Here is a 57,112-nt window from a genome sequence, read left to right as displayed (position 1 = left end):
CGGCACGCCGCCGGCGAGCGCGCGGAACATCTCGACGGTGAGGCGGGAGGCCATGCCGGAGGTGGCGAAATTGATCGCGCCGGGCCGGGCGCGGGCCAGCGCCAGGAACTCCGGCACGGAAGAGACGCCGAGCGAGGCGGGGACGATCATCACATAGGGGATCGTCGCCACCATGGAGACGCCGCAGAGGTCGCGCTCCGGGTCGTAGGGCAGCGTCTTGTAGACATAGGGGTTCACCGCCATCGGTCCCGGGCTGGCGGCGAGCAGCGTGTAGCCATCGGCCGGCGCCTTGGCCACAGCATCGGCGCCGAGGATGCCGAAGGCGCCCGCGCGGTTCTCGACCGCCACCTGCTGCCCGAGCGGGGTGGCCAGCCGCTCCGCGACCAGCCGGGCGATGAGGTCGGTGGCGCCGCCGGGCGCGAAGGGCACGACGACGCGGAGCGGCCGCGCCGGCCAGGCCTCGGCACGCGCGATGGCCGGCAGGGCGAGGGCGGCGAGGAGGGTGCGGCGGCGCGGCATCAGGCGAGCTCGGAGAAGAAGCGGTTGGCGGGGCGCGGCAGGCCGAGATTGTCCCGGAGCGTCCGGCCCTCATAAGCCGTGCGGAACAGGCCGCGGCGTTGCAGCTCCGGCACCACGAGCCGGATGAAGCGCTCGAGCCCCGTTGGCACCACCGGGGCGGCGATCATGAAGCCGTCGCAGGCCTCCGTCCGGTACCACTCTTCCATCAGGTCGGCGATCTGCCGGGCGCTGCCCTTGAACAGGTTACCCGCCATCTGCGGCAGGATGCGCTTGTAGGTCTGCCGCACCGTCAGCCCTTCCGCGCGGGCCACGCCGAGGATCGCCTTGCCGATGCCGGTCGGCCCGACATGCTCCGCCTCGAGATCGGGCATCGGTTCGTCGAGCGCGTAGCCCGCCATGCGGTGGCCGATCATCTTGGAGAGGTAGTCGAGGCCGACCGCGGGGGAGACGAGATCCTCCAGCGCCTGGAACAGTGCATCGGCCTCGGCTTCCGTCTCGCCGACGAAGATGGTGACGCCGCTCAGGACCTTCAGGCTTTCCGGCCTGCGGCCGTAGCGCGGCAGGCGCGCCTTGAGGTCGGCATAGAGCATGCGGGCGCGCTCGATCGTCCCCTCGATGGCGAAGACGCAATCGGCGGTGCGGGCCGAGAGCTCCTTGCCCATCTCCGATTGCCCGGCCGAGAAGATCACTGGATGGCCCTGCACCAGGCGCGGCGCGTTCAGCGGCCCGGCGACCGAGAAATGCTCGCCCTTGTGGTTCAGCGCATGGACCCGCGCCGGATCGAGGAAGCGCCCGCTGGCCTTGTCCTGCGGGAAGGCATCGTCGGCCCAGGAGTCCCACAAGCCCTTGACGATGTCGGCGAATTCGCCGGCACGGGCGTAGCGATCCTCGCGTGGCGCATGCGCCTCCTTGCTGAAGTTCAGCGCATCGCCCGGGTTCGAGGTGGTGACGAGGTTCCAGCCCGCACGCCCGCCGCTGATATGGTCGAGCGAGGCGAAGCGCCGCGCCACCGCATAGGGCTCGTCATAGGTCGTCGTGGTGGTGGCGACGAGGCCGATATGCCGCGTCACCATGGCCAGCGCCGAGAGCAGCGTCACCGGCTCGAACACCGCCGGCCGGTCGGAGGGGCTGGTGGCGGCGAAGAGGTCTGGCTTGTCGAGGTTCCGCACGCCGTTGCCATCGGCGAGAAAGAGCAGATCGAACAGTCCGGCCTCGGCGATGCGGGCCAGGCGCACGGCATTCTCAAGGTTGCTGGCCGGACGGTCCCAGGCATCCGGATGGCGCCATTCGCCGACATGGGACCCTTGGGCATTCGCATTGGCGGCGAGGATCATGGGAATGGCGGCGGCTCCCCGGCAGGCTGGTGGCTGGGGCGGAGTGCAGCCGGTCCCGCCGGGCTTGGCAAGCGCCGGACGCCGCTCCGGCGGCAGGGGGGCCGGCCCGGCCAGTGCTTGACGCCGAAGTCCCGGTAGGATTACCCGAGCTTCGCACATCGAACGAATGTTCGCATTCCGATCAACGGTGAGGCAACGACTCCTAGGCGCCGGCGAGCCGCCTCGGACGCAAAGGACGCAGCGCGGTGCCGGAAGACGTCTCTCGGGCTCAGGCCGGGACGGAGCCGCCGAAGGCTTCGTACAACCCCAAAAACCAGGTTCAGCCTGTGGCCAGGACCTTCGGCCGAAACCTGCCCGCGCTGACCGTCGCCGAGGTCGCGGACCGCGCCGGGCTCGACCGCGGCATCGCCTTCCGCCTGATTGCCACCTTGGCCATGCCGCGGGCGCGGGACCTGGCGGCGGAGCCGAGCGATGGGGCGCGCCTGCCGCCGGGCGCCATCGGGGTGCCCGCGGCATGACGATGACTGATGCACCCGGCCCCCGGCTCCGCCTGCTTGCCGACGACCTCACCGGGGCGCTGGACACCGCTGCCGAGCTCACCGCGCTCTGCGGGCTGGTGGAGGTTCTCTGGGACGGCATGACTGAGGCGGCCTCGCCCCCCGGCAGCGTCGCGCTGGACTCCGGCACCCGGGAGGCCACGCGCGATGCCGCCATCGCACGGGTCGGCTCCCTGGCCCCGGCGCTGGCCGGTGCGGGCATCGCCTACAAGAAGGTGGACAGCCTGCTGCGCGGCCATGTCGCCGCCGAACTCGCCGCCTGCCTCCGGCTGGGCGCCTGGCGCCACTGCGTCCTCGCCCCCGCCTTCCCGGCGCAGGGCCGCATCACCCGCGGCGGGCGCCTGATGGTGGGACAGCCGGAGGGCGGCTGGTCGCCGGCCGGGGAGCGAAGCCTGCCGGACATGCTGGCGGCAGAGGGGCTGCCGGCCAAGACGGGACGCACCGATGCGCCGCTGCCGCCCGGCATCGCCGTGTTCGATGCCGTGACCGAGGAGGATCTCGCGCGCCTCGCCACGCTGGGCCGCGCGGCGCAGGGGCCGGTGCTGTGGTGCGGCAGCGGCGGGCTGGCCCGCGCGCTGGCCGGCGAGGCCAAGGTGCGGCCCTCGACCCTGCTCGAAGCCCCGGTGCTCGGGCTGTTCGGCTCCGACCAGGCGGTGACGGCGCGGCAGCTGGCGGCCAGTGGCCCGAGCTGGCTCCGGATCGCGGAGGGGGGCAGCGCCGGCGCAGCGGACATCGCGCGGCGGATGGCGGCGACCGGCGTGGCGCTGGCAAGCCTCGACCTCCCGCCCGGGCTGGCCCGCGACGATGCCGCGCGCCGCATCGAGGCCGCCTTCGTCGCCCTGGCGCACTGCCTGCCGCGCCCCGGCACCCTTATCGCCGCCGGCGGCGAAACCTTGCGGGCGCTCTGCCGCGGCCTCGGGGCGCGGTCGCTGCGGACGGCGGGGCTGATCGCGCCGGGCATCCCGCGCTCGGTCATGCAGGGCGGCGCCTGGGACGGCGTCGCGGTCGTCTCCAAATCCGGCGCCTTCGGCACAGACGCACTCTGGCGCGACCTTCTCGGCCATAACGGCCTGCCCATCGGGAGCATCCACCAATGACGCCACGGCACCTTGCGATCACCATGGGCGATCCCGCCGGGATCGGGCCCGAGATCATCGTCAAGGCCTGCGAGGCGCTGCGTGGGCGCATCGAGGCCGGCGAGCTGCGGCTGCTCGTGATCGGCAGCGGCAGGGCGCTGGAACGCGCCCGCGCCGCGCTGTCGCCCGGGCTCGCCATCCCCGAGGTCTCTGCCGAACAGGACGACTGGCCGGCCCTGTGCTTCCTGCAGGCCGGCCCGGAGGGTGCGCCGATTGAGCCCGGGGTGCTCTCGGCCGATGGCGGCCGCTTCGCCTATCTCGCGGTCGAGCAGGGCGTGCGGCTGGCGCAATCCGGCCGAGCCGGCGCCATCGTCACCGCGCCGCTGAACAAGGAGGCGCTGAACAAGGCCGGCTACCACTATGCCGGCCACACCGAGATGCTGGCATCGCTGACCGGGGTGAAGGGCTCGGTGATGCTGCTGGCGCACGGCAACATGCGGGTCAGCCACGTGACCACCCATGTGGCGCTGCAGGACGTGCCGAAGCGGCTGACGCCCGAGCGCCTGCGCCTGGTGCTGGACCTGACACAGGAGGCCCTGCTCGGCCTGGGCATCCGGGAGCCGCGCATCGCCGTCGCCGCCCTCAACCCGCATGCCGGCGAGGGCGGGCTGTTCGGCCGGGAGGACATCGAGGTTTCCGAGCCCACCATCGCCCAGGCGGTTCGGGACGGATTGGTGGTATCCGGCCCGGTGCCGGGCGATACCGTCTTCGTTAAGCTGCGGGCCGGCCAGTACGACGCGGTGGTGGCGATGTATCACGACCAGGGGCACATTCCGGTCAAGCTGCTCGGCTTCAACGTCGATCCTGCGACCGGTAAATGGGACGCGTTGTCGGGCGTCAACATCACCCTCGGCCTGCCCATCATCCGCACCTCGGTCGACCACGGCACCGCCTTCGACATCGCCGGACGCGGCATCGCCAGCGAGCGCAGCCTGATCGAGGCCATCGAATATGCCGAACGGCTTGCCGCCCACCGCGCCAAGGCCTGACCGCCAGGGACATCGCCAGGGCTGGCCCGCCATACCTCATCGATGGCACGGGAGCCGACTATCGGCCGGGTTCCCGGTTCCGTAAGCTGGTGCGAGAGATGCCAAGCAGAGCATCCCTTCGTCCAAGAAACGGAATCGCATCGATGAACAGGCTCGACGGCAAGGTTGCGTTGGTTTCGGGCGCGGCGCGCGGCATCGGCGGCGAGGCCGCCCGGCTGATGGCGAAGGCGGGCGCGGCAGTGGTGGTCGCCGACATCCTCGACGAGGCCGGGCGGGCGACCGTCGAGGCCATCCGCGGCGAGGGCGGCCAGGCGGAGTACGCCCATCTCGACGTGACGCGCGAGGAGGACTGGCGGGCTGCCATCGGACTTGCCACCACGCGGTTCGGCAAGCTCGACATCCTGGTGAACAACGCCGGCGTCTTCATCGGCAAGTCGATCGAGGACGTGACCCTCGCGGAATGGGACCGGCTTGTCGCCGTCAACATGACCGGCGTCTTCCTCGGTACCCGACTTGCCGTGCCGGCGCTGCGGGAGGCGGCGGCCTCCTCCGAGCATGGCAGCGCCATCGTCAACCTCGCCTCCATCGCCGGCATCGTCGGCTCGCAGTTCGACCCGCTCTATTCGATGACGAAGGGCGGGGTGACGCTGTTCACCAAGTCGGCCGCGCTGGAGTTCGGGCGCAAGGGCTACCGGATCCGCGTCAACTCCATCCATCCCGGCGTGATCGAGACGGATATGGGCGAGCAGACCTTTGTCGCCCGCGCGCAGCGGACCGGCAGCAACGACACCGCCCCGGCGCGGAAGGTCGCAATGGATTCGGTCCCGTGGGGCCGTCTCGGCATGGCCTCGGACATCGCCAAGGGCATCGTGTTCCTTGCCTCCGACGACGCCGGCTACATGAACGGCGCCGGCCTCGTGGTCGATGGCGGCGTGACTGCGGCCTGAGCCGAACTCCCGCTCGAACCGAGACTCCAAGGAGCATCAACCCCATGCCTGACATGACGCCCGCTCCGGCCGCCCGGAGCTTCGACGCGCTCATCATCGGCGCCGGCTTCTCCGGCCTGTACCAGTTGCTGTGCCTCAGGGACCGGCTGGGCCTGAACGTCCAGGTGCTGGAGGCGGGCGATGGCGTGGGCGGCACCTGGTACTGGAACCGCTATCCGGGGGCGCGCTGCGATTCCGAAAGCCATTCCTACAACTACACCTTCTCGAAGGAGCTGTTCGAGGAGTGGGAATGGTCGGAGCGCTATCCGGAACAGCCGGAGATCATGCGCTACCTGAACCATGTCGCCGACCGCTTCGACCTGAAGCGCGACATCCGCTTCGGCACCCGCGTCGTGGGCGCGCGCCATGACGAGGCGGCCAATCTCTGGACGGTGACGACGGAGGCGGGCGAGACGCTGACGGCGCAGTTCCTCATCACCGCCGTGGGCTGCCTTTCGACGGCGAATGTGCCGGCGATCCCCGGGCTCGGCGATTTCGCGGGACGCTGGTACCACACCGGGCAGTGGCCGCATGAGGGCGTCGATTTCAGCGGGAAGCGCGTCGGCCTGGTCGGCACCGGCTCCACCGGCATCCAGGCGACGCCGGTCATCGCCGAGGCGGCGGCGCATCTCACGGTGTTCCAGCGCACGCCGAATTACAGCGTGCCGGCGCACAACGCGCCGCTGACGCCGGACTTCAAGCAGTGGGTGAAGGGCAACCATGCCGAGCTGCGGCGCATCATGCAGAGCACGCCGAACGGCCACCCCTTCGTCATCGAGGACCGTTCGGTCTGGGACGTGAGCGCCGAGCAGCGCCAGGCGATCTACGAGGCGGCCTGGGCGAAGGGCGGCCTCCAATTCCGCGCTGCCTTCCGCGACCTGCTGATCGACAAGGAGGCGAACGACACCGCGGCGGCCTTCCTGAAGGACAAGATCCGCGAGATCGTGCAGGCCCCGGCGACGGCGGAATTGCTGGCCGACATCGACCATCCCTATGCCGCCAAGCGTCCGCCGATCGACAGCCACTACTTCGCCACCTTCAACCGCCCCAATGTCGCGCTGGTCGATCTGCGGCGGGCGCCGATCGAGCGCATCATGCCCGCCGGCATCCGCACCGCGGCGGCGGAGTATCCGCTCGACATCATCGTCTTCGCCACAGGCTTCGATGCCATGACCGGCCCCTTGCTGCGGATGAACATCGAGGGACGGGACGGGCGGAGCCTGGCCGAGGCCTGGGAGGCCGGGCCGCGCAACTATCTGGGCCTGCAGGTGGCGGGCTTCCCGAACCTCTTCACCGTCACCGGGCCGGGCAGCCCCTCCGTGCTATGCAACATGCCGGTCGCCATCGAGCAGCATGTCGAATGGATCACAGACTGCATCGCCCGGCTGCGCGCCGAGGGCCTGGCGCGGATCGAGCCGACGGAGGCCGCGATGGATGGCTGGGTCGCGCAGGTCAACGAGGCCGCGCAGGCGACCCTGCTGCCGCAGGCGCGTCATTCCTGGTATCTTGGGGCCAATGTGCCGGGCAAGCCGCGCGTCTTCATGCCCTATGCCGGCGGCATGGCGCGCTACCGCGCCATCTGCGACGAGGTCGCCGCCGCCGGCTACCCTGGGTTCATGCGAAGCGCGTGAACGGCACCGTCAGGTCCGAACCAGCGGGCAACCGCCTTCCGCAAGGGGGCGGAAGGCCTGCTCGGCCGGCACGGTCTCCAGCACCTTGAAGACGTCGGCGGGGTTGCGGCTCTCCTCCGGCGTCTTCACCTGGAACAGGTGAACCGGGACGATCATCTGCCCGTCCTGGCGGATCATGCCCTGGCCGAAGGCATCGTCATCGGTCGGCATCGCCTTCATCCGCTCGACCGTCCGCTGGCCCGACCGCTTGGCCTCGGCCACGCCCATCTCCTTCACCGTCTTGAGGTAATGGACGGTTGCCGCATAGGCACCGGCATGCAGGGAGTTCGGCAATACGGTCGGCCGCTCGAAGCGTGGCTTGACGCGGTTGTAGAAGGCGCGGGTGCGGTCGTTCAGGTCCCAGTAGAAGCTTTCGGTCAGCACCAGGCCCTGGGCGAGCGGCAGGCCCATGCCGGCGACATCCGTGATGAAGGCACCCAGGCCGGCGACCTTGTTGCCGCGTCGCGTCAGGCCGAACTCCTGCGTCTGCTTCATGCAGTTGATGAGGTCCACCCCGGAATGCGCCAGCGCGATGACCTTGGCCCGGCTCGACTGGGCCTGCAGCAGGAAGGAGGCGAAGTCGGTGGTTCCGGGGAATGGGTGCCGCACGCTGCCGACGACCTTGCCGCCGGCAGCCCGGACGAACTGGGATGCATCCTCCTGCAAGGCGTGGCCGAAGGCATAATCCGCCGTGACGAAGAACCAGCTGTCGCCGCCCGCCTTCGTCAGCGCCGTGGCGGTGGCATGCCCCATGGCCCAGGTGTCGAGCGGGCCGTGCACGAGGTTGGGGGAGCATTGGGCGCCGGTCAGCACGGAGGACAGGGCGCCCGTGTTCAGATGGACCTTGTCCTTTTCACGCGCAACGGTATTGGCGGCCAGCGCCACGGCGGTGTTGCCGACCTGGACGAGGGCGTCGACCCCGGCCCGGTCGATCCATTCCCGGACGATAGCACTTGCGATATCCGGCCGGTTCTGATGATCCGCACGCACGATCTCAACGCGGATGCCGGGGTTCTGCGCGGTGAACTCCGCCACCGCCTGTTGCACGCATGCGGTGCCTGTGGGCCCTTCGACATCCTTGTAGGGCCCGGACATGTCGGTCAGCGCGCCCAGCCGGATGAGGTTGTCTGCTGGCTGCGCCCTGGCAAGCCTGGGTGCGGAGAGCAGGGCAAGAGATGAAGCGCCGAATAGGGCACGCCGGCCGATGGTCATGAGTCCTCCCGTGGTGCCGCCGACGATTCGGGGCCGCGATGCGCGGCGCCCGTCGCCATGCCGGCTTGGGGAAATCCTGTACACGACGGAGCCGCGAAGCGTAACCGCCCCGCACCCCGGGTCCGACGCCGCCGTAGCGGACCGTGGGACTGCGGGCCGGCGATCACAAAGGCATCAGCCGCGCCTGCATGCGCAAGGCCCATCCCGGATGGCCTCCACCGAACCCGGGGCCTTATGATGCCTGCAACGGGCTCGCCCTGGCTGGCGCGGCACCGCGGGGGAATCCGACATCATGCAGCGTTCCGAACACCGCATCCTTACGACGCATACCGGCAGCCTGCCGCGGCCGCCCGGCCTGACGCAGCTCTATGCGCGCCGGGCCCGTGGCGAGGCCGTGGACCCGGCGGCGATCGACGCAGCCGGGCGGGAGGCGCTGGGACGCATCATCCCGGCCCAGATCGAGGCCGGGCTCGACGTCATCAACAACGGCGAGCAGCAGCGGGACAGCTTCGCGCTCTATCTCCGCCATCGGCTCACCGGCATCGGCGGCGAGAGCATCCGCACCACCTTCGCCGATATCGACGCCTATCCGGAGTTCAAGGCCGAGTTCACCCGCCAGGCCGGCACCAAGGAGGCAGTGAGCAACACCGCCCTGCTGCCCGCCGCCATCGGCCCCGTTGCCTATGCCGATACCGGGGTGATCGAGGCAGAGTGCGACGACTTCGCGGCCGCGCTCGCGCCGGCGACCGGGCGCTATGCCGAGGCCTTCCTGACCGCGCCCTCGCCTGGAATCATCGCCTCCATCGTGCAGAACCGACACTACGACACAGAGGAGGCCTATCTGGCGGCGCTGGCCGAAGCGCTGGCGGTCGAGTACCGCGCCGTCGTCGCGCGCGGCTGGGTGCTGCAGCTCGACTGCCCCGACCTAGCGCTGGAGCGGCACTGCTCCTACCGCGACCGTCCGCTGACGGATTTCCTCGGCTTCGTCGAGCGGGTGGTGACGGCGATCAACCGCGCGCTGGCGGGCATCCCGCGCGACCGGGTGCGGCTGCATGTCTGCTGGGGCAACTACGAGGCGCCGCACGACCGGGACGTGCCGCTCGAGGACATCCTGCCGATCCTGCTGCGCGCCGATGTCGGCGCCCTGGTGCTGCCCTTCGCCAATCCGCGCCATGCGCATGAGGTCCGCTGCCTGGAGCGCATGCCGCTGGCGGCGGACCAGCTGATGGTCGCCGGGGTGATCGACACGCTGACCAATTTCGTCGAGCACCCGGAAGTGGTGGCCGAGCGGATCGAGCGCGTGGCGCGGGCGGTGGGCGACCCGCGCCGGGTGCTGGTCGGCACGGATTGCGGCTTCGACACCTCGGCCGGCCGCGGGCGCGTGGCGCCGGACGTGGTCTGGGCAAAGCTCCGCAGCCTGGCCGAAGGCGCGCGCCTCGCCTCCGCGCGGCTGTTCCCCTCGGCTGGCTGAGGAGGTCGCGCATGTGTTGGATCTGCGAGGTCCGGCGCGAATTCGCCGGGCTGCCGGCGGAGCCGGTGCCACCGCCAGCGGGAGAGTCCGCCTCCCCTCCCCCCGCCGCTCCGGTCAGCCCTTCGCCAGGCCCACATCCCGCAGCGCCTGGCCCATCGCCGCGTCCGACCGGTCCATGAAGGCGGCGAAGCCCGCGGCATCGGCGAAGCTCGTCCCGAAGCCGCGGGTCGTCATGAAGGCCTGGAACTCCTCCGAGCGGTAGACGCGGTCGAGCGCGGCGCCCAGGATCTGCCTGACCTCGGCCGGCAGGCCCGGAGGGCCGGCGATGCCCCGCCAGAGCCCTGCCGCGTAGTCGATGCCGAGCGCCTCCTTCAGCGTCGGCACCTCGGGGAAGGCTGCGTTGCGCTCGGCCGCCATGACCACGAGGGGCCGGACGCGCCGGGCATCGATCATGCTCCGGCTCTCCGGCAGCGAGCAGGCCGCGAGGTCAACGCCGCCAGCCGCGAGTTCCTGCATGCCCAGCGCGGCGCCCTCGACGGGAACCCAAAGCACGTGCTCGGCACCGAGGCCCATGGCACGCAGCCAGCCGACGAGTGCCAGGTGCCAGCTGCCGCCGCGGCCGGAGCCGCTGCCCTTGAACCGGCGCGGCGGCGCCGTGCGCAAGGCATCGGCCAGGGCGCGGATATCCGCATGGGGCGAGGCGGCGTTGACCATCACCGCCGCCGGATCCTGGTTCAGCAGCGCGATCGGCGTGTAGCTGCGCGGGGTGATCTCGGTCAGGCCGACCCAGTGCATCATGGCGATCTCGAGCGTCAGCATGCCGATGGTGTGGCCATCGGGCGCCGCGCCGGCGATGGCGGCATGGCCGACGACGCCCTGGCCGCCGGTGCGGTTCACCACGACGATGGGTTGGCCGAGATCGCGCTCGAGCAGGACGGCGACCATGCGTGCGACGGCATCCGTGCCGCCGCCGGCTGCCCAGGGCACCAGGAGCTGAATGGGACGGGACGGGTAACGCCCCTGGGCACCGGCCCCCAGCGGGCGCAGCGCTAGGGCCAGGGCGGGTGCCGCCAGCAGGTTGCGGCGATGGGTCACAAGCGGCCCGGCTTGCGGCTTCCTGAATGTCGCAGGCCCGCACGGCCGGCAATTGCGTATCGGCATCCGTCCTTCCTCCCAGACCGCCTGGCAGGGCATCGCGGCAGGGCGCAGATGCCTCGGCGACTTCCTTCTTGTCTCAGGAAAGTCAGCGCCGTGGTGGAGGCCGTGTCAAAGGAAACAGGAAGGCCCATCGGGCGGTGAGCGGAAAAGGGAGCAGCGGCTTCGGCGCCGCCCATCTGGCGTCATCCGCGAGGCAAGGCGGCGTAGTTGGGGGCTGGATTCCTGGCGCTTGCCATCCACGGAAAGCTCAAGCCAGGGGCCGCGGCCGGCCTGGTTAGTCAGCACGTCGCTGCCATGCGCATCGAGAACCCCAGCCAGCACCCAGGCCGATCCCTACAGAACTGCGACCGTGGAGGACGGCGGTGGTGCGACGCAGTCGTTCCCCCGAGCATTGAAGCCCACTACGCGACCACTATGGAGTTCGAAAGTGACATCGCAGGACCGGCTTTCGATCCAGGGTGCGAAGCCGCCACCGAGATACCGGCCATACCGTCCGTAGAAGCCAGGCGAACCCGGATAGGTGACGAGGCGCCGCTCTTCATACTGCAGAAAACGCCGCCCCCCTGCCTCATAGGTGCGGGCCGGAACGCCAAGGGTGGCGACCAGGTCAGCCTCGGAACGACCAATCAGGGCGGACTGGCGGGCGTCGAAACCTGCGCGGGTCGCGCAGGCTGCAAGGGCAAGGGCGGCCAAGGCCGCGGTCAGTATTTGACGCATGGTAACAGAGATATGGTGAGCGTCGCACCGCTCGGGAAGGGCCGGCGTAGCGTCACGTCTCGGCCCATCGGCGAAGCAGGTTAGCGTAGGTCTTGGCAAGCAGGCGGAAGGTTTCGTCATTGCCTCGGTCGGCGAACACGGCACGGCGTGCCGTGTCGAGGTCGAACAGCATCTCGCGCGACGCCACATCGCGCACGAGGCTTTGCGCCCAGGTTACAGCGACCAGCCGCTCACCCCTGGTAACAGGTGCCACGCGGTGAAGGGTAGTCGCCGGATAGGCCAGCGCGCACCCAGCATCGAGCTTATAAGCGGCCTCACCCCCGATGCCATCGATCACCAGTTCGCCGCCCTCGTAGGATTCCGGATCGGAGAGGAAGATGGTGACGGAGACGTCGGCGCGCGTCGGCCCGGTCGGGTCGGTGAAGCCCATCAGCGCGTCGTCGGTATGCGTTCCATAGGCACCTTCGCCCGGATAGCGCGCAAACAGGATGGGCCGCAACCGTCGCGGCAGAACTGCGGTGCGGAATACCGGGTTGGTCAATAGTTCTGTGGATATGATGGCTGCGGCTTCCCGCGTTGCAGGGTCCGCCTCCGCGGCCTGCTGGTTCGCCTTTACCTCCCGCGCGTGCCAGCCAGCGGTGCGCCGCCCGTCCTCGAAACGGGCCTCGGCGAGCCGCGTACGGACGCGCGCCAGCGTTCCGGCATCCAGCACGCCAGCAATCGGCAGGATCATGGTGAGCGGCTCCTCACGGCAGATCGGCCAGCACCAGCATCAACCGTGCCGTGCCCGCGGACAGCAAGCCTGGCTCGACCTGCGCGGTCGGCCGATCAACGCCTGTGTAGGCCGATGCCAGCGTCTCGAGCCCCGACCGCATCGCCGCAGCCTGAGCTTGGTGGCCGGCGCGCTCCAGTTCGGGCGCGACGCGCTCGGCGCGAGCTCGAGCCGCGAGGTAAAGGCCAAAGCCATCAAGGTAGGGCTCGTCCTCCGAAGAGCGCAGGGCGGCCGTGTACTGAAGGGCTGCGCGGTCCGCCATCTCGCCAACGACCCGGGCCCTGACGCCGAGTGTCGCGCCAGTGCCCGGCGCCCTGGCCTCCGCCGCAGCGAGTGCCGCGATGACGCGGTCCACGGCATCTGCGATTCGGCCAACCGGTGCCTTGTCGAGCGCCAGCGTCGAGGCCTCCTCCATCGCTTCCCGGAAGGGCGGCACGCCGCGCGCCTCGAACACCGGTTCCAGTTCGGCGTAAATCTCGCTGATCGGGTGCGCAAAGAGTTCAGCTGCGGCGGCTGCCTTGCCAGCGTCATAGGCGCGACGGCCGGCAAGGTAGTGAGCCGCGACCACGTCAAGAGCGAGGAGGAAGGCAATCGGGTCGCCCGCAGCCCGCGCCGCGTCCACCCCGCCCTCGCCCCCCTCTCCTCCCTCACCACCCTCGCCGCCTCCCCCTGCCTGTGGCGAGGTTGGAACCGGCGCGGCTTGCACCAGGGTGTCGGATGCGCCGATGGTTACAAAGGCGCCGAGGCCGAGCCAGAGCTTGGTGCGGCGAGTGACGGCGTGCAGCCTGGCACGCGATACGTCGCTTGTGCTGTCGGTCATACGGGGTTCCTATCGCAATCGGGCGTGAAAGGGCTTGGCGCAGCTCGGAAAGTGCGGGCGACCGGGGCAAGTGCGGCGCAAGCGGAACCTGCCGTGCAATCCTCCACGATCCAACCGGCGCGCCGAGGATGCCTCAGTGGCAATCACCATGAAAGAAAGGTTCCAGCGGGTGGCGGCCGGCACCTTCCTCCCGATATCGTGGAGGTGCTGACACCGGACTCGAACCGATAGCGGCCTCAGCTGAAGCCAAGCCTGGCTCGGCCGAGTCCGGCGAAGCTGGCTGCCAGGCTCAGCCCCGCTTCCGGCACCACCGCTGGAGAAAGCCCGGTCACCACCAGCACCGCCCCGGCCGGAAGCCCGCCCGAATGCCGAGCCGCATCCACGGCCAGCGCCAGCGCTGCCTGCAGGTCCACCGCCGTACCGCGCGGCCGCCGCCTTGCTGCAGCCAGGGTGACGGCAACGCTGCTTGCAGGAAGGGGGCCGCCCCGGCCGGCGGCGACATGGCCGAGGCCGCCTAGATCGGCCGCCAGCAGGCCCAAGCTCGCCGGTGGGTCACGAAAGCGGCTGCCCGTCACGTCGATGGCCGGATGAACCGTGGCGAAGGCCGGAAACCCCTGGCCATTCTCGGGCAACGCTTCGGCCAGGACCGCAACCAATGCCGCGGTGACCTGCGCGTGTTGCAACGCGGCCAGGGGCAGGCTGGCTCCGTCGGGCAGCAGCCGTCCCTCCAGCATTGGTCCGGCGAGCCGCACTCCATCCAGCCCCAAGGCCAAGCGGATTCCGCAAGTGGCGAGGCCGAGCTCTTCCAGCATCAGGGCCGCCAGCTCATCACCCTCCGCGACGCTGCCCGGCACGAAGTTGCCCGGCAGCGCAGCCAGCGGGTTGCCGGTTTCGAAAGCCTCAGCCAAGCAGGCTGCCGCCTGTCGCCGCGTCGCCTCCCGCATGCGCCTACTGCGCCGGTGGCAACGCGATCTCGTCCTCTGCAAATCCTCCCGGCGGTGGCGCTTCCATGTTGATCGTCGGTGCATCGCTGGCACCGCCATAGAGCCGTTCCGGCAGCCAGGTCACCAGCCCGGGGAAGACATAAACCAGGATCATGCAGGTCACCACGATGTAGATGAACGGCATGCAGCCGGCGAAGATCTGTTCCAGCCGAACATGCTTGGGCGCCACGCCCTTCAGGTAGAACGCCGCCATGGCGACGGGCGGCGAGAGGAAGCTGGTTTGCAGATTCAGCGCGATCATCACCCCGAAGAACAACGGGTCCACGCCGAAATCGTCGAGCAGCGGTAGGAAGATCGGCACGAAGATGACGATGATCTCGGTCCACTCCAGCGGCCAGCCGAGGATGAAGATCAGCAGCTGCGCCAGAACCATGAAGGTGAACTGGTTCAGCGGCAGCGACTTGAAGAACTCCTCCACCAGCGCCTGGCCGCCGAGATATCCGAAGACCGACGAGAATATCGCCGAGCCGACGAAGAGCCAGCACACCATGGCGGAGGTGCGGGCGGTGAGGAACACACTTTCCCTGAGCTTGCCCCAGGTGAAGCTGCGATAGATCACGGCCAGTACGATGGCGCCGAGCGACCCCATCGCCGCCGCCTCCGAAGGCGTGGCGAGGCCCAGCAGGATGCAGCCCAGCACCAGGGCGATCAGCAGCGCAAGCGGCAGGAAGGAACTCATCAGCGACCGCAGGATGGTCGTGAACGGCACTGCCACTTCCTCGGGCGGCAGCCGCGGCGCAACCTCGGGCTTCACGATGGCGATGCCCACCGCATACAGGACATAGAGGCCGGCCAGCATCACGCCTGGGATGAAGGCCGCGGCATAGAGCTGCACGACCGAGACGCCCGCGGTGGCGCCGAACAGGATCAGCATGATCGAGGGCGGGATCAGGATGCCGAGGCAGCCGCCAGCCGCGATGACGCCGGTTGCCAGCTTCACGTCATAGCCCGCGCGCAGCATCGGCGGCAGCGCGAGCAACCCCATCAAGGTCACCACCGCGCCGACGATGCCGGTCGCCGTGGCGAAGAGCGCGCAGGTCGCCAGCGTCGCCACCGCCAGGCTGCCGGGGATGTTGCCCGAGGCCATTTGCAGGCTGCGGAACAGCCGGTCGAGGATGTTCGCCCGCTCGATGATGTAACCCATGAAGACGAAGAGCGGCACGCTGATCAGCACGTCATTCGCCATGATGGCGTAGGTGCGCTGCACGAGCAGGTCGAAGATGCGTTCCTGCATCCCGAGATAGCCGAAGAACAGGCCCATCGCCATCAGGGTGAATGCGATGGGAAAACCGAGCATGATGAAGAACAGGAAGAGGAAAAGCTGGGTGAGGCCCAGCACGCCATCGCTCATGGGGGTTATCGTCCCGTGTGTTCGTCGGCGGCGCGTTCGCCGGGGATCCGTCCGCTCGCGGCCATCTCGCGCGCCAGGAGCTCGGGGTCCTTCTCGGCGGCGGCGGCCAGGATCTGCTGTTCCAACTCTTCCACATCCGAGAGGCGCTGCGGCCAGGCGCCGCTGCGGATGCATTGGATGCAGCGCACCACCTCCACCAGCCCCTGCAGCAGCAGCAGCACACCGACTACCGGGATCAGCAGCTTGAAGGGCCAGATCACGGGACCGGTCGGGGAGAACATGCTGCGCTCGTTCTGCCGGAAGCTGTCGGCGAAGAAGTGCCAGCCGGAGATCATGAAGGCGAAGATCGCCGGGAAGAAGAACAGTACGAACAGGACCAGGTCGAACCAGGCCTGGGTCCGCGGGGCGAAGTTGCGGTACAGGAAATCACCACGCACATGCCCGTTGCGCGACAGCGCATAGGCGCCCGCCATCATGAACAGCGTGCCGTAGAGCATGTAGGATACGTCGTAGCCCCAACTGGTCGGGGCGCGGAAGACGTAGCGGACGAAGACTTCGTAGACCACGACGCCGGTCAGCACGAGGATTGCCCAGGCGAAGGTCTGGCCGACGAAGGTGCTGAGCCGGTCGATGCCGAGCAGCAGGCGCTGCATGCGCGTCCCCCCATTTCGAACGGAACCCGCCGCCCGGCATTGCCGGACGGCGGGGTTGGCCTGGCGCAGCTCAGCCCTGGCGGGCGAAGAAGTGATTGTAGGAGATCACCGGGCTGGCTTCGTAGCGCAGGAAGAAATTACCGACCCGCCGGCACCAGTCACGCTGGCTGTCGCATATCTTCTTGAACAGCGGACCATTGACCGGGGAGGAGTTATCGGCCTCCAGCCTGGCGATGACCCGGTCCCAGGCCTGCAGCTGCGCATCCAGCACCGGGCGCGGCGTCGGCCGGACACTCACCCCCTGCTGCTGGGCCATGGCCTGGAGGTCGCGCGAGAAGCGGTCCTGCAGCTTCCAGCTCATCTCGGCCGAGGCGGATTCGGCGCCATGCCGGATCACCGCCTTCAGCTCGTCCGGCAGGCTGTCGTACCGGGTCTTGTTGAACAGGATCTCGAAGCTCTCCACCCGCTGGTGGTAGCTCTGGATCATGTAGGTCTTGGCGACGTCAGGAAAGCCGAGGACCCGGTCGGAGGAAGGATTGCTGAACTCCGCCCCGTCGATCACCCCACGCTCCAGCGCCGGCACGATCTCCCCGCCTGGCAGGGAGACGACAGCGGCGCCCATCTCGTTCATGAGATCGGCGGCCAAGCCAACGGTGCGGTATTTCAGGCCGCGGATCTGGTCCGCCCGCTCGATCGGAGTCTTGAACCAGCCGAGCGGCTGGGTCGGGATCGGGCCGGACAAGAAGCCGACCGTATTCACCTTCAGCACGTCCTGGGTGAGTTCGCGGTACAGCGCCTCTCCCCCACCTTGGTAGAACCAGCCGAGCATCTGGTTGGCATCGCCGAACCAGGGCGGCGCGGTGCCGAACAGGCTGAAGGCCTTGTTCTTGCCGAACCAGTAGGCGCAAACGCCATGCCCGCCATCGAGCGTTCCGGCCGAGACCGCATCCAGCAACTGGAAGGCGCCGACCACCGCGCCGGCCGCCAACAACTCCAACCGCAGCCGGCCGCCAGCCATGGCGTTGACGCGGTTCACGTAATCCTGGGCAAACTCGTGAAAGATGTCGCGCTGCGGCCAAGTAGATTGGAAGCGCAGCGTCACGGTCTGGGCGCGGCTGACATTCGGCGCAGCCAGTACGGCCGTCCCAACGGTGCCGATCGCGGCGACCTTCAACAGGCCACGACGCCCAGGAACCAATGTCTCGGTATCGGACATGTTTTCTCCCTGCGGAAAGGCGTCGGGCTTGAAGTGCCCAATCGCCATTGCCTTACCGTTTTAGATAACGCGGCGCCAACCCGACCGCAATGCCATCTTGGGCTACTTGACCAGCCGATCCGATGCAGCGCCAGCCCATGGTTGTGCATCCTGGAATTTTCTCCCGACCGTCACGAATCCGCGACCAATCTCCATTGGACGGAACATGCGGCCCATGAGGGCATCGTTAACTCCAAAAGCCGTGACGGGTAGCGGCGTAACGCCTTCAGGGCACGAGGACGCGGTAGGCAGTTCGTTCGAGAAGCGCCGCCTGAATCTCGAGGACCGCTCAGGTGATCGACAGCGCCGAGTTCCTGCCCGGCGGGCGCCACTTCAGGGCTGCAGCAACATGCGTGACATCGGCGGCTACAGTGCGCAGAGCAGGCGGCGCATTCGCGTGGGCCAGGTATTTCGTGCGCCTTCGCTGGGCGCGTTCACGGATGCGGATCTACCCCGCTTCGTGGCGCTTGGTCTTCGTACCGTACTGGATCTGCGTGGCGTGACCGAGAGCGCCAAGACCCCCTCTCGCCTGCCCTCGTTCGCGCCGGAGGTGGTGAGGCTGCCGATCGAGCGGTCGACTTGTCTCGGCGGGACATCCTGGCGACCGGTCGCGCGACTGGCGAGGACGTCCTGACGCTGCTCGGCCGCGCCTATACGGCCCATGCGTCAGAGAAGCTGCCGATCTACCACCGATTGCTGGCGCTCATCGCCGATCCGATGCGACAGCCGCTCGTCTTCCACTGCTCGGCGGGCAAAGACTGCACCGGTTTCGGCACGGCGCTGTTGCTGCTGGCGCTCGGCGTCGCCTGCAATGATATCATTGAGGACTACCTCGACACCAATCGCATCTGGTGCCGCAAGCACGCCGCCGGAACTCGCCGAGGGGCCCCGTGTGACAGAGGCCCGATCAGCCAGTCACGTCTTTCGCCTGCAGGATGGACGTCGTGAAGACATGGGCAGCGTTCACGCGCCAGCGCGGATCATCCCGCAGTCTTGCCATGAAGCTGCCATGTCCGGCTTGGCTACGGCCGACCAGGCAGCCCGCACCGATGCCGCCAACACGCTCACGCGGCGCGTCATGGCCGCCATGCTGGTCAATGAGGAAGATGCCGCGCTCCATTGGATCACCATTGCGCTGGAAGTCCCTGTCGGCATTCCGTGTCACCAGCACGGGTAGGACCTGAACAAGCGCCTCCTGCTCCAGCGCCGTTCCGATTGCCGTTCGGCCCACAACCCATACGCGATGCTGCCCCGCGGCAAGGCGAGGCGCACCTTCGGGCTCAGCGGGCGTTTCCACTGCTAGGCGGCCCGAGGCGGTCGTCGCGCACCAAGCGCCTACGATTTTCGGGCACCCTCCAGACCCAATGCGCAGCAGCAGCCGCAAATCATCGAAGGCGTCATGCCGGCGGGGCACTTCGCATCCCTGCTCGTCCATGCCCTCGACATAAACAATATTGACGCACTCGGGATGACGGCAAATCCAGTGGTTGCACCGGATCAAAGCTGCGGCGATCCGCCCGGCCAGGCTGTTACCGGGCTTCAGTGGCAGCGCGGGAGCCTGCTGACGCAGCGCGGCGGCGACGGGTGGCGTCAACTCGTTGTTGAAAGGCAGGCAAACCGCAGAGCAGAAGGCGCCGAGCGCCCATTGCGTGACGGGATCGAAGAGGCCATTCGCAGGCGGGTCGAGCAATCCATGATGTGCGAGCCGTGTCTGAAGCTCTGCTACCAGACCGGGCCGGCGGACCAGGCGCGCAGCCTCTAGTGTCTCCGAACCTTGTGCAAAGGCACCCAACTGCTCCATTCACGCTCCAACTTCCGGCATCTTTCAACGCCGGTGAGGCCTTGATGTTCCGAGCAAACAAGCCGGGCGGCTCTGCGTTGCAGCGCTGGACCGGATGGGGACAGGACTGGCTGGTCCGGCGTTTCTCTTCTTGCTGAAGGAAGCATCCCGATGCTGCGTCGCTTCGTGCTCGCTCTGCCCACTCTGATACCTGGGTTGGCTGCATCCCAGCCGGCCGTCCCCGGCACCACCGCCCGCCCGCTGCGGGTTGGCGTCACTCAGGGTGTCCATGCCCAAACCTTCGAGGTCGTCCAGCGGGCACTAGCACAAGACGGCTTCATCACCCGCGCCATTGAGTTCGGCGACTTCATCCAGCCGAACGCTGCGTTAGCGGCCGGAGACCTCGACGCCAATGCCTACCAGCACTTGCCCTTCCTTGAGGCGCAGCGGGCCCAGCGAGGCTATGATTTCGTTCCCGTCGGCAAGACCGTTTTGACGCTGATGGGCGTCTTCTCCCGTAAACATCGCAGCATGGATGCGCTGCCGGCCGGCGGCCGCATCGCTATCCCGAACGACCCGACCAACGGCGGCCGCGCGCTGCTGCTGCTGGCAGAAGGTGGCGCTTTCCGGCTTCGTCTAGGCGCCGACCATCGGGCGACGGTGGCCGATATCGCCGATAACCCGAAGCGGCTGCGCATCATCGAATTGGAAGCAGCGGCTATCGTCCGCTCACTTGAGGATGTGGATGCCGCCGCCATCACTGGAAACTTCGCCGTCCCCGCCGGGCTAAACCCGTTACGCGACGCTCTGGTGCGGGAGACGGCGCTGAGCGTTTACACCGTCCTCGTTGTGGTCCGCCGCGCCGACGCAGAGCAGCCCTGGGCCCGCCGCTTGGCGGACGGCTACCGCGCTCCGACGGTGCGTGAATTCGTCGAACAGGCCTTTGGCGGCGCGGTCATTCCCGGATCGTGATGGTATCTGGGCCGTCTCCCCTCATCCGCATGAAATTTAGCATCTGCAGATGGATGTTCTCGCGCGGTGGAGCGATTCTTAGCACTGAAGGCTCGCCATTCGAGCATGCCGGAGTCCTGCGCCCAGGCCGGGTCGGTCGGGTCCTTGAGGTAGGCTGCAGTGGTCAGTGAACGACGACCCGCATCCCTGCAACTGCACTCCAGCAGGACATGCCAGTCATAGCCCGAATCCCGCTGCGAAGTCGTGCAGCCCCGCTCGGCGATACATCCTAGATGCACATCGCATTGTGTCAGGGTGGTCTTCGCGGCCTCGCCTGGCGCCGCATTCGGGCGTCACGGCACGGTGCAGCATTTGCCAGGCTTCCAACGCAGCTTGCTGCCGTGCTCCTGCTCCAGCCACTCGTCCTGGCCGCAGAGCTCCGGCCCCGTGTTGCCCGCCAGCAGATGCCCCGGCTCGCTACCCATTTCCGGTGGCGGTACCACCAACGCCTCGGCCTAGCTGCTCAGGGTAGAGTGGTCTGGCACCGACGGATCGAGGCCAAGCAGTCGCAGATGTAAGCGATCAGCCCCTTCGTCTGACGTAACGCCAGCCGGAACACTGTCTATAGCGTCAGGGCTGTGGCTTTCGCCAAGGCTGAATATGAGGACTGCCCACTTGGCCACTATGCGGCCCGGCGCTTAAGGCTTCGGCCACCTCGGGCGTGAACCAACTCGTCAGGCTGCCGCGAGCTCGCAGGCCGGCATCGTATTCAGCTCGTTGAGGACCGGGTGCTTCCGCTTCGGGATGTGATGCCGCCGGATGGCGTTCACTTCGGACAGCACGAGAGATGAACCCTGCCTAGTCGAAGGGACGCGCCCCACCAAAACCGATCCAAAGCCACCAGGGCAGGCGACCGGTGCAACAAGATCGTTGGGCGATGGAGGGTTCAGTCGAGACAGGTAAGCCAGGTGCTTTATCGGGACACACAAGGACCAGAACGCCTTCGCGCCGCCGGCGTTACGGTTGGCCGGCCATAAAGGCCATGAGGAAGTAAAACGATGTCCGAATGCCCGCCCCCCGTGATACCTCGCCGGCAGACGGTCAGGGTTGGACTGGGCTTGGCACTGGGAGCTATGGCTCCTGCCGTCCATTCTGCCCAGGCACAGAAAACTTCCGTTGGGCGGCCCATTCGGCTCGTCGTCCCCTACCCGGCTGGTGGCGCCGTGGATTTGGTAGGACGCCTGTTCTCGGAGCGCATGGAGCCGATTCTCGGCCAACAGGTGGTGGTGGACAACCGCTCCGGCGGAGCCGGCATTGTCGGAGCTGATTATGTCGCCAAGGCTCGCGCGGACGGCACGACCCTCGGCGTGATCGGCATGACCACACTTTGTGCCTACAAGACGCTCTACAGCCACCTGCCCTTCGATCCTGAGGCCGACTTTTCTCCGGTCAGTCAGCTGAGCGCGGGCACTGTTGTATGTGCCGTCAACAAGCAAGCCGCCACACGGCATGGCTGGACCGATTTCCGCCACATGGTCACTTGGGCACGCAACAATCCGGAGGGATTGCGCTTCGGTACCGCGGGTGTGGGAAGCACTGCGCACCTGACCATGGCGGCGGTGCAGAAGGCTACCGCTGTACGAGGATTGCACGTCACCTATCGTGGGGCCGCCCCTGCGGTTGCCGACCTGCAGGCTGGCGTCATTGATATGATGTTCGAGCTGACGCCGGCCCTGATGCCGCTCATCTCCCAGGGTGAGGTGACAGCGCTGGCCGTTGGGAGCGCACGCCGGATCGCGTTGCTTCCCTCCGTCCCCGCCATGTCGGAATTCGAAGACCTTGGATTGGGAACGCTCGACATTGGCGCCTGGGAGGCGCTGATGGCTCCTGCCGGAACAGCCCCGGAGATGATCAAGCAGCTGCATGCCGCGGCCCTGCGAGCGGGCAGTGATTCCAAGCTAGGGGAAAGGATGCGAGAGGTTGGCTTCATCGCCGAACCGTCTGTCACGCCACAGGCGCTCGTCGATAAGATCGAACGTGAGACGCCGATCTGGCGGCAGCTCGTGGAAGCCTCAGGCGCGAAGCTTGACTGACGGACGGCATCTTTGCGGCGTATCAGCCGGGATGGGCTGTTGAACGATCCGAAGCCCGGTACGCCGCGCAGAATTGGCGATGACTCGATCGTCGATACCACTCGCCGGACGCTAGAAGTGCCACCGGTTGGGGCCACGCTCTGGTCGTGCTGGCGCCCGCCTTACGCTGACTGACGTGTCCTGGGTCGACCAGGTCGAGCGCCGCTTCGTCCTCCCGACCAAGCGCCAGCTCCGCCGCGACGTCCATCGCCCCAAGAGCATCTAACAGAACCACTGCTGGACGAAGCGCCAAGCGATGGTGGCGGAGGCGAGGGTGAGGAAGGCGGCGTGGATGTCGGCACGCCGCTCGTAGCGGATCGCCAGCCGTCGGAACTGGCTGAACCGGGCCAGGGCGCGCTCCACGACCCACCGGTGCCATCCCAACCTGGCAGCTCCCGATGCCGCGCCGTGCGATCCGGGGCTGGATGCCGCGGAGGGTCAGGGCCCTGCGGCAGCGCGGTGATCGTAGGCCTTATCGGCATGCAACTTGCCGGGTCGCCGACGGGGCCTGCTCCAGGACGGAGGCACGACATCGACCACCTCCTCCAGCGTCACGCTGTCATGCGCGTTCGCGCCTGTCAGGCGGACCGCGAGCGGGATGCCGTTGGCATCGGTAAGGACATGGCGCTTCGACCCCGGCTTGCCCCGGTCGGTCGGGTTTGGCCCCGTTTGCGTGCCCCCCTTTTTGCCGCAACCGACGCGCTGTCGAGGGCGGCGCGCCGAAAGTCGATGGCGTTACGCCGCCCCAGGCGGTCGAGGACTGCACGCTGGAGGCGGCCCCATACGCCAGCCTCCCGCCAGTCGCTCAGTCGGCGCCAGCACGTCATGCCAGACCCGCAGCCCATCTCCTGGGGCAGCATCTCCCACGGGATCCCCGAATGCAGCACAAAGAGGATGCCGGTAAGGACCGCACGGTCGGGCAGCGAGGACGGCCGCCCTTCGGTTTCGGCGGCTCAGGCGGCAACAGCGGCTCCACCACCACCCAAAGCGCATCGGGGACAAGGGGCCTGCTCATGCCACCCAGCACGCGCCATACCCGGCTTCGTTAGGTGCTCTAAATCGGGACATGGCGAGGTGGCGGCGGACAGTCCCGGGTGCATCAAGCAGTCCTTCAAGATGCACCGTCATGGCGGACAAGGATCCCGCCTACCCCTTTGCCATTCAGCAGACGAAGGCGGATGGCAACCTGTAGAGACGCTCGCGGCCATGCCAGATCAGGTTTCTCAAAAACACCGCGGAACAAGGCCACCGGCACGTAATACAGTTGGCCCGGGACCTGGCTTCGGTAGCTTCCAGGCGGCGTGATAGACACTGGCAGGCTACGAGATGATGGTGGGTAAAAAGACAGTTTTGGAAGATCGTCGGACGCGACGTGCGGGACAAACCTTTTTTGTTGCAAGTTGTCCCAGATTGCTGCTTGAGCGCCTGCCATCCAGGCCGTTTGCGGTTCGCCACGAATTTCGCAAGACTACCGCAATTTGCAACCGCACTCCGCCGTAATGTAAAAATCGGCGAGGCGCCCCAAGCTGTAAGGCGCCTCTGTGATGCATTTGAGCGGAGGTCATCGAAGCCTTGCATGTCTGCCCGATTCACCGCAGCGACCGCTTCATGGACTGCCTCGTCCGCGGGCTTGAGGTGGTGTCCGAATGGTGCCTGATGCCGAGGAAGAGACTCGTCAATCGGCACCGAGAGCGGCACGACAACGCCAGAATGCCTGCGACGGCGGTGCATGGTCCCAAGTCGATGGCACCGATCGCAACACCCAACATGATGTGGGGTTTGGCTGGAAAGTCTCCTTTCATCTACTTGCGCATGCTGAACATCAGGGCTGCCGGAGGCATCTTCGACGCAAACGGCAGCTTCCAGAGCCACGCGGGCGACACCTATCCAAAGGTGGATGTTTATCACTGCCCTACAGCGACGGCCGGTTCGATCTCTCCCGCCTGTCGCGTACGGTCGTGCACGTCCCCTACCCAGTGCGTACCAAGTGGGAATGTTGCAGCGTCCCCGCTCACGGCGGTCGCCCATGCTTCACCCTACCCAATGTGGCGGTCTGCTGCCTGTCTCATGACCGGAGGAAGACCCTTCAGCCATCACGGCGCTCCGAGGGCGAAGCCATACGATCGCCCGCAGAAATCGACCTTACGACGGTGCTGGACATACGCTCCGCAGAGAAACCTCGAGCGGCTTGCGGTCCGGCATACGTGGTAGGGTTCCCAAGGCTTGTCGCGGAGTACGGCGTCGCGCGGCGTCCAGCGGGCAACGCTACCTTTCTCTCGCCAAAGGGACAGCGTGTTGGACAAATCCCTTGCCGCCACTCCGTATCGAAGCCGTGGAGCCGAGAAGTCCCCGCGAATACTGCTTGGATACGGTCAGGTGGCGGAGCTTGGGCTAGGTCAAGGTCCATTTAACATGGCTGCCATCGGCATCGCCCAACGACAGGATGGTCCGCAGCTTGCCTTCCGGACTGTCCAAATCGCATGATGATAGGCTTTTTTGTAAAGGCGTAAAAATGGGTGAGTTGTTTGAGCAGGTCGTGCCCGAGATCTCTCTGGAGTGGACTGGTGAACGGCTGACCGGAGGGGCGGGTGCGCAAGTTGAGATCGAGCACCTTCATCGTTACCTGCTCGCGCGCCAGCTCGCCCGTGGCTTGGATGTCCTCGACGTCGCCTCCGGCGAAGGCTACGGCAGCGCGTTCATTGCCCAGACCGCGCGGTCGGTTGTCGGCGTAGAACTCGATCCTGCCTCTGTTGCCCATGCCGCGCGGTCGTACCGTGCTCCAAACCTCCGCTTCGTCGAAGGAGATGCCCGCGTCCTACCGGTACAAGATGCGAGCGTAGACCTCGTCGTCTCGTTCGAAACGATTGAGCATTTTTACGAGCACGAGCGTTTCCTGTCCGAGATCCGCCGCGTTCTTCGACCGGGGGGACAGCTGCTTATCAGCTCGCCCGAGCGAGACGTATACTCTCCCGCTGGCACACCGCCGAATCCCTTCCACATCCATGAGCTGACACGGCAGGAATTCGCCACGCTTCTCGGTCGGCACTTTCGCCACATCCAAATTCAAGGACAGAGAACTGTAGTCGGCTCGGCCCTTATCTCCGAGGGTCAGGGAACGAACGGTCATCTCACCTTTGAGCGGCGCGGGACACGTTTCGAAGCGAACGACGGACTACCGCGTCCTGTATACCTTGTCGCGCTTGCGTCAGACGTCTCCGAGCACGACCTCCCGAATAGCCTGTTTGTCGAAACCAGCGCGATCGAGGTCTTGCTGACCGAAATACCGGCGCTACGCGAATTGAGCAAGCAGCGATCAGCGGCCCTTGATGAAGCCGCCGTATACGTGCGGAAACTGGAAGCGGAAATCGCCGAACGCGACCGTGCTGCGGCGGAGACGGCGCTCGCGGCTCAGCGAACTCAGCGCGAGCTGAACGAGCAGTTGTCAGCGGCCTTCGGTAAAGCCGACGCATACGCGCGGAAATTGGAGGTGGAAATCGCCGGGCGCGCGGCAGCGGCAGCGGCAGCAGCGACAGCAGCGGCGACGGCGGCGGCGGCGCTGGCGGCAGAACGAACTGCAGCGCGGAAGTCTCGTGAGACTGCTGAAACGGGACGACTTCGAGCGGAGCAGGGGCTCGTAGCGGCGCTTTCCGAAACCCAAAGGCTGAAAGAACTCATCGATGTACTTGCTGCCGAAAGCGAGGCGCGAAGAGTGGCTTTGGTAGCCGGAGCGCGCTGGGCTCGCGAGATGGAAGTTATAGCCTCACGCGTCCCGGAGCTGGAGGCGCAGCTCCAGACCATGGCTTCTCGTGTTCCAGGGCTCGAGGCGCAGCTCCAGACAGTTCTTTTCTCAGGAACCTGGCGCGCCACGCAACCGATCCGCAAGGCGCTCGAGCACAGCCCCGGAGTGCGCCGCGTCGCACGCCGCGCGGTAAAGGCCGTTTGGTGGACAGTCACGCTGCAGCTTCCAAGCCGTTTGGCCTCGCGGCGTGCAGCGGCCGCCTCGCTTGCCACACTTCACTCTCCTGTTCCTCCTGCGGACGAAGCCAGACCGCTCCAATTAGAAACTCATGGCACAGCAGTTTCGGACCACCAGCCGACCGACGCGGTGTCGCCAGAGCCGCTGGAATCCTCTCAGCCCGTGCCCACTCCCAACGCTGCGCCTGAGGCCAAGGCGGTGCTGGGCGGCTTCGCGGCCGAGGAGCTGCGCGAGTTCCTCGCCAGCGGCGAAAAGCTTCGCTTCGAGCACTTCAACGAACCTGAGGTGTCGGTCCTCATTGCCGTTTGGAACAAGGCGTACTTTACCCTCCGCTGCCTTCGAGCGCTGCTCGCCGCGCAAGAGCGACTTGAAGTGATCGTCGTCGATAACGACTCGACGGACGAGACAGCCGCCCTACTTGCTCAGGTAGAGGGCATCCAGGTCATCAGAAACAAGGTGAACGAAGGATTTCTGCTGGCGACGAATCGTGCCGCTGCCGCTGCGCGAGGGCGCGACCTCCTGCTCCTCAACAGCGACGCTTTCGTCAGGCCTGACGCGATCAGCGCCGCTGTTGCAACCCTACGCTCCGCCCCCGACATTGGTGCCGTAGGCGGCCGCCTCGTGCTTCCGGACGGGAAGCTTCAGGAGGCTGGCTCCATCATTTGGTCGGATGGCAGCACGCAAGGATATGCCCGCGACGCGGTGCCCGAAGCAGGCGAGGCGATGTTCCAACGTGACGTGGATTACTGCTCCGGCGCCTTCCTGCTCACGCCGCGCGCTACCTGGGAGCGGCTTGGTGGCTTCGACCAGATCTACGCGCCCGCTTACTACGAGGAGGTAGACTACTGCCTACGGCTACGCGAGATAGGCCTTCGCACCGTCTTCGAGCCGGACGCGGTCGTAGACCACTTCGAGTTCGGCAGCGAAGGTAAGCGAGGTGACGCCGTCGCACTCTCGATGCGGAACCGCAGGACGTTCCGCCATCGGCACGCGACTCGCCTCCTGACTCATCATTTCCCGCCCGCGCCGGGCAACGTCCTCATCGGGCGTCATGCTACCCCGGCACGCGCCCGCCGCCGTCTCCTTGTGATGGATGATTTCGTCCCGCTGAACTCGCTTGGCTCAGGCTTCCCGCGCCTCCGGGAGATTCTTGCCGCCATCGCTGCAGCGGGTTGGTCGGTGACTTTCTATCCAACGAACCAGGCAGAGGTGGACTGGGCCGCAACACGCCGCGAGATCCCGCGGGAGATTGAGATCGTCGTCAATGGCGGCAGCCCGGGATTGGCTTCCTTCCTCGCAGCGCGCGCGGGCTATTTCGACGCGGTTCTCGTCAGCCGCCCTCACAATATGGCCACCTTGAAGCAGACCGGCGGGGCAGACATTCTTGCGCAAAGCGGCACACGCGTGATCTATGACGCGGAAGCATTGTTCTCGTTGCGGGAGATTGAGCAGGCGAGGGTCCTGGGCACGCCCCTGTCACGGGAGGAAGCCGACGGGCTGATCCGCTCCGAACTAGCACTCTGCGCAGGGTCGGACGCCGTGGTGTGCGTTTCCGAGGAGGAGGCGAAGGTCTTCCGTGAACACTTGCCGGAAACCGCGCCAGTGCCGATTTGCGTCCTCAGCCATCCGACAACGGCCCGGGTCGGGGCGCCGGGCTTCGACGCACGTCATGGTTTTCTTTTCGTAGGACGCCTGCTGGAGAAAACAGCCCCGAACTGGGACGGCCTCTTGTGGTTCATTCGGGAGTGTTGGCCGGCGGTCCGCGAAGCGTTGCCTGGGGTCACTCTTACCGTCGCAGGCCGCGTTCATCAGGAACACGAGGAACTCCTCCAGCCAGGGGTTCGCCTCGTCGGCTCCGTCGATAACCTTGGGCCTTTGTATGATGCTGCCCGCATTTTCGTCGCACCAATCCGCTTTGCTGCGGGCGTCCCGATAAAGATCTTGGAAGCCACAGCGGCCGGCTTGCCCTGCGCAGGCACGCGTTTGATGGCGCGCCAGATGACCTTCGACGCGGGCGTTGAAATGGTGGCTGAGGACAATCCTGAAGCACTCGCTCGCGAGGTCGTTGCCCTGTACGGAGATGCAGCGGCATGGACGAGCATGCGAGACGCGGCGGGGGTGCGTATAAGTCGTGAACACGGCGCCGACCACTTTCGGCAGGCGCTCCGGCGTGTACTCGACGAGCCGGCGGACGCTTTTGCGAAGGCCGCCTGCATACGGGTCGAAGAAACATCTGCCGATCAAACCCACGAACCCCAAAACGATGCCCGGCGCATCGCGCGGGTCGCCGAGGTCTGGGGCGGTGCCCTTCCCCAACCGAAGCGAAGCAGTAGTCGCGCTTCCCACTCTCCTATCCGCTAGTGAAGGCAGCGATGAACAGGAGGGGGCGACGGGGGATCCGGAACACGACGGTTACTGGATCCTGCGTAGCATCATCCCTGCGGCGAACCGAGCATTGCCTGTTCCGCGAACCGTATCGCTCTGCTGCGGCGTAGGGGCTGTGGAGCGGGATCTGGTCCGGAGAAGGTTGGATTGCGCGGCGGCGAGCGTGACTGGCACTTGATGTTCTGTGCCTTCGATGAGCGGCCGCGCTAGTTTATCTCGCTGAGCCTACGCATGTGTTCCGCGTCGGTGCTGCTGTCAGTGACGGTGCTTGATCGAGCTTGGTGACCGCACCGTCATGGCAGCGCGGAAGGCCAGCGCGAGCATGGCGTGGGTGACGTGCCAGCCTGTTGCATGGGTCGATAAGCGGAGCGCATCGAGTCCGCCTTCAGCATGCGGTTCGGCACATTGGCGACGATGGCCACTTCGGTGATCCGGTGGTCCTCGGTCCGTAATGCAGGCCGTTTCCAATGACGTACTTCCATCTCGAGATGTCGCCCCCAACGAAAGCGCGTAAGTTGCACCCCGATGACCTCCGTCAGCCCATGCGGTCGTGCCCGGCATTATACCGCAGGTGCGCATCGTGCTCCGTGGCTTCGGCCATCGCGTGGCATCGCAGGCTTGGAGCCATCCGACTTCCGAACACGCATAATGATATGTTATAACATTGCGCAATCCCTGTGTGGCTGCTAAGGGGCAGCATCACCGTTCGGATTGTCTTATGTTCCGCCTCAACCTCCCGGCCGTTACCCTCGTTTTGGCCGCGGGCTTTGCTTCGCAGTCAGTAGCTCAGGCTGCGGCGGAAGAGCAAGCCGCAAGCGAGGCAGTCGCACTTCCAGAGCTGGCCGTCACCGCGGCTGGTGAGCGTGGTGACGGTCCGGTCGACGGCTATCGTGCCACCAGGTCGAACAGTGCAACCCGGACCGACACGCCGATCCGTGAAATCCCGCAGTCCATCAGCGTGGTGCCGCGAGCGGTACTCGACGACACAGCGGCTGTCCGCGTGGATGCGGCGCTCGATTATGCCGGCGGCATCGCACGCGGCAACAACTTCGGCGGCCAATCACTCTACGAGTACAATGTCCGAGGCTTCGCCACGGGCGAGTATTACCGCAACGGTTTTCCGGTGAACCGTGGCTACCAGGGCTCGCCCGATACGGCGGCGGTCGAGCGGCTGGAGGTGCTGCGCGGCCCGGCTTCGCTGCTGTACGGCCGCGGCGACCCGGGCGGCACGCTGAACATCGTCACCAAGCAGCCCATGGCCGAGAACTCGGCCGTCTTCGGCGGCCTGTTCGGCAGCCACGGGTTTTGGCGGGGAACCGTCGACGCGGCGGGGGCCCTGCGCGCCGACGGCTCCGCCAGCTACCGCCTGAACGGCGCCGTCGAGGGCGGCGGCAGCTTCCGCCGCCATGTCGAAAGCAACCGCCAGTATATCGCCCCGGCCCTCACCTGGCAGACCTCGCCCGACACGACCTTCACCCTTGAAGGCGAATTCCTGCACAACGACCGAACCTTCGACCGCGGGGTAGTAGCCTACGGCAACCGGCCCGGCGTGATTCCGCGCGACCGCTTCCTGGGGGAGCCGGGGGTCGGCACCAACCGCAACAACAGCGGCCTCGGCCAGCTCCGCTTTGACCACCGCATCAACAACGACTGGAGCCTGCGCGGCGGGGTGCAGTATTTCGGCGGCACCCTGGACGGCCGCGCGGTGGAGCCGAGCAGCCTCCTCGCTGATGGCCGTACGCTGCGCCGGGAGCTGCGGCAGCGCGAATTCGCCTGGAACGACCTCGACATCCAGCTGAACCTCGTCGGCCAGTTCACGACGGGGCCGCTGGGTCACACGCTGCTCGCCGGCCTCGAATACGAGCGCTACCACAACCGCGAGATCCTGAACCGCTCCAATCCCGGCGCCTCGCCCTTTACCATCGACATCCTCAGCCCTGTCTACGGTCAGCGGCTTCCAGCGCTGACACGCCGTTCCAACACGCTCGAGAACAGCAACACCTACGCGGCCTATCTGCAGGACCAGGTCTCCCTCACCGGCCGCTTGAAGCTGGTAGCGGGCATCCGGGTCGAGCATTTCGACCAGGATTTCACCCAGCGCAGCGCCGGCGCCGCCTCGCCGCAGACGCAGACCGCCGCCACGCCGCGGGTCGGCCTGATCTATGAGCTCACCGGCAACGTCTCGGCCTATGCCAGCTATGCGCAGTCCTTCCGGCCCAATCGCGGCGGGGACATCAATGGCCGCTCTTTCTCACCGGAGAAAGGCGAGGCGTATGAGGTGGGCGCCAAATTCGACCTGTTCGACGACCGGTTGAGCGCCACCGCGGCCCTGTTCCACATCACCAAGGAGAACGTGCTGACGGCCAACCCGGCCGACACCTCCTACAGCATCGCGGCGGGCGAGGTTCGCAGCCGGGGCTTCGACCTGACCCTGGCGGGCAACCCGCTGCCGGGATGGCGCATGATCGGCGGCTACGCCTATATCGACGCCGAGGTGACCCGCGACGCCGCGCTGCGCCCCGGCACCCGGCTGCTGAACGTGCCGCGGCACAGCGCAAGCCTGCTCAATGTCTATGAGTTCCAGGAAGGCCGGCTGCAAGGGCTAGGCCTCGGCGGTGGTGTCAACCTCGTCGGGAGCCGTGCCGGCGACACGGTCGGCTCCGCCTTCCGCCTGCCCGCCTATGCCACCGTGGACCTGCTTGCCTATTACAGGATCGGCGACCGCGTGCGGCTGAACCTCAACGTGAACAACCTCTTCGACAGGACTTATTACGACCGCTCCTACAGCAGCGTCTGGGTTTCGCCCGGCGCGCCGCTGACCGTGCTTGGCGGTGTGACGATCCGCCTTTAGAGCCTCCCGCATGTTTCGCCGTTCGCTCGGTATCTTGGGCACTGCAGCCCTCCTCGCGCGCCCTGCCCTCGGCCATGCTCCCACGGCCGCGCGCCGGCCGGGCGAGCGCGTGCTGCGGGTGGTCGCCCCCTTCGAGTTCGCCGGGCCCGACCCGGCACGCTCCGGCCACGTCTTCGCCCGCATGGGCGTCGGAGAGATGCTTCTGGGTGCCGATCCGGAAGGCCGCCCGGTGCCGATGCTGGCGGAATGCTGGAGCACCTCGCCGGACGGCCTGCTGCACCGCTTCGTGCTGCGACCCGGCGTGCGCTTCCATGACGGCAGCCCGTTGACGGCCGAGGCAGCGGCGGCAAGCCTCCGCCACGCCCATGCTGCCGCCTCGCCGCTCTCCCGCGTGCCGGTCGCTGCCATCGAGGCCACGAGCGATGCGGTGCTGATCCGCCTGAGCCGCCCCTTCGCGCCGCTGCCGGCCGTCCTGGCGAACTATGCCAGCATGATCCTCGCCCCTGCAGCCTATGACGAAGCAGGCAGGGTCCGTGCGGTGATCGGTACCGGCCCCTTCCGCGTCGAACGCTTCTCGCCTCCGTTGCAGCTCGATGTCGAGCGCTTCGAGGGATGGTGGGGTCCTCGCCCGGCCATCGGGCGCGCCTCCTACCTCGTCGTGTCCCAGGGCGAGGCGCGGGCCACGATGGCGGAAAGCGGGCATGCGGACCTGACCATGGCATTGCAGCCCGTGACCGTGGCGCGGCTCCGCCGCAGCCCGCGGCTCGAGGTCCTCACGGTTCCCGTGCCGCGCACCCGCATCCTGAAGCTCAACGCGGCATCGCTCTACTTCGCGGACCAACGGGTGCGCCATGCCTTGAGCCTGGCGGTCGATCGCCAGGGCATTGCCACGGCCCTGCTGCGGAACCCCGCGATGGCAGCGGACCAGCTCTTCCCGCCGACATTGCAGGGCTGGCACCTCCCCGCGCCGCCACCGCGGCGCGACCTGGGGATGGCGCGGACCCTGTTGGCCGAAGCGGGTTGGCGCCCGGGCCCGGACGGCATCCTGGTGGATGCAGAGCGCCGCCGCTTTGCCTGCCGCTGCACCACCTACATCAACTGGCCCGAACTGCCGCCGATCGCTACCGCGCTCCAGGCGCAGTTCCGCGAGATCGGCATCGACATGTCGGTGGTCATCGGCAACTCCTCCGACATCCCGCGCGGCCACCGCGACGGCACCCTGGAGATGGCCTTGATGGCGCGCAACTACGCGCTGGTCCCGGACCCGCTCGTTACCCTCCTGCAGGACTTCCGGCCCGGCGGGGGCGATTGGGGCGCCATGGGCTGGTCCGACGCGGCCCTCGACGCCGCGCTGCACGCGCTCTCCGCGCCGGAGGGGGACCCGGCCGCGGCGCGCCAGCGGGCAGCCGGGATCCTGCGCGAGGCCTTGCCGGTCATCCCAATTGCTTGGTCGGAACTGGGCGTCGCCATCAGCCGCGACCTGGCCGGCGTCACGGTGGACCCGTACGAGACCAGCTACCGCCTGCACGACATAGCCTGGGCACGCTGACATGGGCCGGCGCTTCCTGGACCGCTTCCTGCGGCCTGTCCTCATGCGGCTCGTCCAGCCGCTGCTCGTCGCCCTGATCGTCGGCGCGCTCGGCTTCGCGCTGATGGCCGTGCTGCCGGGCGACCAAGCCTTTCGCCTCGCCGCTGCGCGCTACGGCCCGGATATGGGCGATGCGGCCGCAGCCGCGCTGGTGCGGCAGGAGCTGGGGCTGGACCGGCCCTGGGCTGTGCAGTTCCTGGACTGGGTTGGCCGCCTGGTGCGGCTCGATCTCGGCCATTCCCTCGTCACCGGCGAGCCGGTGCTGCAGGAACTGACCATGCAGCTCGGCTACACGCTGGCGCTGGCGGGCGTCGCGCTGCCGCTCTCGGCCCTGCTCGGGCTTCCCTTGGGGCTCCTGGCCGGGCTGCAGCCGGGAGGCCCAGTGGACCGGATCATGCTCGGGCTCTCCGTCCTCCTCCGGGCCGTGCCTGCATACGCTCTCGGCCTGTGCCTGGTGACGGTGTTCTCCATCCATTTCGGCTGGCTTCCACCCGCGGGCTTCGAGGGGTGGCGCGAGTTCGTCCTGCCTGCCCTGACCTTGGCGCTCGGCTTGGCAGCGCTGTCAGCGCGGGTGGCGAGGGATTCGGTCGCGGTCGTGGCGGCGTCCCCCTTCATGGCCTTCGCGCGGTGGAAGGGCCTTCCGGAGCGGGCCGTGGTGCTGCGGCATGGCCTGCGCAACGCGGCCATTCCCGTCATAGCCCTGCTCGGCCTCCAGCTCGTCGGCCTTGTCGAGGGGCTCGTCATCGTGGAAAGCCTCTTCTCCTGGCCCGGGATCGGGCATGCGCTGGTGCACGCCATCTTTGCGCGCGACGTGCCGGTGGTGCAGGGCACGGCGCTGGCACTCGGGCTGATCTTCGTCCTGGTGAATGCCCTCGTGGACCTTGCCTGCGCCCTGATCGACCCGCGCCGCGCCAGGGCGGAAACATGAGAACCCTCGCGCCTGGCCGCAGGCTCGGACTGCTGCTGATCGTGTCGCTGCTGGGCTTCGGCCTGTTGGGGCCCTGGCTCGCCGGCACCGACCCGGCACACCAGATCCTGGCGCACTCCCTCGCTCCGCCGGGTGCGGACTACTGGCTTGGCGCCGACCATCTGGGCCGGTCCATGCTGGCGCGGCTGGCTCATGCCACCCGGCTCTCGCTCATGCTCGCGGCGGTCACGGTCGCCAGCGCGGCCATCCCCGGCACGTTGCTCGGCATCCTCGCTGCCTGGCGCGGCGGCTGGGTGGAAGGCGGCCTGGTGCTGGTCGCCGATGCGGTGCTGGCGCTGCCGGGCCTGCTGCTGGTCCTGCTGCTCGCCGCCTTCGCGCCGGGCGAGTTCCTGCCGCTCTATCTCGGCCTCGCCCTCGCAGGCTGGGTGGAATACTTCCGGGTCGCGCGGGCCATGGCGAGCGGCCTGCTGGCGCGACCACATGTGGAGGCGGCACGCCTGCTCGGCTTCGGGCCGGGCTATGTGCTGTGGCGCCTGCTGTTGCCGGGCCTCCTGCCGACCTTGGGCGTGCTCGCCGCCTTCGGGTTGGGGAGCGCCGTGCTTGCGATCTCGACCCTCTCCTTCATCGGGCTCGGCATCCATCCGCCCACGGCCGAGCTCGGCAGCATGACGACCGAGCTCCTGCCCTATGCCTATGAGGCGCCGCTGACGGTGCTGATGCCGGCGGCCCTGGTTTTCATGGCCGTGCTGGGCTGCCACCTGCTGGCCGGACGGGGACGCGCGTGAACGCCGTGCTGACCTTCGTGGGGCTTCAGGTGACGTCGGCGGACGGGACGGCGCTGGTGCGCGGCGTGGATGCAGAAGCGCGGCCCGGACAGCCGCTGACGTTGCTGGGCGAAACCGGCTCGGGCAAGTCACTGGTTCTCGCGGCCGCCATGGGAAGCCTGGCACCCGGCCTGCGTGCCAGGGGGCGTGTGATGCTGGACAGGACCGAGATGCTGTCCGCCACCCATTCGGCCCGGCGGGCGCTCTGGGGCCGTCGCCTGGCGACGCTGCCGCAGGAGCCCTGGCTCGCCCTGGACCCGACCATGCGCGCCCTGGGCCAGGTGGCAGAGGTCTACCGGCTGGTGCGCGGAATGCCCGCTGCCGCCTCCGAGCTGGAGGCGCGGGCGCGATTGGCGGAGCTGGGGCTCGGTGCCTCCGCCGCGCACTATCCCTTCCAGCTGTCCGGCGGCATGGCGCAGCGTCTCGCCCTCGCTATCCTGCGCGCCTCCGAGACGCCGGTTCTCCTTGCCGACGAGCCGACCAAGGGGCTCGATGCCGACCGGCGGGACGAGGCGGGAGCGCGGCTGCGGGCCGAGGCGGACCGTGGCCACACGGTGGTCTGCGTGACGCATGACGTGGCCATCGCCCGCGCCCTGGGTGGCGAGGTGGCGGTGATGCTGGAGGGCCGGGTGGTGGAGCGGGGCCCGGCGGAGACGGTGCTGCAGCATCCGTCCCACGGCTACACGCGGCGCCTGCTGGAGGCGGAACCGGCGCGGTGGCCTGCCCTGCCGCCACGGCCTGCGCCCCGTCGAGAGGTAGCAGTCGCGGCCGAAGGGGTGCGCCGCAGCTTCGGCCGCCGCCTCGTGCTGCGGGGGATCGATCTCTGCGTGCTGCGCGGTGAAATCGTGGCCGTCACCGGCCCGAGCGGCTGCGGCAAGACCACGCTCGGAGACGTGCTGCTCGGACTGCTGCGGCCGGATGCCGGAGTCGTCCGGCGCCTTTCCGGCGTAGCGCCCTGGCGCTTCGGCAAGCTGTACCAGGATCCCCCCAGCGCCTTCGCGCCGCACCAGACCATGCGGCAGGCGTTGCGCGACGTGGCGCGACGCCATGGCCTGTCCTGGGCCGCCATCGCAGCATTGCTCGAACGGCTGCGTCTCGGCCCGCTCCTGCTGGACCGCAGGCCGGAGGCGCTGTCGGGCGGCGAGCTGCAACGCTTCGCCCTTGCCCGTGTCCTCGCGCTCGATCCCGTTTTCCTCTTCGCCGACGAGCCGACATCGCGCCTCGACCCCATCACCCAGGGTGAGGTCTCGACTCTCCTCGGCGAGCTGGCTGCGGAGCGTGGCCTGGCTGTGCTCCTGGTGACGCATGATGCGGCACTGGCCGCGAAGCTGGCCGACAGGGTTGTGCAACTGAGGCCCTGCGGCGCCGAGTGCTGAACGGGCGGCCGATGGTGTTCCTGATGGGCAGGCCACAGCCATGCTGCATCGCGCCGAAGGGACCGCAAGCCCGAGAGCCAGCGGATATTGCGGCTACCGCACCGTGCGAGCTGGATGAGGCGGCAGCGGCCGACGAGACACCGGTTGCGGTCTGGCTGAAGGTGGTGGCCGCCTCCCACGCGCGACAGCCTGATCCGCAACAAGCGCTTGCGAAATAGCACGACCGGTCGTATCGTATGGCATGAAGTCGCAAGCGACCCGCGTCTCGCTGCTCCACCACGGCCTTCGCGCACTGAGCGTCGATGGCCTGTCGGGCGTGACCCTCGGCCGGTTGGCTGAGGCATCCAGCCTGTCCAAGAGTGGCCTCTTCGCTCATTTCCGCTCCAAGGAGCAGCTCGAGTTGGCGTTGCTCGACGAGGCGGCGCGCCTGGCGCACGCGCATGTCGTCGAGCCTGCGATGAAGGCCCCGGAAGGCCTGCCCCGGCTTTGCGGGCTGGTGGAACGGTGGATCGGCTGGCCCTCGCGCGCCGGCCTTCCCGGCGGCTGTCCCATCGCCTCCGCTTTGTTCGAGCTGGACGACGGCGAGGGACGGGTGCGCGAGCACATCGCCGCACTGGAGAAGGAATGGCGAGAGCTTCTCCACTCCCTCACCGCATCCGCCGTCGCACTGGGGCACCTGAAGGTGGAGACAGATATCGAGCAGTTCGTATGGGAACTCTGCGGCATCTATCTCAGCCATCATGCCTCGGCCCGCTTCCTGCGTGACCCCGCCGCCGGGGCACGGGCGCGGCACGCCTTCGATGCCTTGCTTCACCGCGCCGGCGCAGCGCGGCCGAGCTAGCCGGACCGGAATTCCCCCTTTGCCGCTCGCGCACGGATCACGAGCCGGCATGCAGGCCAACCCATGACAATCGGTGATCGGCGCATGAACCCCAGCGAAGCGATCAGGGCGGCGGAGTTGAGACAGCTTCGACGTCTGCGCCTGGCAGCGCTGGCAGAGGGGATGACGCTGGTCGTCCTCGTGCTCGTTGCCATGCCGGCAAAGCATCTGTTGGGTCTACCTGCGGTGACGAAGGCCATAGGGCCGATACACGGCCTGGCTTTCGTGGCCTATGCGTGGATGCTTCTCGCAACCGTGTCGGGCGGCTCCTGGCGCCGGGGCGAGATCCTGCGCCTGACGATCGCCGCCTTCGTGCCGTTCGGCACCTTCCTCAGCGCCGGTCTGCTGCGACGGAAGGAAGCAGCGCTGGTGGCGGCCGGGCAGAGCGGGTCGTGATGGACCAGCCCTGGCTGAAGGCTTTGCATGTCGCGGCAGTGCTTCTCTTTGCCGGCGGGCTCCTGGCGCAATCGCTCGCGGTCGCCGCAGCACTGCGGAACGACATCAGCCCCGGCGTCCTTGCCCGGCTGCGTCAGTGGGACCAGCGAGTCACCGTTCCGGCCCTGCTAACGGCATGGGCCTTCGGCATCGCCACGGCGCTGGACAATGGCTGGTTCGGAGCAGGTTGGCTATCCGCCAAGCTGCTGCTTGTCGTGGCGCTCACCGGCCTGCATGGCTTGCAGGCTGGCGCGCTCCGCCGCCTGGCGTTCCAGGCGGGGCGGCCGCCGCGCGGCCTCGGCCGGGCTCCGGCGGCGGTGGCGCTGGCACTCGCCGCAATCGCGGTGCTGGCCGTCGCCAAACCCTTCTGAGGACAGCAACGAACAGCGACGCTCGCTCTCCGACGGGGGCGTCCGCGGCACAACCGCGCAGCATCGTCCATTGCCTCTCCAGAAGAAGCCACAGCATCTGACCGAAGCGGGCATTCACAAACAATAGTGATGGACGCACGAAGTTTTGCAGGGAACCCTGGCGCCACCCGTCAGCGCCCAGAGGTTTCCCATGCTGCCAAATGCCGTAACGGTTGAAGCCGATATCGTCGTGGTCGGCGCCGGGAGTGCCGGCTGCGCGCTGGCCGCCCGCCTCTCCGCCGATCCGGGCCTGCGCGTCCTCGTGCTGGAGGCCGGGCGGCGCGACCGGCTCGGCATCACCCGCCTGCCGGCAGCGCTGCTGCGGACCATCGGCAACCCCCGCTATGACTGGGCCTATCAGTCGGAGCCCGACCCGACCCGCGGCGGCCAGTCGGAACTCTGGCCGCGCGGCAAGACGCTTGGCGGCAGCTCCGCCATCAACGGCATGATCTATGTCCGCGGCGCCGCTGCCGATTACGACGCCTGGGAGGCGATGGGTTGCGCCGGCTGGGGCTGGCGCAACGTGCTGCCCGCCTTCCGCCGGCTGGAAACGGCCGACGCGCCGGATGCCACGCATCGCGGCGGGGACGGCCCGCAGCGCGTCTCGGCCTTGCGCTGGCGGCACCGGCTGGCGGCGGACTTCATCGAGAGCGGCGTCGCCTGCGGCATCCCCCGCTCCGCCGACCTGAACGGCCCGCAGCATGAGGGCATCGGCTGGAACCAGGGCTCGATCCACGAAGGACGGCGGCATTCCGCCTACGACGCCTTCCTCGCCCCGGTGCTTGGCCGGCCGAACCTCACCGTGCTGGACGACGTGCTGGTGGAGCGCCTCCGCTTCGACGGACGGCGGGCGACAGGCCTCGCGGCGCGGCGCGGTGGCGCGGCGCTCGAGGTGATCGCGCGGCGCGGCGTGGTACTGACGGCGGGCGCCATCAACACGCCGCAGCTGCTGATGCTCTCCGGCATCGGCGCGGCGGAGGAGTTGCGGCGCCTTGGCATCGCCCCAGTGCTCGACCACCCGGAGGTGGGGCGGAACCTGATGGAGCATCCCGGCCTCTACGTGCAGGCCGAGATGGCGGCGCCCACCGCCAACCGCGAGACCACGCCGCTGCGCGCCGCCTATCACCTCGCCCGCTGGCTGGTGCGGCATGACGGGCCGGTCAGCGTGCCGACGGCGCAGGCCCTCGCCTTCTTCCGCTCGACGCCGGAGGCGGCGGAGCCGGACCTGCAATTCCACATCTTCCCCTATGGCTCGACCATCGGCCGTGGCGGCAAGCGGCTAATTCCGCGCCGCAACCTCGCCACCATCCTGATGAACGCCAATTTCCCCCGCTCGCGCGGCTGGCTGGAGTTGCGCTCGCCCGACCCGGCGGCGCCCATTGCCATCCATCCCCGGCTGCTGGAGCACAAGGATGACGTGGCGGCGCTGCTGCACGGGCTCGACTGGGTGCGGCGCATGGCGGGCACCGGCCCCTTCGGCGCCGGCTTGCGCAGCCTGATCGGCGTGCCGCCGGCGGCGGCAGGGCGGGAGGCGGACCTCGCCTATCTGCGGGAGGCGACGCGGCCCTTCTACCACCCGGCCGGCACCTGCCGGATGGGGCGGGATGCCGGGGCGGTGGTCTCGCCCGACCTCGCCGTGCAGGGCATGGAAGGGCTCTGGGTCGCCGATGTCTCCATTTTCCCACGCCACATCGCCGGCAACACCAATGCGACGGCGCTGATGATCGGCGAGCGCGGGGCCGAGCTTATCGCCTCGGCGTTGCGGCCGGGCGCGGCGCGGCCGGTCGAGGCGGTGCTGGAAGTCGCCTAACAGGCCCCCAGCCGGTAGATATCGGCGCGGCGGTTGGCGAGGGCCGGAAGCTCGGCCCGCAGCGCCTCCTGCCGTGCCAAGTCGAGCGTCGCGGCGACGACGCCGACCCCCTCGGGACGGCAGGCCAGCACCTGTCCCCAGGGGTCGACGATCATGCTGTGGCCGAAGCAGGCCCGGCCGGCGATGGATTCGCCGACCTGCGCGGCGGCGATGACGAAGCATTGGTTCTCCACCGCGCGGGCGCGCAGCAGCAGCTCCCAATGCGCCTGGCCGGTGTGCTGGGTAAAGGCGGCCGGCACCAGCAGCAGCCGTGCGCCCGCCAGCATGTGCAGCCGGTAGAGCTCCGGGAATCGGATGTCGTAGCAGACCGAGAGCCCGGCCCGGAGGCCCTCGATCTCCGCCGTCACCACCTGGTCGCCACCACCGACAGTGGCCGATTCCCGGTAGTTGGGCTGCCCGGCGAGGCCGATATCGAAGAGGTGCAGCTTGTCGTAGCGGGCGGCGATCCGCCCCTCGCGGTCGAAGAGCAGGCTGGCATTGTGGCAGCGCCCATCCGCGGCGCGGGCATGGAGCGAACCGGCCAGCACCCAGAGGCCAAGCCTCCGCGCCCGTGCCCCGATTGCTTCGGACAACGGCCCGGGAATGGGCTCGGCGGCGGCGAGCGCGCCCTCATCCGTGCCGAGATAGTCGAAATACTCCGGCAGCACGGCAAGGTCAGCACCTCCGGCCGCGGCCTCGTCCAGCAGGCCAAGCGCCGTGGCCAGGTTGGCTGCCTTGTCGCCGCGCGAGTTCATTTGGCATGCCGCGACACGCATTGAGTAATCCTTCCCAAACTGCCGCCATGACGACTGATTTCGTCAATAATTCCGCCATGAACAAGGTATCGAACCCATAGGTACGCTTCTGTACAAAATGTCCAACCCAGCGGTTTTTATTTAATATATTGCTGCAGCGCGAAGAACCCTCATCGCCAACGCCGCGTTGCCCCCGCCACTGCCACTTGGCTTCTACTCTTCGACAAGCAGGGCAGCAACGCCAGCGCATGGGCCAACCCGGGACACGGCCTGGGGCGCCCCAAGGAAGCACCAATGATTTCGAGACATCCCCGCCTGCTCACGCCCGGGCCGTTGGCCCTCGCGCCGGAGGTGAAAGCCTCCATGCAGAATGATCTCGGCTCCCGCGACCTCGCCTTCCGGCAAGTGACCCGCGATACCCGCCAATGGATTCAGGAACTGGCGCATGCTGGGCTGGACTACTCCACCATCCTGATGCAGGGCAGCGGCACTTTCGTTATCGAGGCGGCGCTGACCACCTTCCTCAAGGACAACGACAAGGTCCTGGTCTGTGCCAACGGCGTCTATGGCGAGACCGCGGCGAAGATCCTCCGCCGCCACCGGCTCGGCCATGTGGTGCTCACCCGCCCCGTCACCGAGCCGGTCTCGGTGGAGGAGGTCGCCAGGCGGCTGGCGGCCGATCCCCAGATCACGCACCTCTACGTCGTCCATTGCGAGACCACCTCCGGCATCCTGAACCCGCTGCCGGACCTCCTGGCGCTGGCGCGCAGCCGCGGCATCACCAGCATCGTCGATTCCATGAGCGCCTTCGGGGCGATCGAGATCGATGCCGCGCGGCATCCCTTCGACATCCTCATCTCCTCCGGCAACAAGTGCCTGGAAGCGCCGCCGGGCATCGCCTTCGCCATTGTCCGCCGCGCCCTGCTGACGCCGGAACTGACGGTGGCACGGACCTACACCCTCGACCTCTACGACCAGTGGCGCGGCTTCGAGGAGAATGGCGAGTGGCGCTCGACGCCGCCGACCCATGTGGCCCAGGCCCTGCGCGCCGCGTTGGTGGCGCTGCGGCAGGAGACGGTGGCTGGCCGCCATGCGCGCTACGCCGCCATCCGCGACCGGCTGATCGCGGGCATGCGGCCGCTCGGCTTCGCGCCGATCCTGCGTCCGGAGCTGCAGACACCGATTTGCGTCGCCTTCCGCAGCGACACGCTGGTGCCGGATGCGCTCGCCTTCGCCGACTACTACCAGCATCTCCGCAACGCCCGGCTGCTGATCTATGCCCGCTTCCATGAGGCGAGCCGCAGCTTCCGTATCGGCTGCATCGGCCAGATCGAACCCGGCTGGGTCGATGAGCTGGTGGAAGCGACGCGCGCTTTCGCCCTTGCCCGGCGCCAGCGCGGCGGCGGCGCAGGTCTTGCCCGGCGCGCGGCCGCGGGCCCGGAGCAGCGGCCATGAGGGCGGCCTCGCGCCCGGTCGCCGTGGCATCGCCGGCCGCCAACGGCGCCCCGGCCGAGGATGGCTTCCACCGCCTCCTCGCTGCCGAGGGTACCGACACCGTGCTGGTCTGCATGGTGGACATGCAGGGGCGGCTCGTCGGCAAGCGGCTGACGGCGCGCCAGGCGCGGGCGGAGGCGGGCGAGGCCATGCATGCCTGCGACTACCTGCTCGGCGTCGATGCCGAGATGGTGCCGATCCCCGGCCTCCGCGCCAGCGGCTGGGAGCGCGGCTTCGGCGATTTCTCCATCCGTCCTGACCCGGCCACCGCGCGGCTGCTGCCCTGGCAGCCGGGCACGCTGCTGGTGCTCGGCGACACGGTGGACCACGAGGGCCACCTGGTGCCGCATGCGCCGCGCAGCATGCTGCGCCGGCAGCTGGAGCGTCTGGCCGCCGCGGGCTTCGCCGCCAGCATGGCCTCCGAGCTCGAATTCACCGTCTTCCAAGGCGACTGGCAGCAGCTGCGCGCCGGCGGCTATCGCGGCCTGACGCCGGACGGCTTCTATTCGGAGGACTACCAGGTCTTCCAGGGCACCGGACGGGAGCCGCTGATGCGGGCCATCCGCAACGGCATGGAAGCCGCCGGCATCCCGATCGAATCCTCGAAGGGCGAGGGCGGGCCGGGCCAGGCGGAGATCACCCTGCTGCACGCCCCGGCGCTGGAGAGCGCCGACCGGCACGTGATCTACAAGACCGGGGTGAAGGAGATCGCCCAGGCCGCCGGCAAGACGGCGAGCTTCATGGCCAAGTGGCACGAGGCGCAGCCGGGCAGCAGCGGGCATATCCACGTCTCGCTCTGGACCGCGGACGGCGCGCCGGCCTCGGCCGGGCCGGAGGGCCTTTCGGCTGAATTCGGGCATTTCCTCGCCGGGCAGATCGCCCTGCTGCGGGAGATGACGCTATTCCTCGCGCCGGTGGTGAATTCCTACAAGCGCTTCCAGCCCGGCTCCTTCGCGCCGACCAAGGCCGTCTGGAGCCGCGACAACCGCACCGCCGCCTTCCGCGTGCTGGGCCATGGCAAGAGCCTGCGCGCCGAATGCCGCGTGCCGGGCGCCGATGTGAACCCCTACCTCGCCTATGCCGCGCTGATCGCGGCGGGGCTGCACGGGCTGGAGCAGCGCCTGCCGCTCGATCCGCCGGCCGAGGGCAACGCCTATCTCGCCGAGGGACTGCCGGAGATTCCGACCACGCTGCGCGAGGCGATGGCGGCCCTCGACCGCTCCGCCGTGCTGCGCGCCGCCTTCGGCGATGCGGTGATCGACCACTATGTCCGTGCCGCCGCCTGGGAACAGTCGGAACACGACCGCCGCGTCTCCGACTGGGAAATCGCCCGCTATCTCGAGCGGGCCTGAAGGGTCATCGATGGCAGACGACCAGACGAGCACGCCAGTCCCCGGCACGCTGGTGCGGCGCAGCCGATCCGGCAGCATGTTCTCCGGCCAGCCGGTGCGTAAGCCAGGCTGGCGGCGCGGGCTGCCCGTCCGCCTCCGTCCTGGGCTCGAGGCGGGACTCGTATTGCCCGGCAGCAGCGATCGGTCCCCGAAGACGATGCGGGTGGCGGCGTGACCGAGGCCGCCTGGGTCGCAGCGGCGGAAGCCGCGGCGGATGTGGCGGGCGCCGTCATCCGCCCCTTCTTCCGCGCCGGCCAGGGGCTGGACGCGGCGCTGAAGCAAGATCGCAGCCCCGTCACCATCGCCGACCGCACCGCCGAGCAGGCGATGCGCGCCGTGCTCGCCGAGCGCTGCCCGGATCACGGCATCCTCGGCGAGGAATTCGGCCTGCAACGGCCGGAGGCGAGGCTGCGCTGGGTATTGGACCCGATCGACGGCACCCGCGCCTTCATCACTGGCCGTCCGGTCTTCGGCACCCTTGTCGCGCTGCTGGACGGCGACCGCCCGATCCTCGGCATCATCGACCAGCCCATCACCGGCGAGCGCTGGGTCGGCGTCACGGGGCGGGCGACGCGCTTCTGCGGCCCCTTCGGCGGCCGGCCGGGGTGCCGGCCGTGCCCGGAACTCGGCCGGGCGGAGCTGTCCTGCACCAGCCCGGAGATGGTTGCTGGGGCGGAGGCACCGGGCTGGCAAAGGCTGGCCTCGCAGGTGCGGCGCGTCTCCTGGGGCGGCGATTGCTACGCCTACGGGCTGCTGGCGCTCGGGCAGATCGACGTCATCGCCGAGGGCGACATGAAGGTCTGGGACTGGGCCGCGCTGGTGCCGGTGATCGAGGGAGCCGGCGGCCGCATCACCGACTGGAGCGGCCAGCCCCTGCACCCGGGCGGTCCGGGCCAGGCCCTGGCGGTGGGCGACGCGGCCCTGCTGCCGCAGGCGGTTTCGCTTCTGGCGGCATAGCCCCGCCGGACACCGCCTCGGGATGGTCGAGCAAGCCGCTGGTGGCGGAATCCTCGACCAGCGAGCCGTCGCCATGCAGCAGGACCACGGGCGGGTTGCCGATGCCGCTCTCGGTGCAGCGCAAGGTCACGCCATCCGCCTCCACGAAGCGCTCCGGGAGCGGTGCAGAGTCGCGCCGCTCATGCGGCTGCCGCTCCGTGGCCGGGGCGCCGGGCCCCACCTCCGGGAACCGCATGCCTGCAGGACCAGGGCTGAGGCCGTGGCAAGGGCCACGGCGATACTGGCCCTCCTCGGTCTGGATCGGGGCCGCACCGGTCTTGGGGCGCCAGCCCGAGCGGCATCAGTGTGACGCCGGAACTCGGCGAGGCACTCGATTGCCGCTGAACAAGCCTGGTCACAGGAGATCGCACCATCAGGTCCTAGGGTTGCATACCGAGGCCTGTCCGCCCTGCCGGCGTCGATCGTACAGGCGGCTTTGGCAAAGATTGGCATGCACCCTGCCCCTCCCTAAGGTCCTGTGCATGCCTCCATCTGCAACCATGAACGTATCGATCACCCCGGAACTCGCCGCCTTTGTCCAGGGGCGGGTTGCCACGGGTCGCTACCGCAGCGCCAGCGAGGTGGTCCGCGCTGCCCTGCGGCGGCTCGTCGAGACGGAACGCGAACGGGATTTGCCGCCCGTTCCGCAAGCCAAGGCGTCGCGCCGGGGACGGGCCGGTGGACGTTGAAACCTGGCCCGGCTTCCCCGCCGTGCAAGGCGAGATGGCCGATCGCCTCCGCGCCCATGAATGGGGGGCGACGCCGCTCGGGCCGATCGAATGCTGGCCGCAGAGCCTGCGCACGGCGGTCGACCTGATGCTCGCCGCACGCCACCCGGTCTATATCGCCTGGGGCCCGGAACTCACCTCGCTCTTCAACGACGGCTACATCCCCATTCTGGGCAACAAGCATCCGGCAGCGCTCGGCAAGCCCTGTGCAGAGCTCTTCGCGGAGGTCTGGCACGAGTTCCAACCGTTGGTTACGGCGACGATGGCCGGCGAGGCGCAACACTTCGTCGACAGGCCTGTCGCCCTGGCGGGCCGGCCAGGCCTGCCCATGAGCTGGTTCACCTTCTCCTGGACGCCGCTGCGCGACGAGGCCGGCAGGATCGCAGGCATCTACTGCTCAGCGACCGACACCACCGAGAAGGTCCTCGTCGAGCAAGCGCTCCGGGCCCGCAGCGAGCGGGACCTACGCCGCAGCCAGACCGAGCGCGAGCGCCAGCGCCGCCTCTACGAGGCCATCCTGACGAACACTCCCGACCTGGCCTACGTCTTCGACCTCGACCACCGCTTCATCTACGCCAACGAGGGGTTGCTGCGGATGTGGGGCCGGACCTGGGATGAGGCGATCGGCAAGACCTGTCATGAATTGGGCTACCCGGACTGGCATGCGGCGATGCACGACCGCGAGATCGAGCAGGTCATCGCGACCAGGCAGCCGATCCGCGGCGAGGTGCCGTTCGCGGGGACCTTCGGACGCCGGATCTACGACTACATCTTCGTGCCGGTCATCGATGCCGATGGTCGGGTCGAGGCGGTCGCGGGGACGACGCGTGATGTCACGGAAAGCCGGCAGGCGGAGGAGGCATTGCGCGAAAGCGAGGCGCGCTTCCGGGTGATGGCCGATGCAGTCCCCCAGATCGTCTGGATCACCGACGCGGAGGGGCGGACGGAGTTCTTCAATCGCCAATGGTCGGACTACACCGGCGTTCGCTACGAGCCGACGACGGCAGCCGGGGTCGCGGCCAACTTCGTCCATCCCGATGATGCGGAGGTGACGATGACGCGGTTCGAGGAAGCACGCCGGACCGGTGGCAGCTTCCTCGTCGAGCACCGCATCCGCTCGAAAGACGGCGAGTACCGCTGGTTCCTGGTCCGCGGCGAGCCGCATCGCGACTCCAGCAGCGGCGAGATCGTCCGCTGGTTCGGCGCTTCGGTCGACATCCACGACCGCAGGGAGGCCGAGGCGGCACTGCGCGAGAGCGAGGCGCGCTGGCGCGGGCTGTTCGGGCGAATGCAGGAAGGCGTCGAGGTGGACGAGCTGGTCTACGACGCCGATGGACGGGCCGTTGACGTCCGCTATCTCGAGGTCAACCCGGCCTGGGAGCGCCAGACCGGCCTGCCGCGGGAAACCGTGGTCGGCCGCCGCATGGGCGAGATCTTCCCGGCGGAGGAGGTAGCCTTCTGGACCGAAGCATTCGCACGGGTCGCCGAGACGGGCAAGGCGGCGGATATCGAGCGCTACGTCGCCCCGCTTGGACGCTGGTACGAGGTGATCGCCTATCCGTTCGAGCCGGGCCGGACCGCCGCGCTGGTGCTCGACGTGACAGTGCGCAAGGCGGAGGAGGAGCGGCGGGCACTGCTCATGCGCGAGGTGGACCACCGCGCCAAGAACGCGCTGGCCGTGGTGGGGGCCGCGCTGCGGCTGACGCGGGCGCCCGATGTGCCGACCTTCCAGCGGATTGCATTGGGGCGCATCTCGGCGCTGGCGAGGGCGCAGACATTGCTGGCGCAGGATCGCTGGCGTGGGGCCGACCTGCGCACGCTGGTCGAGGGGGAACTGGCGCCCTTCGTGGGCGAGGTCGGCCCCCGTGTGGAGGTGAACGGCGCGTCGGTGGTCCTGCCGCCCGGGGCGGCACAGCCGGTAGCGATGGCGCTGCACGAGCTGGCGACGAACGCGGTGAAGTACGGAGCGCTCTCGGTGGCCACGGGCCGTGTCTCGGTCTCGTGGCGCTTTGACGACGAGGCGCTTGGCAGGTTGCGGCTGCGCTGGGCCGAAGCCAGTGGGCCTCCCGTCGACGGGCCGCCGCTGCGCCGCGGCTTCGGGTCGCGCGTGATCGAAGACACGATCCGCCGCCAGCTCGGCGGCGAGGCGTCGCTGACCTGGGACGCGGGCGGCGTGGCCTGCGAGATCACCGTACCGCTCTGGAATGCCGGTGACGGCGGGGCAGCGGCGCAGTACGGCGACGGCGCCGAGCGGGAAAGCGCCGCAGGCCATGCCGGCGATAGCCTTGCCCGGGCCGAGCAGCATGTCCGGGACGCCGAGCAGGGCGTCGCTCGCCAGCGCCTCATCGTTGAGGGAATAAGCGAGCACCGCCATCCCCGCGCCCTGGCGGAGGCGAGGCGGGTTCTTGCGGCACTTCAGCAGACGCTGCAACTGGCGCTGCACCACCTCCGCCGGGAGCGGCAGATGCGTGGACTGGATCCATGGGACGGATCGCACGGGCACTAGGGCGAGGCTTTGCACAATGCTCGCAGACACCCGGCCGCATCGGAGAAGCGGCCGGATGCCTACCTGGACCGCGCCATGCATCTTACGAGCGGGAATGTCGTTCCTGTTCCGGCCGGACAAGCCTGGCGGCGCGGAGGTGCCTCAGTAACGCCCGGTAAGTCTAGCACCTGCGACATCTTGATCCCGAGGGACTTTCCCATGCCCGACAGCTTCTCGGCCACCCATGCCGGGCATGCGGCCGACCCCCTTGCCCTGCTCCGGGCCTATCTGCCGGATATCGCCGCCGCTGCGGCGTTGGAGGATCATGATGGCGCTTTCCCGGCCGAGGCGATCGTGTCGCTGCACAAGGCGCGGTTGCTTGCGGCGCCGCTGCGCCTGGCCCTTGGCGGGCTGGGCTGGGGTTCCGAGCCGGAAGGCGCAGCGCAGCTCGCCGTCGCGCTCCGCCTCATAGGTCGTGCCAGCCTGCCGCTCGGCCGCCTCTATGAAGGGCATGTGAATGCGTTGCGCCTCGTGCAGCGCTACGGGACGCCCGGCCAAGCCCGTGCGGCAGCGCAGGAGGCGATGGGTGGATTGCTTTTTGCGGTGTGGAATACCGAGATTCCTGGCGAGCCATTGTCGGTCGGCCCGGACGGTAGGCTCATGGGCCGCAAGATCCTGTGTTCCGGCGCCGGGCAGGCCGCACGGGCCTTGGTGACGGCCCGCGACGCGGCCACGCCGGAGGCACCGCCGCGCATGCTGCTGGTGCCCCTTGCGCCAGGCGAGCGTGCCGACCTTTCCGGCTGGACAGCGCAGGGCATGCGCGCCTCGGCAACCGGCGCGGTGGATTTGACCGGCATCGAGGTCGGCCCCGGCCTGCAGGTCGGCAGGCCTGGCGACTATGGCCGGCAGCCGGACTTCTCCGCTGGTGCATGGCGTTTCGCGGCAGTGCATTGCGGCGGGCTTGAGGCGGTGTTGGGCGCCATGCGCGACCATCTGCGCCGCACCGGGCGCGGCGCCGATCCGCACCAGGCAGCACGGCTCGGCCAAGCGGCGGTCGCTGCGGGGTCGGCCCGGCTCTGGGTCGAGGCTGCGGCCTTGCGCGCGGAAGCACCGGATGCCGGCATGGAGGCGGTCGCCTTCGTCAACCTGGCCCGGCTTGCGGTGGAACGAGCGGCGCTGGACGTGATGGAACTCGCGCAGCGCTCGGTCGGACTGGCTGCCTTCCTGCGGCCGAACCCCCTGGAGCGCCTTTGCCGCGATCTCGCCACCTACCTGCGGCAGCCGGCGCCCGACCGCGCCCTGACCGAGGCGGCCGCCCATCTCCTGGCAGCAGGGGTTGAGCCTGGCGACGCTTGGGACATCCCGGCGGTGCGACCATGAGCGCGGCCTCGCCCAGGCGGGCCGGGGAATGGCTGCGAGCCGCCGAGCGGAACCTGCCCCTGGTCGCAGAGCTGGATCCGCTGCTGGGGCCCGCCGGCGGCGTACTGGTCCTGGCACCCCATCCCGATGACGAAAGTCTGGGTTGCGGTGGCCTGCTGGCCGCCTGTGCCGCCGATAGGCGCCCTGCGCGTGTGGTCGTGGTCAGCGATGGTGCGGGCTCGCATCCCCGGTCACAGGCCTATCCTCCGGCCCGCCTCTCCGCGTTGCGGCAGGGGGAGGCACGGGCAGCGGTCGCGGCGCTCGGCCTCGACCCATTGCGCGACATCGCCTTCCTCGGCCTGCCGGACACGGCGGTACCATCAGCCGGGCCAGCCTTCGAAGCGGCGGTCGCGGCCCTGCTTCGCCTGGCGGACCCGGCACCGGGCGCCGTCCTTGTCACCTGGCGGCACGATCCACACTGCGACCACGCCGCCAGCTTCGCCATGGCGGCGGCTTTGGTTCGTGCGCTCCCGGCCGGCACGCGGCTCTACGCCTATCCGGTATGGGGTCTCGCCTTTGCCCACCCCCTCCCCGGCTTTCCGCTGCCGCCGGAACCCCTGATCTCCGAGCCGCCACGTGGGATCAGGCTCGACATTACGCGCCACCTGCCGGCCAAGCGGCGCGCCGTGGCCGCTCACGTTTCGCAGGTCTCGCCGCTGGTCACGGACGATCCGCAAGGCTTCCGCCTGCCGCCGGAAGCGCTGGCCCTTGCCTTCCGCCCAACCGAACTCTTCCTCGAGGTGGATTTCGCATGAACCGTGCCGTCCGCTCCCTGCCGCCCGCCTATTTCGAAGCGCTCTATGCACGCGACGCCGACCCGTGGCGCTTCGCCGACAGCACCTACGAGCGGGCGAAGTACGACGCGACCTTGGCTGCCCTGCTGCGGCCGCGCTACGGCCGGGTCTTCGAGGTAGGGTGCTCCATCGGCGTGCTGACGCGTGACCTCGCGGCGCGCTGCGATGCGCTGCTGGCCGTGGATGCCGCCGAGACGGCGCTGTCCGCTGCCCAGGCACGCTGCACCGAATTGCCGCAGGTTACCTTCCAACGCATGCAGGTGCCGCAGGACTGGCCGGAGCAAGCGGCACCCTTCGACCTCATCCTGCTGTCCGAGGTGGTCTACTACCTCGATGAGGCGGATGTGGTGCGGCTGGCTGCCCGCGTCGGCGCCTCGCTCGCCCCAGGAGGCGAGGTACTTCTTGTGCACTGGACCGGGGAAACCGACTATCCGCTCTCGGGTGATGCGGCGGTCGGGCACTTCATCCGGGCGGCGGCACCATTCGCGCAGGCGGCAGGGCAAGAGCGGACCGAGTGCTACCGCCTGGATCTGCTTCGCGTCGGCCTGGAAGACGGCTCGGGCTGAGTACGGCCCGGGCGCCGCGCAGCGCCGGAAGGATGGCCTCTGCCCGGCGGGTCTCGGCCGCAAGCTCGCCGCCTCGCACCAGATGCCGGCGCCGCAAGAGCCTGGTTCTGGCCTGGAGCTGTTCCCATGCCTGCCAGAACTGCGGCAGGCGCACGATGTCCGACAGGCTCGTGGGTGTCAGGCCCAAGGCCAGCGCCAATCGTATGGGGTCGCCAGGCCTGGGTCGGCCGGCCCGCAGGCGGCGCAACGCGCGGCGGCAGCGCAGCCGCAATAGAGCAAGGAGTGCCGGCTCCAGTTGCGCATCGAGCGGTGCGGCATCGGCTTCGGCCAGGCGCCGTCGCAGCGTATCCGCCATGCCGCCCGCAGCGCGGCCCTGCAAGCGGCAGGAGACGATGACCCGCGCCGCGGGGCAGTGCCGCACCCGCATCTCGGCGCGGATCAGTGCCTCGAACAGGGCGCGATCCTCACCCATCGGCACCACCGGCAGACCACCCACGCGGTGATAGGCATCGAGGGTTAACGCAATGGAGGCACCCGAATGCGCGGCATGCCGCGGCCAGGGGTCGTCAGGGTCAGGGTCGACCAGCGCGGCCATCTCGTCCAGCAATGTGGCATAATGCGCCTCACGCGCCTCACGCACCCGGAGCATTGCGGGCAGGCATGCGGCCTCTGCCGGATCAGGCTCGATGGCACCGGCCACGGCATCGGCCCCCGCCGCCAGCGCGGCGAGGTTGGCGACCAGCCAAGTCGGGTCTGCCCGCCCATCGGCATCGGTGCTGAGAAGTGCGGCGCCGCTCGCAGTCGCCCCCCCGAGCAACTCGGCCGCCCTGTCCATCGCCGTGCGCCGGGCGCCTCCGGCATGAGCGAGGGCGGGCGGCAGCGTGACCTCCTCGACCACAAGCTGGAAGGGCAGCGTCGCCGCAAGCGAGCGGGCGACCTGCGCGGTCTCGTCGCTGGAGTTGTTGACGAGCACCAGGACGGCCACCGCCTCAAGCTCGAGCGGACAGCCACCAAGGTCGCGCTGCATCGCCAATGCCCTGAGGCAGGTAGGCAGGCGCTCAGCCTCGTTCCTGGCGGGAATGGCAATAGCGGCATGGGGGACGGGGTTGCGGCAACGGCTGGAAGCCATGGCCGCCCCGTAGGGGGCGGATCGGGAGGGCAGCATCGGTACGCCGCTAGAACGCCCTGCAGCCTTCGCCGTTCACGTTGCCGCTGCGGTTGCGCATCAACTCTTTGTCGGCCAGACGTGGCCCGCGATGCCAGGCCATGGTCTGCCGCATGCGGGCATGCCCGGCCTCAGCGCCCGAGCGCCCGGCGCAGCGCCGGCTTATCCATCTTCGAGCGGCCCGGCAGGTTCCGGCGCCGCGCTTCCTCTATCAGCGCCGCCTTGCTCGGCTCCTTGTCGCCACCATGGCGATGGCGCGCCGTCTTTCGCGCCACATCGGCAGGCTGTGCCGAGTGCTGATGCCCCGCCTTCATGTCGCGGTGCTTCTTCTCGGAGGTGCGACGGTATTCCGCCGGGACGAGATGCTGGCGCGCCTCCTTCGGCAGATAGCGCTCGCCGGTATCGCGGCTGCGCTTGCCTGAGCCGGTACCCCAATCCTCCTCGGTCCACTTGTGCAGGTTGTTGTCGGCACGCTGGGGGCCCTCGTAGCCGCCGCCGCGCCGCTTGTATTCCTGTACCGCCATCTGAGCCTTGCGGGCGGACCACTGGCCAGGCTCACCGCCCTCGTCGCTTTCGGTGACATCCTGCTTGACCCGGTCCCACAGTCCGGGGTCAGTCCGCTTCGCCGTGCCGCCCATGGGACCTCTGCTGCCTCTCGCTCCGGGCAAGTGGGTCGAGGTGGGGCGCTGTCCAGACGGCGGGCATCATCGAAAGGTCACCTCGGGCCCATGCGCCACGGGTATGTGATAAGCGCCCGTGCCGGCCAACTGCGCCGACGGTCGGCTGGCGCCGCTGTGTTGGCTCGAAGGTTCCGGATGCCCGTTGCTTCATGGTCTGCGGCCGGCTGGCCGCGAATTCGGCCCCGGTCCGCGCGCCTGGAACGATGGGGTGCAGCGGGGCCCACGCCTTGAGCGGATCAAGGCAGGAGCCCCCAGCCTGCGGAAGCGGCCAAGCGAACCCCACTGGCGGCGCCAGTGGGGTTCGGTCCTCAGCAGTCCACCACGCCGCCGCTAGCCAATCGGGCTGAAATCAACCTCCGACACCGGGAGTTCGAGGAGAGCCTCGCGGTGCTCCGGGAGTTCGGAGATGTCCAGCAGAACCGCACCGCGATCGCCACCGTTGCCCGTCAGGACGCCGCTCCAGTAGGCGAGCTGGGTCGCGTCGGGGGCGGCGTCCAGCGTGTTCTCCAACACGCTCGACACGAATTCGCTGTTGTCCATGCCGCTCCACAGGCCGGCGAGGCGGTCGGCAAGGCCGTCCAGGCCATCGCCTTCGAGTTGCGCCACCAGGTTCCGGACCGTGTTCACCGCCGGGATGCTGCCGAAGGCGCTGTCGAACAGGCTGGTGACGGCGAAGCGATCCGCGCCGCCATCCTGCTGATCGAGCGGCAGCGACAGGCCCATCGCCTCGGCAACATGCTGGCCGATGGCCGAGTTCTCCTGCACGCCCGTGAACAGCTCGGCGCCAGGACCGACGGCGAAGATCGGCACATCCAGCGCCGTGTGGCCGGTCGTCGTGAACTCGACGCCGCCCTTGGCGCTCAGCAGCTCCGCAAGGGCGAGAGGGATATCCTCGTTGCCTTGCAATTCGGCGATCTCGTCGTCGCTCAGCGTCAGGCCGGTGTACTGCTCGACGGTGCCGCGGATGGAGGTGGCGCTGGCGGCATCGAATTGCTCGGCCATTTCCTCCGCGGTTGCCGTGAAGTCGCGGAACACAGCGGGCGACGCATCAGCGGTCGGCTGCACCGACATGCCGCCCGTGTCATGGTCGGCAACCATGACAACCAGCGTGTCCGGGTTCGCCTTCTGGAACTCCAGCACCTTCTGCATGCTCGCCTCGAAGGACGACAAGGCATGCATGGCTGTTGCGGCGTCGTTGCCGTGCCCGAAGGTGTCGGTATTCTCTTCCTCCAGAAACAGCACGAAGCCGTCCTTGTCCTTGGAGAGGGTGTCGAGCGCCACCTCGGTCATCTGGGCCAGGCTCGGCTCCTCGGCGGGGCGCTCGCCGATGGCGTCCAGGTAGTCCTCGTTGTTGAACAGGCCAAGGACGCGTTCGCCGTCGAAATTGGCCAGTTCCTGCGCATTGGAGACGTAGGCCATGCCCTGCTGCTCGGCGAGGCCGAACAGGTCGGTGCCGTCAGGCTGCGTGCCATCCTCGCTCTCGGTGGTGAACTGGTTGCGGCCCGCGCCCAGCACGACGTCCAACTGGTTGTCGCCGATGTATTGCTGGGCGATGTCGGCCTGATTGCCGCGCAGCGCGTTGCTGGCGCCGAAGGCTGCGGGAGAGGCGTCGGTGACGGCGGCGGTGGAGACGATGCCCGTCGCCTTGCCGGCCTCGGACGCCAGATCGGTCACCGAGGTGAGTTCGTTGCCGAAGAAGTCGACGCCGACCGAGCCGTTGCGGGTTTTGACTCCGGTGGCATAGGCATTGGCGCCAGCGGCCGAGTCCGTGATCGGGTTGTTGAAGGAGTCGGTCTGCACCATGCCCTTCAGCAGGGGCTCCCAGACCGGGGCGTCAGGGCCTTCCTTGAAGTAGCGGTAATTCGTCAGATAGGCGGTGGAAGCTCCGTCGGGGAGCATGAAAATGACGTTCTTCGCCGTGTCAGGCGTCGGAAGCTCAGCAGCCATAATAGGTTCTCCCCGAAGGCAGCAGCTTTTGCTGCCGGCCGGCAGGTTAACCGGGCGCCATTCTAGAGTAAGGGATAGTATATGATGCTTTGTTGAAGCTTTATATTTCGTTTCGGCCTGGCGAAATGTTTGTAAGTTTACCCGTTCATTTCACGCTACCGGCGCGACATCAGCTTGCGATTTAAGCGTGATAAATTTTGGCTGGGGATTGCTTTGAAGAATCGCTGCAGGTTGCGTCCGACCGGGGCGTTCCCGCGGCCCCTCGCAGTCGCATCCTACAGTGTGGCGTAAGGGCGACGCCTTTTGGCAGGCTGACGGCTGGGCTATCGCTCGCGGCACCGATGGCCTTCAGCGCCCTGTAGCGCGAGCGCCGCGCCGCTCACTCGTCGAGCCTTTCCATAAGCGTCGGAGGTGACCGGCTTCACGCCGCGCAGGCGCAGCCGATCTTTAGGCGATGCAGTGATGCGGCGATTGGTACACGACCTCGCACTTGGAAATGGACGCCGACATCCCGGTCGCAGACGTCACCAGCGCCGCCGGTCTTCGATCACGGAAAGGTATTCACCGGCGCTCAGCCCAGGCCAGACCCTCAGCCACGGAAAACGAGACGGTCGAAACCAGCCTTTGCTTGGCGTAGGCCGCCTCGCCGGCACCGCCTGCGCGATCCTCCGTATGCACGGCTTCCATGACATAGCGCCCAGCCCAGGGCGTGGCGATCGTGACCCGGCCCTCCGCGTTGGTGTGCAGCCGGCGCTCCCAGCGCGGAGGGGCCACCACGGTCACCTCGGCACGGGGCAACGGCTGGCCCCGCAGCAACAGGGTGAAGCTGTTGGCGCCCGGCGCCACGGGCACCAGCTCCAACTCCATGACGCCGCGCACCTCGGCTCGCCCTTCGCGCGCCAGCATGATGGGCCGGGTGCGCTGCTCCGGCGTACGGCCGTATGGGGCCAGGCCATCCTCCACCAGCCGCACGTCGCCGCTCCCGGGGGGCAGGCTGGCCTGGACGTGGTCGGCCTCGCGGCGAAGGGGCAGCGGCTTCGATAGGTCGTCCGTGAAGATGCGTGGGCTCGCAATGCGGTCGAGCAGCCCGCCGCTACGCTCCCGCGTATCCTCGACCGGCTCGCCGAAATAGGCCCGAACCGTATCCCCCTCTCGCTCGAGCCAGACCTGATGCGCCGCGACGGGAAGCGGTGCGGCCAGCAGCGTGGCCACCAGCATCATGATGCGTGTCTTGATCATGTCGTCTTTCCTTCGGGTCAGGACGCAAGCAGCAGGCCAAGCATCGGCAGGACCAAGGCGAGCCCGGCGGCCAGCCGCGGCATATAGGCCAGCAGGAGGGTCAGCAGCAGGGCGGCGGCGGTCAGCATCCCGCACCACAGCACGCTCCCGCCTCCCCAGCCGGCGAGGGCGAGGCAGGGCAGCGGGGAAGCCAGCAGCAGCAGCCAGCCGACGAGGCGTAGCACCAGCTGCAGCCCGGGCGGGATTTGCCGCCGGCCGAGCACCTGCTCGTGGTGTCGCTCCATGGCCAGACAGAGCGCGGTGAAGCCGGCATAGGGCAAGGCGAGGCCAAGCATCATCACTCGGCCGCTTCCGCCGTGGCGAGCGGCGCGGTGGCACGGCGCCTCGTGCCCGGCCGCGTTCGCTCGTGCTGCGCCACCAACAGGGCGACCGCGCCGAGCGCCGCGCCGAGCGCCAGCAGCCCAAGGTCGAAGCCAGCGCGGATCCAGTCGCCCTCGGCCAGGGTCACGCCGAGATGGCGGCGGGTGATGACGAAGTTGAGCACCGGCAACAGCGCGAAAAGGAGGGCGCCAAGGCCGAGCTGCTCCACCCAGGCCCGCCGGCCGCTCCGCAGCAGCGGGTGCAGCAAGCAGAGGCCCCAGGCGGCGAAGAACAGGTGGATCTCCCACTCCGCCCGACCCTCCATCTGCGCCGGGAGCAGCCGGTTGGCCCAGAAGAAGGTGGCCATGGCGACCGGCAGCCCGGCGATGGCCGCGATGTTGAGGTGCTCGACCAGCCGCGTGCCGAAGCCGACCCGGCCGCGCTTCTCTGCCTGCTGCCGGGTCCGCACCGCCCAGAGGACGCAGCCCGTGGCCACCATCACGCTGCCGGCGAGGCCCGAAAGCAGGAACAGCCCGCGCAGCAGCGGCCCGGCGAAGCGGCCGACATGCAGCCCGTACATCACGCCGCGCGTCTCCGCCGCCGGCAGCGCCGCCTCGCCGGTGGCCGAGATCAGGACGCCGGTCGTGCCATCGAAGAGCAGGGATTGCGGGTTGAAGGAGATCCGCTCGGAGTCCTGGCGTACCAGCTGAATGGTCGCCCGCGCATCACCCGGGTTCTGCACGGTGATGCGGCCGACGCTGCCGCCCTCCCAGCGCCGCGCGGCCTCCTCCACCAGCGGCCCGATCTCGACCAGCGGCGCCGGTCGGCCGGCCGGCCGCGTCACCGGAGCATTGCCGAAGATGTCGGCGTTCATCGCCGCACGGTCGCCCTTGTAGGCGAGTTGCGCGCCCCAGGGCATCGTCAGGAACATCAACGTGACGAGGCCTGTGTAGGTGATCATCAGGTGATAGGGCAAAGCAAGGACGGCGGCGACGGCATGGCCGTCCAGCCAGGACCGCTGCCCCTTGCCAGGGCGGAAGGTGAAGAAGTCGGCGAAGATGCGGCGATGGGTGATGATGCCGCTGATGATCGCCACCAGCATGAACATCGCGCAGGCACTGACG

Annotated in this window: 48 protein-coding genes and 1 pseudogene (2 of these 49 running past the window's edge); 29 read left to right on the top strand and 20 right to left on the bottom strand. The window is 68.5% G+C overall.

The window, feature by feature from the left end; genetic code table 11:
• Both LH62_RS11825 and LH62_RS11820 read right to left on the bottom strand, forming a co-directional pair.
• Nucleotides 1–519, bottom strand: the 5' portion of a protein-coding gene (locus LH62_RS11825; protein WP_043361486.1) for a tripartite tricarboxylate transporter substrate binding protein. 438 nt of this gene lie to the left of the window's left edge; 519 of the gene's 957 nt are visible here — the first part of the coding sequence; it begins with the start codon at nt 517–519; its stop codon lies beyond the left edge, outside the window.
• The gene (locus LH62_RS11820; protein ID WP_043361485.1) at nt 519–1,853 is read right to left on the bottom strand and encodes an LLM class flavin-dependent oxidoreductase; all 1,335 of its coding nucleotides are present in this window, start codon (nt 1,851–1,853) and stop codon (nt 519–521) included. The genes LH62_RS11825 and LH62_RS11820 overlap by 1 nt, the downstream gene beginning before the upstream one ends.
• A 326-nt stretch (nt 1,854–2,179) precedes the next feature.
• Between LH62_RS11820 and LH62_RS11815 the strand changes: the two genes are divergently transcribed.
• The 5 genes from LH62_RS11815 to LH62_RS11795 all read left to right on the top strand — a co-directional run bounded on the left by LH62_RS11815 (nt 2,180) and on the right by LH62_RS11795 (nt 7,152).
• Entirely contained in the window at nt 2,180–2,371 is a 192-nt protein-coding gene (locus tag LH62_RS11815) for a helix-turn-helix domain-containing protein (protein ID WP_043361483.1), read from the top strand.
• Nucleotides 2,368–3,507 carry a four-carbon acid sugar kinase family protein gene (locus tag LH62_RS11810; protein ID WP_043361481.1) on the top strand — a complete coding sequence of 380 codons (1,140 nt, stop codon included), beginning with the start codon at nt 2,368–2,370 and terminating at the stop codon, nt 3,505–3,507. The genes LH62_RS11815 and LH62_RS11810 overlap by 4 nt, the downstream gene beginning before the upstream one ends.
• The gene (gene pdxA, locus LH62_RS11805) at nt 3,504–4,535 is read left to right on the top strand and encodes a 4-hydroxythreonine-4-phosphate dehydrogenase PdxA (RefSeq protein WP_043361480.1); all 1,032 of its coding nucleotides are present in this window, start codon (nt 3,504–3,506) and stop codon (nt 4,533–4,535) included. Before LH62_RS11810 ends, pdxA begins: the two co-directional genes overlap by 4 nt.
• A 143-nt stretch (nt 4,536–4,678) precedes the next feature.
• Nucleotides 4,679–5,482 carry a glucose 1-dehydrogenase gene (locus LH62_RS11800; protein ID WP_043361479.1) on the top strand — a complete coding sequence of 268 codons (804 nt, stop codon included), beginning with the start codon at nt 4,679–4,681 and terminating at the stop codon, nt 5,480–5,482.
• 44 nt (nt 5,483–5,526) lie between these two features.
• Nucleotides 5,527–7,152, top strand: a complete 1,626-nt coding sequence (locus LH62_RS11795) for an NAD(P)/FAD-dependent oxidoreductase (protein WP_144404461.1) — start codon at nt 5,527–5,529, stop codon at nt 7,150–7,152.
• Between the two features lie 9 nt (nt 7,153–7,161).
• On the opposite strand, the gene LH62_RS11790 is transcribed toward LH62_RS11795, so the two are convergent.
• Nucleotides 7,162–8,403, bottom strand: coding sequence for an ABC transporter substrate-binding protein (locus LH62_RS11790; protein ID WP_043361477.1), 1,242 nt, complete (start codon nt 8,401–8,403; stop codon nt 7,162–7,164).
• A 292-nt stretch (nt 8,404–8,695) separates the two neighbouring features.
• Here LH62_RS11790 and LH62_RS11785 point away from each other — a divergent pair, with 292 nt between their 5' ends.
• The gene (locus LH62_RS11785; RefSeq protein WP_043361475.1) at nt 8,696–9,874 is read left to right on the top strand and encodes a hypothetical protein; all 1,179 of its coding nucleotides are present in this window, start codon (nt 8,696–8,698) and stop codon (nt 9,872–9,874) included.
• A 114-nt stretch (nt 9,875–9,988) separates the two neighbouring features.
• Here LH62_RS11785 and LH62_RS11780 read toward each other — a convergent pair whose 3' ends face one another.
• The 7 genes from LH62_RS11780 to LH62_RS11750 all read right to left on the bottom strand — a co-directional run bounded on the left by LH62_RS11780 (nt 9,989) and on the right by LH62_RS11750 (nt 17,565).
• Nucleotides 9,989–10,969 carry a tripartite tricarboxylate transporter substrate binding protein gene (locus LH62_RS11780; RefSeq protein WP_043361473.1) on the bottom strand — a complete coding sequence of 327 codons (981 nt, stop codon included), beginning with the start codon at nt 10,967–10,969 and terminating at the stop codon, nt 9,989–9,991.
• Nucleotides 10,970–11,801: 832 nt separating this feature from the next.
• Entirely contained in the window at nt 11,802–12,482 is a 681-nt protein-coding gene (locus LH62_RS11775) for a Fe2+-dependent dioxygenase (RefSeq protein WP_043361472.1), read from the bottom strand.
• Nucleotides 12,483–12,495: 13 nt separating this feature from the next.
• Nucleotides 12,496–13,341 carry a hypothetical protein gene (locus tag LH62_RS11770; RefSeq protein ID WP_043361470.1) on the bottom strand — a complete coding sequence of 282 codons (846 nt, stop codon included), beginning with the start codon at nt 13,339–13,341 and terminating at the stop codon, nt 12,496–12,498.
• 236 nt (nt 13,342–13,577) lie between these two features.
• Nucleotides 13,578–14,249: a hypothetical protein gene (locus LH62_RS11765; RefSeq protein WP_144404460.1), complete on the bottom strand. Its 672-nt coding sequence runs from the start codon at nt 14,247–14,249 to the stop codon at nt 13,578–13,580.
• Between the two features lie 40 nt (nt 14,250–14,289).
• On the bottom strand, nt 14,290–15,696 hold the full coding sequence (locus LH62_RS11760; RefSeq protein WP_043361466.1) for a TRAP transporter large permease subunit: 1,407 nt from the start codon (nt 15,694–15,696) through the stop codon (nt 14,290–14,292).
• A gap of 5 nt (nt 15,697–15,701) precedes the next feature.
• Nucleotides 15,702–16,349: a TRAP transporter small permease subunit gene (locus LH62_RS11755; protein WP_052214260.1), complete on the bottom strand. Its 648-nt coding sequence runs from the start codon at nt 16,347–16,349 to the stop codon at nt 15,702–15,704.
• A 70-nt stretch (nt 16,350–16,419) separates the two neighbouring features.
• Nucleotides 16,420–17,565 carry a TRAP transporter substrate-binding protein gene (locus tag LH62_RS11750; RefSeq protein ID WP_043361465.1) on the bottom strand — a complete coding sequence of 382 codons (1,146 nt, stop codon included), beginning with the start codon at nt 17,563–17,565 and terminating at the stop codon, nt 16,420–16,422.
• Between the two features lie 205 nt (nt 17,566–17,770).
• Here LH62_RS11750 and LH62_RS32710 point away from each other — a divergent pair, with 205 nt between their 5' ends.
• Both LH62_RS32710 and LH62_RS32345 read left to right on the top strand, forming a co-directional pair.
• Complete coding sequence (locus LH62_RS32710) at nt 17,771–18,238, top strand: tyrosine-protein phosphatase (RefSeq protein ID WP_082012520.1); 468 nt, start codon at nt 17,771–17,773, stop codon at nt 18,236–18,238.
• Entirely contained in the window at nt 18,184–18,552 is a 369-nt protein-coding gene (locus tag LH62_RS32345; RefSeq protein ID WP_052214258.1) for a tyrosine-protein phosphatase, read from the top strand. Before LH62_RS32710 ends, LH62_RS32345 begins: the two co-directional genes overlap by 55 nt.
• Here LH62_RS32345 and LH62_RS30310 read toward each other — a convergent pair.
• The gene (locus LH62_RS30310; protein ID WP_144404459.1) at nt 18,512–19,405 is read right to left on the bottom strand and encodes a peptidoglycan-binding domain-containing protein; all 894 of its coding nucleotides are present in this window, start codon (nt 19,403–19,405) and stop codon (nt 18,512–18,514) included. The genes LH62_RS32345 and LH62_RS30310 overlap by 41 nt on opposite strands.
• 150 nt (nt 19,406–19,555) lie before the next feature.
• On the opposite strand from LH62_RS30310, the gene LH62_RS11740 reads away from it, so the two are divergent.
• Nucleotides 19,556–20,356, top strand: a complete 801-nt coding sequence (locus LH62_RS11740; RefSeq protein WP_043361462.1) for a MetQ/NlpA family ABC transporter substrate-binding protein — start codon at nt 19,556–19,558, stop codon at nt 20,354–20,356.
• A 332-nt stretch (nt 20,357–20,688) separates the two neighbouring features.
• On the opposite strand, the gene LH62_RS32340 is transcribed toward LH62_RS11740, so the two are convergent.
• Nucleotides 20,689–20,820: a hypothetical protein gene (locus LH62_RS32340; protein WP_255359991.1), complete on the bottom strand. Its 132-nt coding sequence runs from the start codon at nt 20,818–20,820 to the stop codon at nt 20,689–20,691.
• Nucleotides 20,821–21,393: 573 nt separating this feature from the next.
• Between LH62_RS32340 and LH62_RS11735 the strand changes: the two genes are divergently transcribed.
• The gene (locus LH62_RS11735; protein WP_082012519.1) at nt 21,394–22,428 is read left to right on the top strand and encodes a tripartite tricarboxylate transporter substrate binding protein; all 1,035 of its coding nucleotides are present in this window, start codon (nt 21,394–21,396) and stop codon (nt 22,426–22,428) included.
• A gap of 261 nt (nt 22,429–22,689) precedes the next feature.
• Here LH62_RS11735 and LH62_RS29320 read toward each other — a convergent pair.
• Nucleotides 22,690–23,482: pseudogene (locus tag LH62_RS29320) on the bottom strand (IS5 family transposase).
• 1,440 nt (nt 23,483–24,922) lie between these two features.
• Between LH62_RS29320 and LH62_RS29315 the strand changes: the two are divergent.
• From LH62_RS29315 to LH62_RS11680, 10 genes are all read left to right on the top strand, one after another.
• Complete coding sequence (locus LH62_RS29315) at nt 24,923–28,804, top strand: glycosyltransferase (RefSeq protein WP_160299826.1); 3,882 nt, start codon at nt 24,923–24,925, stop codon at nt 28,802–28,804.
• Nucleotides 28,805–29,546: 742 nt separating this feature from the next.
• Nucleotides 29,547–31,679, top strand: coding sequence for a TonB-dependent siderophore receptor (locus LH62_RS11720; RefSeq protein WP_043361460.1), 2,133 nt, complete (start codon nt 29,547–29,549; stop codon nt 31,677–31,679).
• A 10-nt stretch (nt 31,680–31,689) separates the two neighbouring features.
• The gene (locus LH62_RS11715; RefSeq protein WP_043361448.1) at nt 31,690–33,228 is read left to right on the top strand and encodes an ABC transporter substrate-binding protein; all 1,539 of its coding nucleotides are present in this window, start codon (nt 31,690–31,692) and stop codon (nt 33,226–33,228) included.
• Between the two features lies 1 nt (nt 33,229).
• A complete protein-coding gene (locus tag LH62_RS11710) occupies nt 33,230–34,195 on the top strand; it encodes an ABC transporter permease (RefSeq protein WP_052214253.1) in 966 nt (321 codons plus the stop codon).
• Complete coding sequence (locus LH62_RS11705; RefSeq protein WP_043361446.1) at nt 34,192–34,980, top strand: ABC transporter permease; 789 nt, start codon at nt 34,192–34,194, stop codon at nt 34,978–34,980. Before LH62_RS11710 ends, LH62_RS11705 begins: the two co-directional genes overlap by 4 nt.
• The gene (locus LH62_RS11700) at nt 34,977–36,395 is read left to right on the top strand and encodes an ABC transporter ATP-binding protein (RefSeq protein WP_043361445.1); all 1,419 of its coding nucleotides are present in this window, start codon (nt 34,977–34,979) and stop codon (nt 36,393–36,395) included. Before LH62_RS11705 ends, LH62_RS11700 begins: the two co-directional genes overlap by 4 nt.
• 241 nt (nt 36,396–36,636) lie before the next feature.
• Nucleotides 36,637–37,236: a TetR/AcrR family transcriptional regulator gene (locus LH62_RS11695; RefSeq protein ID WP_043361442.1), complete on the top strand. Its 600-nt coding sequence runs from the start codon at nt 36,637–36,639 to the stop codon at nt 37,234–37,236.
• Between the two features lie 84 nt (nt 37,237–37,320).
• The gene (locus LH62_RS11690) at nt 37,321–37,671 is read left to right on the top strand and encodes a DUF3817 domain-containing protein (protein WP_052214976.1); all 351 of its coding nucleotides are present in this window, start codon (nt 37,321–37,323) and stop codon (nt 37,669–37,671) included.
• Complete coding sequence (locus LH62_RS11685) at nt 37,671–38,081, top strand: CopD family protein (protein WP_043361439.1); 411 nt, start codon at nt 37,671–37,673, stop codon at nt 38,079–38,081. Before LH62_RS11690 ends, LH62_RS11685 begins: the two co-directional genes overlap by 1 nt.
• A 190-nt stretch (nt 38,082–38,271) precedes the next feature.
• Nucleotides 38,272–39,930, top strand: a complete 1,659-nt coding sequence (locus LH62_RS11680; protein ID WP_052214251.1) for a GMC family oxidoreductase — start codon at nt 38,272–38,274, stop codon at nt 39,928–39,930.
• Here the strand turns inward: LH62_RS11680 and LH62_RS11675 are convergent.
• A complete protein-coding gene (locus LH62_RS11675) occupies nt 39,927–40,745 on the bottom strand; it encodes a carbon-nitrogen hydrolase family protein (RefSeq protein WP_043361438.1) in 819 nt (272 codons plus the stop codon). The genes LH62_RS11680 and LH62_RS11675 overlap by 4 nt on opposite strands.
• 273 nt (nt 40,746–41,018) lie before the next feature.
• Here LH62_RS11675 and LH62_RS11670 point away from each other — a divergent pair, with 273 nt between their 5' ends.
• The 9 genes from LH62_RS11670 (at nt 41,019) to LH62_RS11640 (ending at nt 50,597) form a co-directional block, all read left to right on the top strand.
• Nucleotides 41,019–42,179 carry a 2-aminoethylphosphonate--pyruvate transaminase gene (locus LH62_RS11670; protein ID WP_043361436.1) on the top strand — a complete coding sequence of 387 codons (1,161 nt, stop codon included), beginning with the start codon at nt 41,019–41,021 and terminating at the stop codon, nt 42,177–42,179.
• On the top strand, nt 42,176–43,570 hold the full coding sequence (locus LH62_RS11665; protein ID WP_082012517.1) for a glutamine synthetase family protein: 1,395 nt from the start codon (nt 42,176–42,178) through the stop codon (nt 43,568–43,570). Before LH62_RS11670 ends, LH62_RS11665 begins: the two co-directional genes overlap by 4 nt.
• Nucleotides 43,571–43,580: 10 nt before the next feature.
• Nucleotides 43,581–43,784, top strand: coding sequence for a hypothetical protein (locus LH62_RS30305; RefSeq protein ID WP_144404458.1), 204 nt, complete (start codon nt 43,581–43,583; stop codon nt 43,782–43,784).
• The gene (locus LH62_RS11660) at nt 43,781–44,566 is read left to right on the top strand and encodes an inositol monophosphatase family protein (RefSeq protein WP_043361434.1); all 786 of its coding nucleotides are present in this window, start codon (nt 43,781–43,783) and stop codon (nt 44,564–44,566) included. The genes LH62_RS30305 and LH62_RS11660 overlap by 4 nt, the downstream gene beginning before the upstream one ends.
• A 101-nt stretch (nt 44,567–44,667) precedes the next feature.
• The gene (locus LH62_RS32705) at nt 44,668–45,294 is read left to right on the top strand and encodes a type II toxin-antitoxin system ParD family antitoxin (RefSeq protein ID WP_369796759.1); all 627 of its coding nucleotides are present in this window, start codon (nt 44,668–44,670) and stop codon (nt 45,292–45,294) included.
• Nucleotides 45,284–47,839 (top strand): PAS domain S-box protein, encoded by a 2,556-nt coding sequence (locus LH62_RS11655; protein ID WP_052214249.1) that lies wholly within the window; start codon nt 45,284–45,286, stop codon nt 47,837–47,839. The genes LH62_RS32705 and LH62_RS11655 overlap by 11 nt, the downstream gene beginning before the upstream one ends.
• Before the next feature lie 198 nt (nt 47,840–48,037).
• Nucleotides 48,038–49,198, top strand: a complete 1,161-nt coding sequence (locus LH62_RS11650) for an acyl-CoA dehydrogenase family protein (protein ID WP_052214246.1) — start codon at nt 48,038–48,040, stop codon at nt 49,196–49,198.
• On the top strand, nt 49,195–49,992 hold the full coding sequence (locus LH62_RS11645) for a PIG-L deacetylase family protein (RefSeq protein ID WP_043361431.1): 798 nt from the start codon (nt 49,195–49,197) through the stop codon (nt 49,990–49,992). Before LH62_RS11650 ends, LH62_RS11645 begins: the two co-directional genes overlap by 4 nt.
• Nucleotides 49,989–50,597 carry a bifunctional 2-polyprenyl-6-hydroxyphenol methylase/3-demethylubiquinol 3-O-methyltransferase UbiG gene (locus tag LH62_RS11640; RefSeq protein ID WP_043361429.1) on the top strand — a complete coding sequence of 203 codons (609 nt, stop codon included), beginning with the start codon at nt 49,989–49,991 and terminating at the stop codon, nt 50,595–50,597. The genes LH62_RS11645 and LH62_RS11640 overlap by 4 nt, the downstream gene beginning before the upstream one ends.
• Here LH62_RS11640 and LH62_RS11635 read toward each other — a convergent pair.
• From LH62_RS11635 to LH62_RS11610, 6 genes are all read right to left on the bottom strand, one after another.
• Nucleotides 50,494–51,726: a glycosyltransferase family 2 protein gene (locus LH62_RS11635; protein WP_160299825.1), complete on the bottom strand. Its 1,233-nt coding sequence runs from the start codon at nt 51,724–51,726 to the stop codon at nt 50,494–50,496. The genes LH62_RS11640 and LH62_RS11635 overlap by 104 nt on opposite strands.
• Before the next feature lie 167 nt (nt 51,727–51,893).
• On the bottom strand, nt 51,894–52,400 hold the full coding sequence (locus LH62_RS11630) for a DUF5872 domain-containing protein (protein WP_043361428.1): 507 nt from the start codon (nt 52,398–52,400) through the stop codon (nt 51,894–51,896).
• 372 nt (nt 52,401–52,772) lie between these two features.
• Nucleotides 52,773–54,389 (bottom strand): alkaline phosphatase, encoded by a 1,617-nt coding sequence (locus LH62_RS11625; RefSeq protein WP_052214241.1) that lies wholly within the window; start codon nt 54,387–54,389, stop codon nt 52,773–52,775.
• Nucleotides 54,390–54,950: 561 nt separating this feature from the next.
• Complete coding sequence (locus tag LH62_RS11620; RefSeq protein WP_043361426.1) at nt 54,951–55,628, bottom strand: DUF4198 domain-containing protein; 678 nt, start codon at nt 55,626–55,628, stop codon at nt 54,951–54,953.
• A 17-nt stretch (nt 55,629–55,645) separates the two neighbouring features.
• A complete protein-coding gene (locus LH62_RS11615; RefSeq protein ID WP_052214239.1) occupies nt 55,646–55,966 on the bottom strand; it encodes a DUF3325 domain-containing protein in 321 nt (106 codons plus the stop codon).
• A protein-coding gene (locus LH62_RS11610) for a PepSY domain-containing protein (protein WP_043361420.1) crosses the window boundary here: on the bottom strand, nt 55,966–57,112 show its 3' portion. The gene runs 431 nt beyond the window's last position; 1,147 of the gene's 1,578 nt are visible here — the last part of the coding sequence; its start codon lies beyond the right edge, outside the window; the stop codon is at nt 55,966–55,968. The genes LH62_RS11615 and LH62_RS11610 overlap by 1 nt, the downstream gene beginning before the upstream one ends.

The sequence above is a fragment of the Belnapia sp. F-4-1 genome (assembly GCF_000802185.1).
In the GTDB taxonomy this organism is placed as follows: Bacteria; Pseudomonadota; Alphaproteobacteria; order Acetobacterales; family Acetobacteraceae; genus Belnapia.
Note: the sequence above shows the minus strand (reverse complement) of the source record. Positions and strands in the feature narration are given on the sequence as shown.

Bases quoted from the DNA above. Each gene is read 5' to 3' on its own strand.
- LH62_RS11810 (WP_043361481.1), top strand. From the start codon at position 2,368: ATGACGATGACTGATGCACCCGGCCCCCGGCTCCGCCTGCTTGCCGAC.
- LH62_RS11615 (WP_052214239.1), bottom strand. From the start codon at position 55,966: ATGATGCTTGGCCTCGCCTTGCCCTATGCCGGCTTCACCGCGCTCTGT.
- LH62_RS32705 (WP_369796759.1), top strand. From the start codon at position 44,668: ATGCCGCTCTCGGTGCAGCGCAAGGTCACGCCATCCGCCTCCACGAAG.
- LH62_RS11640 (WP_043361429.1), top strand. From the start codon at position 49,989: ATGAACCGTGCCGTCCGCTCCCTGCCGCCCGCCTATTTCGAAGCGCTC.
- LH62_RS11800 (WP_043361479.1), top strand. From the start codon at position 4,679: ATGAACAGGCTCGACGGCAAGGTTGCGTTGGTTTCGGGCGCGGCGCGC.
- LH62_RS11720 (WP_043361460.1), top strand. From the start codon at position 29,547: ATGTTCCGCCTCAACCTCCCGGCCGTTACCCTCGTTTTGGCCGCGGGC.
- LH62_RS11635 (WP_160299825.1), bottom strand. From the start codon at position 51,726: ATGGCTTCCAGCCGTTGCCGCAACCCCGTCCCCCATGCCGCTATTGCC.
- LH62_RS11685 (WP_043361439.1), top strand. From the start codon at position 37,671: ATGGACCAGCCCTGGCTGAAGGCTTTGCATGTCGCGGCAGTGCTTCTC.
- LH62_RS11680 (WP_052214251.1), top strand. From the start codon at position 38,272: ATGCTGCCAAATGCCGTAACGGTTGAAGCCGATATCGTCGTGGTCGGC.
- LH62_RS11690 (WP_052214976.1), top strand. From the start codon at position 37,321: ATGAACCCCAGCGAAGCGATCAGGGCGGCGGAGTTGAGACAGCTTCGA.
- LH62_RS11770 (WP_043361470.1), bottom strand. From the start codon at position 13,341: ATGACCGACAGCACAAGCGACGTATCGCGTGCCAGGCTGCACGCCGTC.
- LH62_RS11675 (WP_043361438.1), bottom strand. From the start codon at position 40,745: ATGCGTGTCGCGGCATGCCAAATGAACTCGCGCGGCGACAAGGCAGCC.
- LH62_RS11760 (WP_043361466.1), bottom strand. From the start codon at position 15,696: ATGAGCGATGGCGTGCTGGGCCTCACCCAGCTTTTCCTCTTCCTGTTC.
- LH62_RS11620 (WP_043361426.1), bottom strand. From the start codon at position 55,628: ATGATCAAGACACGCATCATGATGCTGGTGGCCACGCTGCTGGCCGCA.
- LH62_RS11735 (WP_082012519.1), top strand. From the start codon at position 21,394: ATGTCCGAATGCCCGCCCCCCGTGATACCTCGCCGGCAGACGGTCAGG.
- LH62_RS11775 (WP_043361472.1), bottom strand. From the start codon at position 12,482: ATGATCCTGCCGATTGCTGGCGTGCTGGATGCCGGAACGCTGGCGCGC.
- LH62_RS11625 (WP_052214241.1), bottom strand. From the start codon at position 54,389: ATGGCTGCTGAGCTTCCGACGCCTGACACGGCGAAGAACGTCATTTTC.
- LH62_RS11750 (WP_043361465.1), bottom strand. From the start codon at position 17,565: ATGTCCGATACCGAGACATTGGTTCCTGGGCGTCGTGGCCTGTTGAAG.
- LH62_RS11795 (WP_144404461.1), top strand. From the start codon at position 5,527: ATGCCTGACATGACGCCCGCTCCGGCCGCCCGGAGCTTCGACGCGCTC.
- LH62_RS11650 (WP_052214246.1), top strand. From the start codon at position 48,038: ATGCCCGACAGCTTCTCGGCCACCCATGCCGGGCATGCGGCCGACCCC.
- LH62_RS11695 (WP_043361442.1), top strand. From the start codon at position 36,637: ATGAAGTCGCAAGCGACCCGCGTCTCGCTGCTCCACCACGGCCTTCGC.
- LH62_RS11710 (WP_052214253.1), top strand. From the start codon at position 33,230: ATGGGCCGGCGCTTCCTGGACCGCTTCCTGCGGCCTGTCCTCATGCGG.
- LH62_RS11665 (WP_082012517.1), top strand. From the start codon at position 42,176: ATGAGGGCGGCCTCGCGCCCGGTCGCCGTGGCATCGCCGGCCGCCAAC.
- LH62_RS32340 (WP_255359991.1), bottom strand. From the start codon at position 20,820: ATGGGTAGCGAGCCGGGGCATCTGCTGGCGGGCAACACGGGGCCGGAG.
- pdxA (WP_043361480.1), top strand. From the start codon at position 3,504: ATGACGCCACGGCACCTTGCGATCACCATGGGCGATCCCGCCGGGATC.
- LH62_RS11820 (WP_043361485.1), bottom strand. From the start codon at position 1,853: ATGATCCTCGCCGCCAATGCGAATGCCCAAGGGTCCCATGTCGGCGAA.
- LH62_RS11755 (WP_052214260.1), bottom strand. From the start codon at position 16,349: ATGCAGCGCCTGCTGCTCGGCATCGACCGGCTCAGCACCTTCGTCGGC.
- LH62_RS30310 (WP_144404459.1), bottom strand. From the start codon at position 19,405: ATGGAGCAGTTGGGTGCCTTTGCACAAGGTTCGGAGACACTAGAGGCT.
- LH62_RS11715 (WP_043361448.1), top strand. From the start codon at position 31,690: ATGTTTCGCCGTTCGCTCGGTATCTTGGGCACTGCAGCCCTCCTCGCG.
- LH62_RS32710 (WP_082012520.1), top strand. From the start codon at position 17,771: ATGCGGCCCATGAGGGCATCGTTAACTCCAAAAGCCGTGACGGGTAGC.
- LH62_RS11790 (WP_043361477.1), bottom strand. From the start codon at position 8,403: ATGACCATCGGCCGGCGTGCCCTATTCGGCGCTTCATCTCTTGCCCTG.
- LH62_RS11705 (WP_043361446.1), top strand. From the start codon at position 34,192: ATGAGAACCCTCGCGCCTGGCCGCAGGCTCGGACTGCTGCTGATCGTG.
- LH62_RS11630 (WP_043361428.1), bottom strand. From the start codon at position 52,400: ATGGGCGGCACGGCGAAGCGGACTGACCCCGGACTGTGGGACCGGGTC.
- LH62_RS11785 (WP_043361475.1), top strand. From the start codon at position 8,696: ATGCAGCGTTCCGAACACCGCATCCTTACGACGCATACCGGCAGCCTG.
- LH62_RS11645 (WP_043361431.1), top strand. From the start codon at position 49,195: ATGAGCGCGGCCTCGCCCAGGCGGGCCGGGGAATGGCTGCGAGCCGCC.
- LH62_RS11670 (WP_043361436.1), top strand. From the start codon at position 41,019: ATGATTTCGAGACATCCCCGCCTGCTCACGCCCGGGCCGTTGGCCCTC.
- LH62_RS11740 (WP_043361462.1), top strand. From the start codon at position 19,556: ATGCTGCGTCGCTTCGTGCTCGCTCTGCCCACTCTGATACCTGGGTTG.
- LH62_RS30305 (WP_144404458.1), top strand. From the start codon at position 43,581: ATGGCAGACGACCAGACGAGCACGCCAGTCCCCGGCACGCTGGTGCGG.